Origin of the sequence: Arthrobacter russicus, assembly GCF_031454135.1 — a bacterium.
Taxonomy (GTDB): domain Bacteria; phylum Actinomycetota; class Actinomycetes; order Actinomycetales; family Micrococcaceae; genus Renibacterium; species Renibacterium russicum.
Window position 1 is genome coordinate 115344 of the sequence record NZ_JAVDQF010000001.1, and the last position, 57671, is coordinate 173014.

The 57671-nt window shown below is 65.0% G+C and carries 54 protein-coding genes (2 of these 54 cut by a window edge); 41 read left to right on the forward strand and 13 right to left on the reverse strand.

Annotation, left to right across the window (positions count from 1 at the left end; all coding sequences use genetic code 11):
• Nucleotides 1–245 carry the 3' end of a pyridoxal 5'-phosphate synthase lyase subunit PdxS gene (gene pdxS / locus JOE69_RS00510; RefSeq protein ID WP_296361825.1) on the forward strand. Its footprint begins 655 nt before the window's first position, so only the last 245 of its 900 coding nucleotides appear in the window; its start codon lies beyond the left edge, outside the window; it ends in the stop codon at nt 243–245.
• Nucleotides 246–402: 157 nt separating this feature from the next.
• Here pdxS and JOE69_RS00515 read toward each other — a convergent pair whose 3' ends face one another.
• Complete coding sequence (locus tag JOE69_RS00515; protein ID WP_309795152.1) at nt 403–1098, reverse strand: GNAT family N-acetyltransferase; 696 nt, start codon at nt 1096–1098, stop codon at nt 403–405.
• A gap of 2 nt (nt 1099–1100) precedes the next feature.
• A complete protein-coding gene (locus JOE69_RS00520) occupies nt 1101–3134 on the reverse strand; it encodes a M3 family metallopeptidase (RefSeq protein WP_309795154.1) in 2034 nt (677 codons plus the stop codon).
• 156 nt (nt 3135–3290) lie between these two features.
• Here JOE69_RS00520 and JOE69_RS00525 point away from each other — a divergent pair, with 156 nt between their 5' ends.
• The 10 genes from JOE69_RS00525 to JOE69_RS00570 all read left to right on the forward strand — a co-directional run bounded on the left by JOE69_RS00525 (nt 3291) and on the right by JOE69_RS00570 (nt 13549).
• Nucleotides 3291–3476 carry a YegP family protein gene (locus tag JOE69_RS00525; RefSeq protein ID WP_296361830.1) on the forward strand — a complete coding sequence of 62 codons (186 nt, stop codon included), beginning with the start codon at nt 3291–3293 and terminating at the stop codon, nt 3474–3476.
• A gap of 140 nt (nt 3477–3616) precedes the next feature.
• Complete coding sequence (pdxT, locus tag JOE69_RS00530) at nt 3617–4312, forward strand: pyridoxal 5'-phosphate synthase glutaminase subunit PdxT (protein WP_309795156.1); 696 nt, start codon at nt 3617–3619, stop codon at nt 4310–4312.
• 17 nt (nt 4313–4329) lie between these two features.
• Entirely contained in the window at nt 4330–5085 is a 756-nt protein-coding gene (locus JOE69_RS00535; RefSeq protein WP_309795158.1) for a YebC/PmpR family DNA-binding transcriptional regulator, read from the forward strand.
• 7 nt (nt 5086–5092) lie between these two features.
• Nucleotides 5093–5680 (forward strand): crossover junction endodeoxyribonuclease RuvC, encoded by a 588-nt coding sequence (ruvC, locus tag JOE69_RS00540; RefSeq protein ID WP_296361835.1) that lies wholly within the window; start codon nt 5093–5095, stop codon nt 5678–5680.
• Nucleotides 5681–5802: 122 nt separating this feature from the next.
• Nucleotides 5803–6462 (forward strand): Holliday junction branch migration protein RuvA, encoded by a 660-nt coding sequence (ruvA, locus tag JOE69_RS00545; RefSeq protein ID WP_309795162.1) that lies wholly within the window; start codon nt 5803–5805, stop codon nt 6460–6462.
• On the forward strand, nt 6455–7579 hold the full coding sequence (gene ruvB / locus JOE69_RS00550) for a Holliday junction branch migration DNA helicase RuvB (RefSeq protein WP_309795164.1): 1125 nt from the start codon (nt 6455–6457) through the stop codon (nt 7577–7579). The genes ruvA and ruvB overlap by 8 nt, the downstream gene beginning before the upstream one ends.
• A 124-nt stretch (nt 7580–7703) precedes the next feature.
• Nucleotides 7704–8114: a preprotein translocase subunit YajC gene (yajC, locus tag JOE69_RS00555; RefSeq protein WP_309795166.1), complete on the forward strand. Its 411-nt coding sequence runs from the start codon at nt 7704–7706 to the stop codon at nt 8112–8114.
• 106 nt (nt 8115–8220) lie between these two features.
• On the forward strand, nt 8221–9975 hold the full coding sequence (gene secD / locus JOE69_RS00560) for a protein translocase subunit SecD (RefSeq protein WP_309795168.1): 1755 nt from the start codon (nt 8221–8223) through the stop codon (nt 9973–9975).
• Nucleotides 9975–11012, forward strand: coding sequence for a protein translocase subunit SecF (secF, locus tag JOE69_RS00565; RefSeq protein ID WP_309795170.1), 1038 nt, complete (start codon nt 9975–9977; stop codon nt 11010–11012). Before secD ends, secF begins: the two co-directional genes overlap by 1 nt.
• 173 nt (nt 11013–11185) lie before the next feature.
• Nucleotides 11186–13549, forward strand: coding sequence for a RelA/SpoT family protein (locus JOE69_RS00570; RefSeq protein WP_309795172.1), 2364 nt, complete (start codon nt 11186–11188; stop codon nt 13547–13549).
• A gap of 8 nt (nt 13550–13557) precedes the next feature.
• On the opposite strand, the gene JOE69_RS00575 is transcribed toward JOE69_RS00570, so the two are convergent.
• The 3 genes from JOE69_RS00575 to JOE69_RS00585 form a co-directional block, all read right to left on the reverse strand.
• The gene (locus JOE69_RS00575) at nt 13558–14226 is read right to left on the reverse strand and encodes a hypothetical protein (protein WP_309795174.1); all 669 of its coding nucleotides are present in this window, start codon (nt 14224–14226) and stop codon (nt 13558–13560) included.
• 96 nt (nt 14227–14322) lie between these two features.
• The gene (locus JOE69_RS00580) at nt 14323–15942 is read right to left on the reverse strand and encodes a DUF349 domain-containing protein (RefSeq protein WP_309795176.1); all 1620 of its coding nucleotides are present in this window, start codon (nt 15940–15942) and stop codon (nt 14323–14325) included.
• 28 nt (nt 15943–15970) lie between these two features.
• A complete protein-coding gene (locus tag JOE69_RS00585; RefSeq protein WP_296361854.1) occupies nt 15971–16768 on the reverse strand; it encodes a peptidylprolyl isomerase in 798 nt (265 codons plus the stop codon).
• A 227-nt stretch (nt 16769–16995) separates the two neighbouring features.
• Here JOE69_RS00585 and hisS point away from each other — a divergent pair, with 227 nt between their 5' ends.
• The gene (hisS, locus tag JOE69_RS00590; RefSeq protein WP_309795178.1) at nt 16996–18336 is read left to right on the forward strand and encodes a histidine--tRNA ligase; all 1341 of its coding nucleotides are present in this window, start codon (nt 16996–16998) and stop codon (nt 18334–18336) included.
• An 88-nt stretch (nt 18337–18424) separates the two neighbouring features.
• The gene (aspS, locus tag JOE69_RS00595) at nt 18425–20212 is read left to right on the forward strand and encodes an aspartate--tRNA ligase (protein WP_309795180.1); all 1788 of its coding nucleotides are present in this window, start codon (nt 18425–18427) and stop codon (nt 20210–20212) included.
• Between the two features lie 43 nt (nt 20213–20255).
• On the opposite strand, the gene JOE69_RS00600 is transcribed toward aspS, so the two are convergent.
• Nucleotides 20256–20954, reverse strand: coding sequence for an acVLRF1 family peptidyl-tRNA hydrolase (locus JOE69_RS00600; RefSeq protein WP_309795182.1), 699 nt, complete (start codon nt 20952–20954; stop codon nt 20256–20258).
• Between the two features lie 40 nt (nt 20955–20994).
• On the opposite strand from JOE69_RS00600, the gene JOE69_RS00605 reads away from it, so the two are divergent.
• Nucleotides 20995–22368 (forward strand): replication-associated recombination protein A, encoded by a 1374-nt coding sequence (locus JOE69_RS00605; protein ID WP_309801065.1) that lies wholly within the window; start codon nt 20995–20997, stop codon nt 22366–22368.
• Here the strand turns inward: JOE69_RS00605 and JOE69_RS00610 are convergent.
• Nucleotides 22352–22975: a hypothetical protein gene (locus JOE69_RS00610; protein ID WP_309795184.1), complete on the reverse strand. Its 624-nt coding sequence runs from the start codon at nt 22973–22975 to the stop codon at nt 22352–22354. The genes JOE69_RS00605 and JOE69_RS00610 overlap by 17 nt on opposite strands.
• Nucleotides 22976–23322: 347 nt before the next feature.
• On the opposite strand from JOE69_RS00610, the gene rpsD reads away from it, so the two are divergent.
• The 13 genes from rpsD to nusB all read left to right on the forward strand — a co-directional run bounded on the left by rpsD (nt 23323) and on the right by nusB (nt 34773).
• Nucleotides 23323–23949, forward strand: coding sequence for a 30S ribosomal protein S4 (gene rpsD, locus JOE69_RS00615; RefSeq protein WP_309795186.1), 627 nt, complete (start codon nt 23323–23325; stop codon nt 23947–23949).
• A 276-nt stretch (nt 23950–24225) separates the two neighbouring features.
• Complete coding sequence (locus JOE69_RS00620; RefSeq protein ID WP_296361866.1) at nt 24226–24603, forward strand: DUF948 domain-containing protein; 378 nt, start codon at nt 24226–24228, stop codon at nt 24601–24603.
• Between the two features lie 52 nt (nt 24604–24655).
• On the forward strand, nt 24656–24877 hold the full coding sequence (locus JOE69_RS00625; protein WP_309795189.1) for a hypothetical protein: 222 nt from the start codon (nt 24656–24658) through the stop codon (nt 24875–24877).
• Between the two features lie 35 nt (nt 24878–24912).
• Nucleotides 24913–27603, forward strand: a complete 2691-nt coding sequence (gene alaS / locus JOE69_RS00630) for an alanine--tRNA ligase (RefSeq protein WP_309795191.1) — start codon at nt 24913–24915, stop codon at nt 27601–27603.
• Nucleotides 27603–28124 carry a Holliday junction resolvase RuvX gene (gene ruvX / locus JOE69_RS00635; protein WP_309795194.1) on the forward strand — a complete coding sequence of 174 codons (522 nt, stop codon included), beginning with the start codon at nt 27603–27605 and terminating at the stop codon, nt 28122–28124. Before alaS ends, ruvX begins: the two co-directional genes overlap by 1 nt.
• A 45-nt stretch (nt 28125–28169) precedes the next feature.
• On the forward strand, nt 28170–29351 hold the full coding sequence (mltG, locus tag JOE69_RS00640) for an endolytic transglycosylase MltG (RefSeq protein WP_309795196.1): 1182 nt from the start codon (nt 28170–28172) through the stop codon (nt 29349–29351).
• Nucleotides 29342–30202, forward strand: coding sequence for a shikimate dehydrogenase (locus tag JOE69_RS00645; protein ID WP_309795198.1), 861 nt, complete (start codon nt 29342–29344; stop codon nt 30200–30202). Before mltG ends, JOE69_RS00645 begins: the two co-directional genes overlap by 10 nt.
• Nucleotides 30203–30233: 31 nt before the next feature.
• The gene (gene aroC, locus JOE69_RS00650; protein ID WP_309795200.1) at nt 30234–31433 is read left to right on the forward strand and encodes a chorismate synthase; all 1200 of its coding nucleotides are present in this window, start codon (nt 30234–30236) and stop codon (nt 31431–31433) included.
• On the forward strand, nt 31430–31978 hold the full coding sequence (locus tag JOE69_RS00655) for a shikimate kinase (RefSeq protein ID WP_309795202.1): 549 nt from the start codon (nt 31430–31432) through the stop codon (nt 31976–31978). Before aroC ends, JOE69_RS00655 begins: the two co-directional genes overlap by 4 nt.
• Nucleotides 31975–33066, forward strand: a complete 1092-nt coding sequence (aroB, locus tag JOE69_RS00660) for a 3-dehydroquinate synthase (RefSeq protein WP_309795204.1) — start codon at nt 31975–31977, stop codon at nt 33064–33066. The genes JOE69_RS00655 and aroB overlap by 4 nt, the downstream gene beginning before the upstream one ends.
• Before the next feature lie 18 nt (nt 33067–33084).
• Nucleotides 33085–33633 (forward strand): tetratricopeptide repeat protein, encoded by a 549-nt coding sequence (locus tag JOE69_RS00665; RefSeq protein ID WP_296361876.1) that lies wholly within the window; start codon nt 33085–33087, stop codon nt 33631–33633.
• 145 nt (nt 33634–33778) lie between these two features.
• Nucleotides 33779–34342 carry an elongation factor P gene (gene efp / locus JOE69_RS00670; protein WP_296361878.1) on the forward strand — a complete coding sequence of 188 codons (564 nt, stop codon included), beginning with the start codon at nt 33779–33781 and terminating at the stop codon, nt 34340–34342.
• Between the two features lie 2 nt (nt 34343–34344).
• Entirely contained in the window at nt 34345–34773 is a 429-nt protein-coding gene (gene nusB, locus JOE69_RS00675) for a transcription antitermination factor NusB (protein WP_309795206.1), read from the forward strand.
• A 117-nt stretch (nt 34774–34890) separates the two neighbouring features.
• Here the strand turns inward: nusB and JOE69_RS00680 are convergent, their stop codons facing one another.
• Complete coding sequence (locus tag JOE69_RS00680; protein ID WP_309795209.1) at nt 34891–36249, reverse strand: PrsW family intramembrane metalloprotease; 1359 nt, start codon at nt 36247–36249, stop codon at nt 34891–34893.
• A 144-nt stretch (nt 36250–36393) separates the two neighbouring features.
• Between JOE69_RS00680 and pyrR the strand changes: the two genes are divergently transcribed.
• From pyrR to pyrF, 7 genes are read left to right on the forward strand one after another with little or no spacing between them, the layout of a single operon-like run.
• Complete coding sequence (gene pyrR, locus JOE69_RS00685) at nt 36394–37005, forward strand: bifunctional pyr operon transcriptional regulator/uracil phosphoribosyltransferase PyrR (protein ID WP_309795212.1); 612 nt, start codon at nt 36394–36396, stop codon at nt 37003–37005.
• Nucleotides 37002–38030 (forward strand): aspartate carbamoyltransferase catalytic subunit, encoded by a 1029-nt coding sequence (locus tag JOE69_RS00690; protein WP_309795214.1) that lies wholly within the window; start codon nt 37002–37004, stop codon nt 38028–38030. The genes pyrR and JOE69_RS00690 overlap by 4 nt, the downstream gene beginning before the upstream one ends.
• Complete coding sequence (locus tag JOE69_RS00695) at nt 38027–39340, forward strand: dihydroorotase (RefSeq protein WP_309795216.1); 1314 nt, start codon at nt 38027–38029, stop codon at nt 39338–39340. The genes JOE69_RS00690 and JOE69_RS00695 overlap by 4 nt, the downstream gene beginning before the upstream one ends.
• Nucleotides 39340–39843 carry a PH-like domain-containing protein gene (locus JOE69_RS00700; RefSeq protein ID WP_309795218.1) on the forward strand — a complete coding sequence of 168 codons (504 nt, stop codon included), beginning with the start codon at nt 39340–39342 and terminating at the stop codon, nt 39841–39843. Before JOE69_RS00695 ends, JOE69_RS00700 begins: the two co-directional genes overlap by 1 nt.
• Before the next feature lies 1 nt (nt 39844).
• Nucleotides 39845–41104 carry a glutamine-hydrolyzing carbamoyl-phosphate synthase small subunit gene (gene carA / locus JOE69_RS00705; protein WP_309795220.1) on the forward strand — a complete coding sequence of 420 codons (1260 nt, stop codon included), beginning with the start codon at nt 39845–39847 and terminating at the stop codon, nt 41102–41104.
• Nucleotides 41104–44445, forward strand: a complete 3342-nt coding sequence (gene carB, locus JOE69_RS00710; protein WP_309795222.1) for a carbamoyl-phosphate synthase large subunit — start codon at nt 41104–41106, stop codon at nt 44443–44445. Before carA ends, carB begins: the two co-directional genes overlap by 1 nt.
• Nucleotides 44438–45313, forward strand: a complete 876-nt coding sequence (gene pyrF, locus JOE69_RS00715) for an orotidine-5'-phosphate decarboxylase (protein WP_309795224.1) — start codon at nt 44438–44440, stop codon at nt 45311–45313. The genes carB and pyrF overlap by 8 nt, the downstream gene beginning before the upstream one ends.
• Nucleotides 45314–45387: 74 nt before the next feature.
• Here the strand turns inward: pyrF and JOE69_RS00720 are convergent, their stop codons facing one another.
• Nucleotides 45388–46875: an MDR family MFS transporter gene (locus tag JOE69_RS00720; protein WP_309795226.1), complete on the reverse strand. Its 1488-nt coding sequence runs from the start codon at nt 46873–46875 to the stop codon at nt 45388–45390.
• A 284-nt stretch (nt 46876–47159) separates the two neighbouring features.
• Here JOE69_RS00720 and JOE69_RS00725 point away from each other — a divergent pair, with 284 nt between their 5' ends.
• The 7 genes from JOE69_RS00725 to JOE69_RS00755 all read left to right on the forward strand — a co-directional run bounded on the left by JOE69_RS00725 (nt 47160) and on the right by JOE69_RS00755 (nt 53932).
• The gene (locus JOE69_RS00725; protein ID WP_309795228.1) at nt 47160–47882 is read left to right on the forward strand and encodes a maleylpyruvate isomerase family mycothiol-dependent enzyme; all 723 of its coding nucleotides are present in this window, start codon (nt 47160–47162) and stop codon (nt 47880–47882) included.
• A gap of 127 nt (nt 47883–48009) precedes the next feature.
• On the forward strand, nt 48010–48345 hold the full coding sequence (mihF, locus tag JOE69_RS00730; RefSeq protein WP_296361895.1) for an integration host factor, actinobacterial type: 336 nt from the start codon (nt 48010–48012) through the stop codon (nt 48343–48345).
• Between the two features lie 10 nt (nt 48346–48355).
• Entirely contained in the window at nt 48356–48949 is a 594-nt protein-coding gene (gene gmk, locus JOE69_RS00735; RefSeq protein WP_296361896.1) for a guanylate kinase, read from the forward strand.
• A 14-nt stretch (nt 48950–48963) separates the two neighbouring features.
• Nucleotides 48964–49236, forward strand: coding sequence for a DNA-directed RNA polymerase subunit omega (gene rpoZ, locus JOE69_RS00740; protein ID WP_296361897.1), 273 nt, complete (start codon nt 48964–48966; stop codon nt 49234–49236).
• 7 nt (nt 49237–49243) lie between these two features.
• Nucleotides 49244–50515 (forward strand): bifunctional phosphopantothenoylcysteine decarboxylase/phosphopantothenate--cysteine ligase CoaBC, encoded by a 1272-nt coding sequence (gene coaBC, locus JOE69_RS00745; RefSeq protein ID WP_309795230.1) that lies wholly within the window; start codon nt 49244–49246, stop codon nt 50513–50515.
• Between the two features lie 112 nt (nt 50516–50627).
• The gene (gene metK, locus JOE69_RS00750) at nt 50628–51851 is read left to right on the forward strand and encodes a methionine adenosyltransferase (protein WP_309795232.1); all 1224 of its coding nucleotides are present in this window, start codon (nt 50628–50630) and stop codon (nt 51849–51851) included.
• 68 nt (nt 51852–51919) lie between these two features.
• The gene (locus tag JOE69_RS00755) at nt 51920–53932 is read left to right on the forward strand and encodes a primosomal protein N' (protein WP_309795234.1); all 2013 of its coding nucleotides are present in this window, start codon (nt 51920–51922) and stop codon (nt 53930–53932) included.
• Nucleotides 53933–53972: 40 nt separating this feature from the next.
• Here the strand turns inward: JOE69_RS00755 and JOE69_RS00760 are convergent, their stop codons facing one another.
• The 4 genes from JOE69_RS00760 to JOE69_RS00775 all read right to left on the reverse strand — a co-directional run.
• Complete coding sequence (locus tag JOE69_RS00760; RefSeq protein ID WP_309795236.1) at nt 53973–54530, reverse strand: HdeD family acid-resistance protein; 558 nt, start codon at nt 54528–54530, stop codon at nt 53973–53975.
• 204 nt (nt 54531–54734) lie between these two features.
• Nucleotides 54735–55448 carry a glyoxalase III HchA gene (gene hchA / locus JOE69_RS00765; RefSeq protein ID WP_309801067.1) on the reverse strand — a complete coding sequence of 238 codons (714 nt, stop codon included), beginning with the start codon at nt 55446–55448 and terminating at the stop codon, nt 54735–54737.
• A 256-nt stretch (nt 55449–55704) separates the two neighbouring features.
• Nucleotides 55705–56784: a glycosyltransferase family 4 protein gene (locus JOE69_RS00770; RefSeq protein ID WP_309795238.1), complete on the reverse strand. Its 1080-nt coding sequence runs from the start codon at nt 56782–56784 to the stop codon at nt 55705–55707.
• Nucleotides 56781–57671, reverse strand: the 3' portion of a protein-coding gene (locus JOE69_RS00775) for an alpha/beta fold hydrolase (RefSeq protein ID WP_309795240.1). Its footprint extends 15 nt past the window's final position; only the last 891 of its 906 coding nucleotides appear in the window; the start codon falls outside the window, past its right edge; the stop codon is at nt 56781–56783. Before JOE69_RS00775 ends, JOE69_RS00770 begins: the two co-directional genes overlap by 4 nt.

The window sequence follows — 57671 nt, forward strand, 5'->3', positions numbered from 1 at the left end:
GCATCGCGACGCCGGCCGATGCCGCGATGATGATGCAGCTCGGCGCCGACGGAGTATTTGTCGGCTCCGGCATCTTCAAGTCCGGCAACCCGGCGCAGCGCGCTGCCGCGATCGTCAAAGCCACCACCTTCCACGACGACCCCGACGTGATCGCGCAAGTATCGCGCGGACTGGGCGAGGCCATGGTCGGCATCAACGTCGAGGAAATCCCGGAACCGCACCGCTTGGCCGAGCGCGGCTGGTAGCCAACCCTCCCCGCGCGAGCGCACCGTTAATCGCAGTGTTTTTGACTAACACCGTGCTCAACTGTGCACTCGCGCGGGGGTAACTGTGCGTTCGCGCTGGGTCTAGGGGGCTGAGGCGCTGTCCGGCGGGCTTGGCGGTAGAAGTCGGTGGTAAAAACTAGCCCAGGTGCAGCCAGTACGTCTGGCCGCGCCCGATCAGTTCGAAGCCGTGGCTCCGGTAAAGCCGCTCCCCGGCGGGCGTCGAATTCAGCAGCAGCGTCTGCACGCCTTCGTTCCGCGCGCGGTCGGCCAAAGCCCGGAGGATCCGGCTGCCCAGTCCCTGCCGCTGGCGGGACTCCAGGACGCACATGTCGAAGACGCCGGCCAATCCGGTTCGGACCGGCCGTAGCCCGGCGGTTTCGGCCTGGGCGGGTATGAAGAGGCTGCCGCTCGCCGCCCAGTCGCCGTCGGGCGCCAACTCGGCCGACCAGGCACCCGCCGGCAGGTCCAAGCCCCGGTGGGTGGCCAATGGCGGGTCTTCCGGCGGGACGTCGGCGACCGCCGCTGCCATCCACCACGGCTGCCAGCCGATCTCGAAGCCGAGTCCGAGGGCCTGTGGGACCCGGACCGCGGCATTGCTCCAGAGGCCCACGGTCTTGGCACCCAAACGGACCGCTTCGGCCAGCGCCGGCCGCAGGCCGGCTTCGTCGACCCGCTCCGGGAACAAACCGTACAAAGCACGCTCCGCCGGATTCCAGGCCCAATCGATGCCATGCGTGCTGAAGGTCTTACCGCCTTTGGCGATGGCCGATGTGCGCAGCCAATCCGTCTGCACCGCCTCGCAGTCCCGGATCCGGACGCCCTGCACCGGCATGGTCAGTTCAGGCCCCGCCGGTCGAGCAGTGGTTGGATCTGCGCATCCCTGCCGCGGAAGTTCCGGAAGGCCTGCAACGGGTTGATCCGATTGCCCCTGGAGAGCAGCTCGCGGCGGAAGTGCTCGCCGTTGTCCGCAGTCAAGCCGCCGTGCTCCTTGAACCATTCCACGGTGTCCGCGTCCAGCACTTCGGACCAGATGTAGGCGTAATAACCGGCCGAGTACCCGCTGGCGAAGATGTGGTTGAAGTAGCCGGTCCGGTAGCGCGGCGGCACCTGCGGCAGATCGACCCCGGCGGCTTGCAGCGCCTTGGTTTCGAATTCCAACGGGTCGCCGGGGTCGACGCCGGCAGCCAACTGGTGCCAGGCCTGGTCCAACAGGGCAGCGCCGAGGTATTCCGTGGTGGCGAAGCCTTCGCCCCACAGGCTGGCGGCCCGCAGCCTGTCGATGATTTCGGGGGCGAGCGGCTCGTCGGTTTCATGGTGCCGGGCGTAGTTCGCGACGACCTCGGGCCACAGGATCCACATCTCATTCACCTGGGAGGGGTACTCGACGAAGTCCCGGGGCACATTGGTGCCGGAGAACCTGGGGTAGGTGACCTCGGAGAACAGCCCGTGCAGGGCGTGGCCGAATTCGTGGAAACAGGTCACCACTTCGTCGTAGCTCAACAGCGCGGGTTTCCCCGCGGCCGGTTTGGAGATATTGAGGTTGTTCACCACGACTGGACGTTCGTCCAACAGATCGGACTGCGCCACGAGTTCGTTCATCCAGGCGCCGCCGTTTTTGCTGTCCCTGGTGAAGTAGTCGCCGAGGAACAGCCCCAGGCCGCTGCCGTCGCGGTTCTTCACCTCCCAGACGCGCACGTCGGGGTGGTAGCCCGGCAAGTCGTCCCGGAGTTCGAAGGTCAATCCGTACAGTCGGTTTGCGGCGAAGAAGACCCCGTCGTGGAGCACCCGATCGAGTTCGAAATACGGCTTCAGCGCGGCCAGATCGATGTCGAAGCGTGCGGCCCGGACCTTTTCGGCGTAGAAGGACCAGTCCCAGGCTTCGATCGGGTGGCCGGCTTGCTCGGCCAGGGCGGCCGCTTCCGCCGCGGCATTGCGGACTGCTGCCGGGGCCAGCGAAGCCAGCATGCTGCCGATCGCGGTGAGTGATGGCGCGGTCTGGTTGGCGGTTTCGAATTCGGCGTGGTTCGCGAAGCCCAGCAGCTCTGCCCGCTCGGCCCTCAAGGCGGCGATCTGTTTGGCGGTCGGCAGGGTTTCGATGCCATCCGGCGTGGCACCGCGCTGCACCGAAGCGGTGTGCAGCCGCTGCCGCACGTCGCGGTTCTCGAGTGCGGCAAGGGCCGGTTGGTTGCTGGGCAGGATCAGCGTGAGCAGGTAGCCGCCCGGATGGCCGGCTTGGTCGGCGGCCTCGGCCGCGGCGGAGATTTCGACGTCGGACAGCCCGGCGAGCTCGGCCGGATCGGAGACCAGGACCGCGGCGCGGTTCATATTGGCCACGCTGTCCTGGCCGAATCGGGTGCTCAACTCGGCCAGCGCGCTGTTCAGCTCGCGCAACCGGGCCTTGGCCGGCTCGTCGAGCGCGGCGCCCAGCCGGCGGAACTCGTCCAGGTACTCCGCGACCAATCGTTGCGCTTCATCCGCCAGTCCGTCCGTCTCAATCGCCGCGAACCGCGCGTACAGGGTGGAATCCAGCGTGATCGCATCTGAATGCGCACTGAGCTGCGGTGCGATTTCGCGTTCGATCTCCTGGATTTCGGCGCTGGCATCGGCGCTGGCGAGATTGAAGAAGACGTAGCTGACGTTGCGCAGCAAGCGGCCGGACCGCTCCATGGCTTCCGCGGTGTTCTGGAAATCCGCCGGTTCCGGATTGCTCCGGATTGCGGCTATTTCCGCCAAATGCGCCTGGAATCCGGCCGCGAAAGCCGGCAGATAGTGCTCGGTGCGAATCGCCTCGAAGTCCGGCAGGCCGTAGGGCAGCGGGCTGTCGTGGAGCAGCGGATTCCGCAGTGAATCCTGGTCAGAAGTAGGCATGAGTCGACTCTTTCATGCTCAGCGGAACTGGACAACGCCGGGACCGGAAAATGCGATGCGGAAAAGGCTTTCATTTCCAGGATGCGGATCTACACTGTAGACGTTGGATTCCATTCGCGGTCGCCGCAAGGTTTCCGCAAACAGAGAGGTTCAGGCATGGCAGGCAAGTTTGAGCTCTACGAAGACAAATCCGGTGGTTTCCGTTTCCGTCTGAAGGCAGGCAATGGCGAGGTTATTGCCACCTCTCAGGGGTACAAGACCAAGAAGAGCGCAATGAACGGCATCGATTCGGTCCGTCGCAATGCTGATTCCCAGGTCGTCGAGGTTCCCAAGGCTGAATGATTCCAGCCTGAAGTGAAGTTCCGAAACAAGCACGTCGAAGGGCCTGCGTTGCGAAGCTGCAGCGCAGGCCCTTCGACGTTGCCAACAGGTCCCACTGAGCGGTTGGCACCCAGTCGGAGCCGGGGACGTATGATTGCTGGGTGAATTCGGCCAGTACGCGATCAGAACTCAAAGCCGGTGTACTCGCCCTGCAGGGCGATGTCCGGGAGCACCTGGCGGCTCTGGCCGCAGTCGGTGTGCAGGCAGTCGCGGTGCGGCGGGCCAGCGAACTCGAAGACCTGGATGGCCTGATCCTCCCAGGCGGCGAATCCACTGCGATGGACCGGTTGATCCGGGCTTTCGGCCTGGCGGAGCCGTTGAAAAAGTTCATCGCCTCGGGCCGGGCGGTATACGGCTCCTGTGCCGGCATGATCCTGTTGGCCGATCGGCTCGCCGAACCGGCCGTCGATCTGGCCGGGCAACCCCAGCGGACGCTCGGCGGCCTGCCCGTGACGGTGCGGCGGAACGCCTTCGGCCGGCAGCGGGAGTCTTTCGAAACGGAACTGGAGTTCGCCGAATTGTCCGAGCCGGAGCGTCCGGTGCATGCGGTTTTCATCCGCGCGCCATGGGTCGAAGCGACCAGTTCCGGGGTAACCGTGCTGGCCACGGTTAGAATCGAAGGAATCGATCGTGCGGTCGCCGTGCGTTCCGGCAATATCCTGGCCACCTCGTTCCACCCGGAGGTGCTCACCCAGGAAGGCAACCACGCAGAATTGCGGGTGCATGAACTGTTCGCCGGCATGATGCGGCAGAACCGAGAAGTGTTACCGGGCGCCGAAGTGTCCAGGAAAGTCTAGGAAAGTAGAGCAGAAGCATGTCAGGTCACTCCAAATGGGCTACCACCAAGCACAAGAAAGCCGTCATCGACGGACGCCGTGCGAAGTCCTTCGCCAAGCTGATCAAGAACATCGAAGTCGCGGCGCGAGTCGGCGGACCTGATCTGGCAGGAAACCCGGCGCTCGAACTGGCGGTCACCAAGGCCAAAAAGACTTCGGTGCCCAATGACAACATCGACCGGGCGATCAAGCGCGGCTCGGGCCAGCTCGGTGAAGCGGTTGATTACCAGACCATCATGTACGAAGGCTACGGCCCGCAGGGCACCGCGATCCTGATCGAGTGTCTGACCGACAACAAAAACCGCGCGGCTTCCGAAGTCCGCTTGGTCGTCGGCCGCAATGGCGGGAATATGGCCGACCCCGGCTCGGTGTCCTACCTGTTCGCCCGCAAAGGCGTGGTGTCGCTGCCCAAAAACGAGCTCAGCGAAGATGATGTGCTGATCGCAGTGCTCGACGCCGGCGCCGAAGAAGTCAAAGACGGCGGCGAGAACTTCGAGGTGATCTCCGAACCGCAGGACCTGCCGGCGATTCGTGCCGCGCTCAATGAAGCCGGCATCGAATACGACAGCGACGAAGCCGGGTTCGTGCCGTCGATGCAGGTGGAACTGGATGTCGAGAACGCAAGGAAATTCATGCGCCTCTACGATGCGCTCGAGGATCTGGACGACGTGCAGAACGTGTATTCCAACGCGGACATGAGCGCCGAGGTCATGGCGCAGCTCGACGAAGACTGATCCGGCGATGGCGCTGCGCGTTCTCGGCGTCGATCCGGGGTTGACCCGCTGCGGCTTGGGTGTGGTCGATGTGCAGCCGAATCGCAGCGCGAGCCTGGTCGCCGTCGGCGTGGTGGGCAGCAGTTCGGAACTTCCGTTGTCCCGTCGGCTGCTGGTGATCTCGGAATCGATCGACGAATGGCTGGATGCGCACGCGCCGGATGTCCTGGCCGTGGAGCGGGTGTTTTCGCAGACCAACCTGTCGACCGTGATGGGCGTGGCCCAAGCGTCCGGAATCGTGATCGCGGCGGCGGCCAAGCGCGGATTGCCGGTAGCGATGCACACGCCCAGTGAAGTCAAGGCCGCGGTGACCGGGAACGGGCGCGCGGACAAAGCCGCAGTGACCATGATGGTGACCCGGATCCTGAAGTTGGCGGTGGCGCCGTCGCCGGCCGATGCGGCCGACGCCTTGGCGCTGGCGATCACACATGCCTGGCGCAGCGGTCCGGGGTCCACGAGTGCCTTGGGGGAGTTGACCCCGGCCCGGAAGCTGTGGCTGGAAGCCGAGGCCAAAGCGCGCAAGAATGCCGAAAAGAGCTCACGGCAACGGCGCTGACCGGGCCGGCTCCCGGCCGGAACCGTGCGTGGCGTTGTGCCTCTTCCGGGCCCTCGCGGGATAGGCTATTCGTAGATATGTTCGGATAGCCGGCGACAGCCGCATCGTAGAAAGGCCCGCAGTTGATCAGTTTTCTCCGCGGCCCAGTGGCCCAGATCAGTCTTTCCAACGCGGTCATCGACGTCGGCGGCGTCGGTATGCTGGTGCAGGCGACGCCGAAGACTCTGGGCGGATTGCGCTTGGGCGTCGAAGCCACGCTGACCACGGCGATGATCGTCCGGGAGGATTCGATGACGCTGTACGGCTTCAGCGATGCCGATGAGCGAGAAGTCTTCGAGATCCTGTTGACCGTGGGCGGCATCGGGCCGCGCTTGGCGATGGCGGTCCTCGCGGTGCTGGACCCGGAGACGATTCGGGTCGCGGCGTCGACCGGCGACGGCAAGACCTTCACCAAGGTCCCGGGCATCGGCCCCAAAGTGGCAGGCCGAATCGTCTTGGAACTGGCCGGCAAGCTGGTTCCGCACGGTACTGCGGCGGCGTCGGGCAGTGTCGCGGCCGGCGAATCCTGGAAGCCCCAAGTGGTTGCCGCGATGACCGGCTTGGGCTGGAGCGAAAAGGACGCCGTGACGAGCATCGACCAGGCGACGGCGGACCAGCCGGAAATGTTGGCCGCCGGGAATGTCGCAGAGATCTTGCGGACTACCCTGCGTTGGTTGGGCCAGGACGGCGCGCGGAGCGGTGCCGGGCGCGGCGCCGCCGGAAGGCAGCCGGCCGGTGTCTGAGCTTCCCGGGGCACCCGGCCCCGACGAATCGCGGGCTTTGGTCTCGGCCGACGGCGAACCCGAAGAGCGGCTGATCGAGGCAGCGCTGCGACCGAAGAACCTGGACGATTTTGTCGGCCAGAAGCGGGTGCGGCGCCAACTTTCGCTGGTCCTGGAAGCCTCCCGGATGCGCGGCCGCAGTGCCGACCACGTGTTGCTGTCCGGGCCGCCCGGCCTGGGCAAAACCACCTTGGCGATGATCATTGCGGCGGAGATGAATGCGCCACTGCGGATCAGTTCCGGGCCGGCGATCCAGCACGCCGGAGACCTGGCGGCGATCCTTTCGTCGTTGACTGAAGGCGAAGTGCTGTTCCTGGACGAGATCCACCGGATGTCCCGCCCGGCCGAAGAAATGCTCTACATGGCGATGGAGGACTTCCGCGTCGACATCGTGGTCGGCAAGGGCGCCGGCGCCACGGCGATCCCGCTGGAGCTGCCGCCCTTCACCTTGGTCGGCGCGACCACCCGGGCCGGGCTGCTGCCGGGGCCGCTGCGCGACCGTTTCGGTTTCACCGGACACCTGGAGTTCTATTCGGTCGACGAATTGGAATTGGTGCTCCGGCGGTCGGCGGGCCTTTTGGACCTGAAGCTCTCCGGTGCCGGTTTCTCCGAGATCGCCAGCCGGTCCCGGGGCACGCCGCGAATCGCCAACCGGCTGTTGCGGCGGGTGCGCGATTGGGCTTTGGTGCACGGCGTTCCGCAAATCGACGCCCGGGCCGCCTCTGCCGCTTTGGAGATGTACGAGGTGGACGTCCGCGGCTTGGACCGTTTGGACCGGGCGGTGTTGCAGGCGCTGATCGGAAAATTCAACGGCGGTCCGGTGGGCCTGTCCACCCTGGCGATCGCGGTGGGCGAAGAGATGGAAACCGTGGAGACCGTCGCCGAGCCCTTTTTGGTCCGCGAGGGCCTCTTGGGTCGCACCCCGCGCGGCAGGATCGCGATGCCGGCAGCCTGGGACCATTTGGGCGTGCCGAGGCCGGAGGGCATGCCGGCCGAATCGGAGCAGGTGCTCTTCGACGCTTCCGAGTTCGGTTCCTCGATCGCCGATCCGACGCAAGAATGGTTCACCGAGCGCTGATTCGGTTGGTTCAACGCAAATCCATGGAAATCTGGCTTAGACTGGTATGACGCTTGGCACATTTTTCGGTGTGCGGAGTCCTTTTGCTGGTTCTAAGAATGGATTTTTTGCTGTGGATTTCTCCATGATCATCCTGTTGGTGCTCTTTGCCGTCGTCATCTTCTTCATGTTCCGACGTAGTCGGGCGCAGCAGAAGGCGCAGCAGGAACAGCAGGCCAAGATGCTCCCGGGCGTAGAGGTGATGACCAGTTTCGGTTTGTTCGGAACCGTCCAGTCGATCGACGCCGAAGACAACAAAGTGGTTCTGGAAATCTCACCGGGCACCACCGCCACGGTGCACCGCCAAGCCGTCACCAAGATCATCACCCCGGCCGAGACCGTCGAGGAGACCCCGATGGTCCCGGACGATGCGTCCTCGCTGACCGGCCCGGTGCAGGCGGCAGCAGAGCCCGGCGAAGCCAAAGACGTCGCTTCGACGGAAACCGCCGAAGAAACACTTGCTCGGCTGAACAAAGAAAACAACAAGGAGCAGTAACATCCTCAATAGTGCTGCCGCCCAAGCATGAGCCTGGGCGGCGCAACTATGTCAGCCCCGTGCCCAGCGCGTCAGGGCAAGCACGAGAAGGAACCGAGAAACTCATATGGCACGAAAAGGCCCCGCATCAGAAGCCCGCAAGATCCTCTTGTGGCTCGGTGCACTTACCGTGATTCTGGCGTTGCTGCTCACCGGCGGCACGCTGTGGTGGGGCGCCAACCCGGCGCCGAAATTGGCTCTCGACCTCGAGGGCGGCACCCAGATGATCCTGGCGCCGAAGGTCGAAGGCGGCACCTCGATCAATGACGATCAACTGAACCAAGCCGTCTCGATCATCCGGCAACGGGTTGATGGAACCGGCGTCGCGGAAGCCCAGATCAGCACCAGCGGCACGAATGTGGTCGTGGCCCTTCCCGGCAATCCCAGCAATGAGACCCGGGACCTGATCAAAGCCTCGGCGAATATGGCGTTCCGGCCGGTCATCGCATCGGCGCCTGGCCAAGCCACTCCGGCGGATCAGATCCAGCCGACGCCGGCACCCACCGCGGCTCCGACCAACCCCAGCGACTCGAACTGGGTCACTCCGGACATCGGGCAGAAATTCCAGGCCTTCTCCTGTCTGCCTCCGGTCTCCGAGCCGGACACCGGAGCAGATCCGAGCAAGCCGATGGTGGCCTGCGATCTGAGCAACGGGTTCAAATACATCCTGGGACCGGTAGAAGTCCCCGGCAGCGACATTTCCGACGCCAGCTACGGGCTGCAGCAGGGCGCGCAGGGGGCCACCACCAACAAGTGGGCGGTGAACTTGGCTTTCAATGGCGAAGGCAGCACCAAGTTCCGCGAAGTCACCACCCGGTTGAACGGCTATTACACGGTCAACCCGCAGGATCCGAAGTCGCAATTCGCGATCGTGCTCGACGGCCAAGTGGTTTCCGCGCCGACCTCGCAAGCCGTGATCACCGACGGCAGGTCGCAGATCACCGGAAACTTCAACGAAGCCTCGTCCAAATCCTTGGCGGACAAGCTCAAATTCGGCGCCTTGCCGATCAGCTTCGACATCCAGAGCGAACAGCAGGTTTCCGCGACCCTGGGCACCCAGCAATTGGAAATGGGTTTGCTCGCCGGGTTGATCGGCTTGGCCCTGGTCGTGGTTTACTCGCTGTTCCAATACCGCGCCTTGGGCTTGGTGACCGTCGCCTCGCTGATCGTCGCCGGGGTTTTGACCTATCTGGCGATCGCATTGCTCGGCTGGTCGCAGAACTACCGGCTATCCTTGGCCGGCGTCGCCGGTTTGATCGTGGCGATCGGCCAGACTGCCGACTCGTTCATCGTCTACTTCGAACGAATACGCGACGAGTTGCGGGAAGGCCGCGGTTTGATCGCTGCGGTGGAGAACGGCTGGAAGCGGGCCCGGCGTACCGTGCTGGCTTCCAAGGCCGTGAACTTGCTGGCCGCCGTGGTGCTCTACTTCGTCGCGGTCGGCAATGTCCGTGGCTTCGCCTTCACGCTCGGCCTGACGGCGGTCGCGGACTTGATCGTGGTCTTCATGTTCACCCACCCAACACTGCAGCTTTTGGCCCGGCGGAAGTTCTTCAGCGAGGGCCATCGGTTCTCCGGACTTTCCCCGGACCGCTTGGGCGCGGTTCCGTTATACCGCGGTGCCGGCCGGTTCCGGACCCCGGACGATCGGCCGGCAGTCGCCAAGAAGAACATCGGCGCTGTGGCGGAAGCGGAACGCCGGCAAACCATCGCGGAACGCAAGCTCGCCGAACGGACCAAGGCGAACGACGCGTCTCAGGACCAAGCCACGGAGGGACCTGACAGCAAGGTTTCCGTGAAGGCAGCAAAGGACCAGGACTAATGGCCAAGTTCATCAATTTCGCCACCTTCGGCAACGAACTCTATACCGGCAAGCGTTCTTACGACTTCGTCGGCAAGCGCAAGATCTGGTTCAGCATCGCTGCGGTCATGGTGATCCTGTCGATCGCGGTCCCGCTCATCAAGGGCGGATTCAACCTCGGCATCGATTTCCGCGGTGGCAGCGAATTCACCATCACCAATGTGACCGACACCAGCACCGCGATCGGCGAGAAGGCGGTCACCGACGTGATCTCCGGTCAGTTGCCGAGGGTGTCGAAACTCGCCGGCAACACCATGCAGGTGCAGACCGAGAAGCTCAGCGACGACGAGACGATCAAGGTCAAGGAATCGCTCGCCAAGGAATACGGCGTGAACCAGGACCAAGTGGCCTCGAACTTCGTGGGACCCACCTGGGGGGCCGACGTCACGAACCAGGCGCTGATCGGCTTGATCGTGTTCGTGCTGCTCGCCACGATCCTGATGGCTTTGTACTTCCGGACCTGGAAGATGTCGCTGGCCGCGATCGCCGGGATGCTGTTCGTGCAAATCACCACGGCCGGGATCTACTCGGTCACCGATGTGGAAGTGACGCCGTCGGCAATCATCGGCTTCCTGACCATCTTGAGCTACTCGCTCTACGACATCGTGGTGGTCTTCGACAAGATCCGGGAAAACACTTCGGACATCGCCACCTCCAGCCGGCGGAGCTTCGGATCTGAAGTGAACCTCGCGGTGAATCAGACCTTGGTGCGTTCGATCAATACCTCGATGGTCGCGCTGCTCCCGGTCGCCTCGATCCTGTTCATCGGTTCATTCCTGCTCGGTGCCGGCACGCTCCGGGATATTTCGCTGTCCCTGTTCATCGGCATCATCGTCGGTGGTTTGACCACGGTCTTCATCGCCTCGCCGCTGTACGCGCTGCTGCGCGAGAACGAACCGGCGCTGGTCAAACAGGCTGAGCGGGTGCAGGCCCGGATCGATGCCGAGGCGCGCCGTTCGACGGAGTCCGCGGAAGCTGCGAGCAGCGCTTCCGTCTGAGCTTGAATCGGGGTCCGCAGAGTGCTGCGGACCCCGATGTATTGCTGCTCCGGCAGCCGACCGGCGCGAGCCGGGATCCGGAGGACCTCGCCGGTTTCTAAGCCCACTCGCACGGGCATAGACTAAGAGGATTCGAATGTGAATACCGCAGGCAGCCAGGGGAGGAGGCGCAGATGGATGACCGCATGACGTCGACCGATCAAGGCGTCGAGGTTCCCCCGGAGGCGGAAACCGCAGCCGCGCCGGCGGCGGCCGCGCACCGGCAGATCATTCCTGGCCGCCGGGAACGGACCAGGGCCCGCTTGGCCCGGCTCACCGGAAGGGGTCCGGGCATCCATTCGCCAATCCTGGAACCGCTTTTGCGCGTGGTCCGGGCGAACAATCCGCGCGAGGATTTCGAACTGATCCAACGCGCGTACAGCGTGGCTGAGCGCGCCCATGAAGGCCAGCGGCGCAAAAGCGGGGACCCCTACATCACGCACCCCGTTGCGGTAGCCACGATCCTGGCCGAATTGGGCATGAGCGGATCGACCCTGGCCGCGGCGTTGCTGCACGATACCGTCGAAGACACGCCTTACACCTTGGAAGCCCTCACCGCCGACTTCGGCCCGGAAGTCGCCATGCTGGTGGACGGGGTGACCAAGCTCGACAAAGTGACCTTCGGTGATGCGGCGCAGTCCGAAACCGTCCGCAAGATGGTCGTGGCGATGGCCAAGGACATCCGGGTGCTGGTGATCAAACTGGCCGACCGGCTGCACAATGCGCGTACCTGGCGCTACGTCTCGCCGGAATCGTCGGCACGCAAGGCGCGGGAAACCTTGGAGATCTTCGCCCCCTTGGCGCATCGCCTGGGCATGAACACGATCAAGTGGGAGCTCGAGGACCTGTCCTTCGCCGCACTGTACCCGAAGGTCTACGAAGAGATCGTGCGGATGGTCGAGGACCGGACTCCGGAGCGCGACAAGAACCTGGCCGTGGTCCGTTCGCAGATCAACGAGGACCTGCGCGCCGCGAAAATCAAGGCCGCGATTACCGGTCGACCCAAGCACTATTACTCGATTTACCAGAAGATGATCGTCCGGGACAAAGATTTCGACGACATCAATGACTTGATCGGCGTCCGGGTGCTGGTCGACTCGGTGCGGGACTGCTATGCGGCGCTCGGCGCGATGCACGCGCGTTGGAGCCCGCTGCCCGGCCGGTTCAAGGACTACATCGCGATGCCCAAGTTCAATATGTACCAGTCCCTGCACACCACGGTGATCGGCCCCGGCGGGAAGCCGGTGGAGATCCAAATCCGCACCCATGAGATGCACCAGCGTGCCGAATACGGAGTGGCCGCGCACTGGAAGTACAAAAACCAGGCCGGGAAGTCGCCGGCCGACGGCAATCCGGTGGTCAACAAGGACAGCGACCTGAGCTGGTTGCGGACCTTGGTGGACTGGCAGCAGGAAACCAAAGACCCTTCGGAATTCCTGGATTCGCTGCGCTTCGAGATCAATGCCCGGGAAGTCTTCGTATTCACACCCAAAGGCGATGTGATGGCTTTGCCTGCAGGCTCGACGCCGGTCGATTTCGCCTATGCGGTGCACACCGAAGTCGGGCATCGGACCATCGGGGCCCGGGTCAACGGAAAATTGGTCCCGCTGAACAGCGAGCTGAACCACGGTGATTGGGTGGAAGTCTTCACCTCGAAGGCCGAAGGCGCCGGACCGAGCCAGGACTGGCAGAATTTCGTCAAGAGCGCCCGGGCCCGGAACAAGATCCGGCAATGGTTCAGCAAGGAACGGCGCGAAGAAGCGATCGACAAGGGCAAAGACCTGCTGACCCGGGCGATGCGGAAGCAGAACTTGCCGCTGCAGCGGATGATGACGCACGAGGCTTTGCTGGGCGTCGCGGAAGATCTCCGCTATCCGGACATCTCGGCGTTGTACGCAGCGGTCGGCGACAGCCACGTCTCGGCTGCCAGCGTGGTGGAAAAACTCGTTGAATCCTTGGGCGGGCACGATGCCACCGAGGATGAAATCGGTGCCGCGCCGCTGCCGACGAGCCACCAGCAGCGGCCCCGTTACTCGAGTTCCGGAGTGATGGTGCACGGTCTGGGCGACGTGCTGGTGAAGCTCGCCCGATGCTGCACTCCGGTGCCTCCGGACGCCATCGTCGGGTTCGTCACGAGGGGCTCCGGGGTCTCCGTGCACCGCTCGGATTGCCGCAACGTCGAACCGTTGCGGGAACAGCCCGACCGGATGGTCGAAGTCGAATGGGCGCCCACCCAATCGAGTGTCTTCCTGGTGGAGATCCAAGTGGAAGCATTGGACCGCAAGAGCCTGCTCTCCGACGTCACCCGGGTGCTGTCGGAGAACCACGTGAACATTCTGGCAGCTTCGGTGCACACGTCGAGCGATCGACTGGCAATCTCGCGGTTCGCTTTCGAAATGGGCGACCCGAAGTACCTGAACCACATCCTCAGCGCGGTGCGCAGGATCGATGGGGTCTTCGACGTCTACCGGAGCACCGGCAGCCAGCGGCGGAACTGAACCGGGACTCATCCGGAACCGCTCCCGGACGGCGGCGGACCGTGCTCGATCAGCTCCGAAATCCTGGCCAGCGCACGGTTTTTGTGCGGAACCCGGGGCAGGGATTGCACCGCATTGCGGACCAACGCCAAGGGGCAGCCGAGTTTTCGGCGCTCGGAGATCTGCCAGAGCACTGCGGCCGGGTCCGGCCAATCGGCACTGCTGGGCGTCCGTTGGAAGGCCAGGTCGACGGCGGTGCGCAAAACCGAAGTGATCCGGATCCTGGCCAGCTGGACCACGTCGAACCGGCCGAGCGTGACTTCATGGATTTGCAGTGCGCTGAACGGCGGCAGCGAACCGGCCCGGCGTTTGTGGTCCAGCAATGCGGTCACCCGGGGCGGCTTCGCCGCGCAGCCGTAGACCCAGGCCGCGCTGAATCTGCCCAGGATCACCTTGTGCACCAGACCGGCCGGGATTTCGAAGGACATCGCCAAGGCCCGGTGTTCCGCCGTCTCCGCGGTTCCGGCCGGCAAATAGCCCGAACCGTAGACCCGTTGCAGCACGCCGTCGGCATGCAGGGCGGCCAATTCGACGTCGGCGAACAGCCGGCCCGGGACGATCAATTCATGCGGAGCCGGCGGAATCGGTCGGGCGGCCGCGGCGCCCCAAACACCGGTGCTGATGCGAAGCGAATCCATGGCTCAAGCCTGCCGTTTCTCCGGCCAGGCAGAAAGGGCCGGATCCGAAGTTGTGGAAAACTTGGGATTCGGCCCGTTCAGGCAAGCTGCGGCGACTCAGTCGAGATCGTTTGCCGATCGGCGGATCTGGTCCAGCCAGGCCTCCCGGGCAGCCAGCGCTTCTTCGGTGGTCTTGATCTTCTTGGCATCGCCTTTGCTGCGTGCAGCGGCCAAGTCGTCCTGCAACGATGCGATCGTGGCTTCCAGCTGGGAGAGCGCGCTGTTGGTACGGGCCTTGGCTTCCGGATCGGTGCGCTTCCAGTGCTCGTCCTCGGCTTTCCGGACCGCATCTTCGACCGAGCGCAGCCCGGCTTCTACCCGCTGCATGTCGTTGCGCGGCACTTTGCCGGCCTCTTCCCAACGGTCCCGGATGGATTGCAGGGCCTTTTTGGTGGCCGCCAAGTCCTTGATCGGGAGCAGCGCCTTGGCCTCGACGATGAGCTGTTCTTTGACCACCAGGTTCGCACCGTATTCGGCGTCGATTGCTTCATTGGCTTGCTGCCGGGCGGAGAAGAAGGCGTCCTGGGCGGCGCGGAACCGGGTCCAGAGCGCGTCGTCCTCTTTCTTGCTGGCCCGGGGCGCAGCTTTCCACTGGTCCATCAGCCGGCGGTATTCGCCGGCGGTGACGCCCCAATCAGTCGAGCTGGAAAGCGCCTCGGCTTCGGCGATCAGTTTTTCCTTGCGGGCCTTGGCCGCGGCATTGGTGCTGTCGAGCTGGGAGAAGAAAGCCCGGCGGTGCCGGTCGAAAACCGTGCGGGCGGAACGGAATCGCTTCCACAAGCCCTCTTCAGTGGCCCGGCCCAGCCGCATGCCCTCTTTTTGCGCGGTCTTCCAGTTTTCGAACAGCTCGTTCATCCGGGTGCTTCCGGTCTTCCACTGCATGGTGGCCGGATCCTGGGCGGCGAGCTTCTCGGCTTCGGCGACAATGGCTTCGCGGGCTGCGAGTTCCACCGCGCGGGCCGCATCATGCTCGGCGCGTTCGGCCTGTTGCAACGACTTGATCCCGGCATCGAGCGCATCCAGGCGCTGCTCGGCCGATTTCACATCGCCGACGGCATTCCGCTCGGCGAGTTGCCCACGTAGATGCGCTGCGGTCTTCGGCATGTCGGTGCTCGGTGCTTTGGCCTCGACACGCTGCTCCAAGAGCACGATCTGCGCCAAGATGTCATCGAACTTGCGCACGAAATAGGCCAGGGCCTCATCTTGGCTGGCGCCCGGGTATTGGCCGACCGGAAGCTCTTCGCCGTCCAGGATCAAGAACACCTGGCCGTCCGGCTCGGCGCGGCCAAACTTCGCGGCTTCCGCCAGCGAAGTGCTCGGAACCAGCGGCGCGACCGGGGCGGCCGGCTTCTGCGCGGGCAGTGCCGCGGGGGTCGCCGGCTGCGGCTTGGGCCGGGCCGCGAACGCCGCCGGAGACGGAGCAGCCGGCGCTGGGGCAGCCGGAGAAGGGGCAGCCTGCGCTGGGCTGGCCGGAGCACTGGCCGGCGCAGCGGCATCGGCGGGTTCCAGTATGGATTCAACCGGCACGGATTCGGCAGCGGAATCAGCCGTTGCGGATTCCTCGGCCACGGCTTCGGCGGGCCCCGATTCGGCGGGCGCGACCGGCCCGGCTTCCGCTGTGTGGGCAGCGGCTTCGGAGGGGATTGCTGTTTCGTCGGATTCTTGACGTTCGGTCACCGCTAGAACTCTTTCCATCGGACGGGCATCAGTTGAGCGTAAACGAGTCTATCGTGACCGGCGTCGAAGGTTTGCCGTCGGAGGCTCCGCCCTGCACGCCACCGGCCGCGATCTGGCTGATCACATCGAGGCCGCTGGTTACCTTGCCGACCACCGTGTAGCCGCCCGCGGAGTCGGCCGGGATGGTGGTGTCTTTGTAGGTGATGAAGAATTGGGTGCCGTTGCTGTTGGCGTCGTTGCCGACCCGGGCGACCGCGACGGTGCCTGCCGGGTAGATGTTGTCCGCCGGCGCGTTCTCGATCGGACCCCATTTGAACGTCGGGTCGCTCTTGCCGTCGATGTCCAACGCGCCGCATTGCAGCACCGCGAAGTCTCCGGTGGTCAATCGGTGGCACGGCTTCTGGTTGAAATAGTTCGCATCGGCGAGCGTTTTGAAGACCGCAGCGGCCTGCGGTGCCGCGGTGCCGTTGAGCTCGACCCCGAGCGGCTGCTGATTCAGCGTCAACGTGCCAGTGAAAGTCTTGCCGGCGGCGACCGAGGGATTGGGCACCGGTGGCAGCGATACGCTCGGCGTCGCCGAAGCTGATGCTGATGCCGAGGAGTTCAAACCGTTCTGGGCTGCGGCGTACTGCTCCGAGGTGGGATTGTTGGCGAAGACGGTGAGCTGCAGGACCACGGCCAGGGCGATCAGCAGCACCGCCGCTACGGCGCCTACGACATTGTCCCGGCGGCGGCGCTTGCTCTGCGCCTCGCGAAGCACCCGCTTCGCCTCCATCTGCGCAACGCGCTTCTTGCTTTCCCGCGCGTCTCGTTTGCTCGCCGCCAATGCCGCTCCTCACCATCGTTCAAGAAATACCGGGTCGATCCAGGCAATTGTCCGGGGCCGCAAGGGCCCCGCACCTTGGCTAAACTAATTGCCGCAGACAGTTTACTCATTTACCAGATGTTCATGCTGTCCTGTGAGAACCTTAGTAGATTCCCAGTTCAGATCCATGAACCGGGCTGTCTTTGCAATCGAATGGCGCCTGCGCGCCGCGGAGGAGTAAGAGTCCGATGGCCCGAAAAGCTTCATTGTCCGGATTTCCTGAGTTGTTGCCTCAGGAGCGGATGATCGAGCAACATGTCATCGACACGCTGCGCCGCAGCTTCGAGCTGCACGGTTTCGCATCGATCGAAACCCGGGCTGTGGAAACCGTGACGCAATTGCTGCGCAAGGGCGAGATCGACAAAGAGGTCTATGCGGTATCCCGGCTGCAGAACGACGATGCCGGCAAAGACGCCGCTCTGGCGCTGCACTTCGATTTGACCGTGCCGTTCTCCCGCTATGTGGTGGAAAATGCCGGACACCTGGATTTCCCGTTCCGGCGGTACCAGATTCAGAAGGCCTGGCGCGGCGAACGGCCGCAAGAGGGCCGGATGCGCGAATTCACCCAGGCCGATTTCGACGTCGTCGGCGACGGTGAGCTGTCTTTCAAGTACGACGTCGAACTGGTCTTGCTGGCGGCCGCCGCGCTGTCCGCGCTGCCGATCCCGGCGTTCAAACTCCGGGTCAACAACCGCAAACTCGCCGAGGGCTTCTACCGGGGTCTGGGCCTGGCCGACACGGCCGGCGTGCTGCGCAGCATCGACAAGCTCGAAAAGATCGGCGCCGAGGCGGTGGCGAAGCTGCTCGAGGACGAGCTCGGTGCGACGGCGGAGCAGGCTGCTGCGGCTTTGGCGCTGGCGCAGATCCGCACCGAAGACCTGTCCTTCGTGGACCAGGTCCGGGCGCTGGGCGTGCACGACGACCTGCTCGATGAGGGGCTGGCCGAGCTGGCCGAAGTGCTCGGGGTGGCCATGCGGCAGGCGCCGGGAACCGTAGTAGCGGATCTGTCCATCGCCCGGGGCTTGGACTACTACACCGGCACCGTGGTCGAGACCGTTCTGCTGGGCCACGAATCGCTGGGCTCGATTTGCTCCGGCGGCAGATACGATGCCCTGGCCCGCAAAGGCAACCGGATCTTCCCCGGCGTCGGGCTTTCCATCGGAGTCAGCCGGTTGGTGGCCCGGATTTTGAGCCAGGAGTTCGCCACGGCCTCCCGGGCGGTGCCCACGGTGGTCTACATCGCACTCAACTCGGACGAGGCCTGGCCGCAGGCCCAAGAACTCGCCGCCGGCTTCCGCGAGCGGGGCATCGCCACGGAGGTCGCGGTCGCGGCGGAGAAGTACGGCAAGCAGATCAAATTCGCGGACCGGCGCGGGATTCCGTTCGTCTGGTTCGTCGCCGAGGACGGCACGCACCAGGTCAAAGACATCCGCAGCGGCGATCAGGAGGCGGCGGATCCGCTCAATTGGATGCCGCCGGCGGCCGATCTGGCGGTCAGCGTGGTCGTCGGGAGCCCAGCCGACCGGTAAACTCGGTGGATAATGCCGGTCTGTCGGAACGTTTTCCGCTACCCGAGGCCTGGCGGTAACCCATCTGGACCTTTTGAAGGGAACGAACGTGCTGCGCACCCATGACCTCGGCAGTTTGAGCGCCGAGTTGATCGGACAAACCGTGACTCTGACCGGTTGGGTGGCCCGCCGTCGGGACCACGGCGGGGTCGCTTTCCTGGACCTGCGGGATGCCTCCGGGGTAGCCCAGATCGTGGTCCGGGACGAGCAGGACTTCCACGCGCTGCGCAACGAGTTCGTGCTGCAGATCACCGGAACCGTGGAACGGCGGCCGGAAGGCAATGACAATGCCGCGTTGGCCACCGGCGAGATCGAGGTGGTCGCGGAGACCGTCACGGTGCTCAATGAGTCCGCTCCGTTGCCGTTCCAGCTCGATGACCACGGCGACGTCGGCGAAGAAGCCAGGCTGAAGCACCGCTATCTCGATCTGCGCCGCAGCACGATGGCGAAGAACCTGAAGTTGCGTTCCGAAGCCAACCGGGTGGCCCGCGAGCTGTTGCACGCCGACGGTTTCGTGGAGATCGAAACCCCGACCATGACGCTGTCCACTCCCGGCGGCGCCCGGGACTTCGTGGTGCCGGCCCGCTTGGCCCCCGGCAACTGGTACGGCTTGGCGCAATCGCCGCAGCTTTTCAAGCAGCTCCTGCAGGTGGGCGGATTCGAAAAGTACTACCAGATCGCCCGGTGCTATCGCGACGAGGATTTCCGTGCCGACCGGCAGCCGGAATTCACCCAGCTGGACATCGAAGCCAGCTTCGTGGACGAAGACGACATCATCGCGTTGGGGGAGAAGATCGTCAGCGCGCTGTGGCGGCTGATCGATGTCGAGGTTCCGACGCCGATCCAGCGGATGCCGTATTGGGAGGCAATGGGCCGCTACGGCTCGGACAAACCGGATCTGCGCTTCGGCTTGGAGCTGACCGATCTCACCGAGTTCTTCAAAGACACCACTTTCCGGGTGTTCCAGGCGCCCTACGTCGGCGCCGTGGTGATGCCCGGCGGTGCTGCCCAGGCCCGCCGCACGCTTGACGGCTGGCAGGAGTGGGCGAAGCAGCGCGGTGCCAAGGGCTTGGCCTATGTGCTGGTCCAGGAAGACGGCGAACTGACTGGTCCGGTGGCGAAAAACCTCAGCGAAGCCGAAAAGGCCGGCCTTGCCGAGGCGGTCGGAGCCAAGCCGGGCGACTGCGTGTTCTTCGGTGCCGGCGAACGCGATGCTGCCTGGTCGATTCTGGGCGCTACCCGGGTGGAAATCGGGCACCGTACCGGGCTGATCGACCCGAACGCCTTTGCCTTCGTGTGGGTGGTCGATTTCCCGATGTTCGAATCGGCAGCCGCAGCGACGGCTTCCGGCGATGTCGCCGTCGGCGCAGGGGAGTGGACGGCGCTGCACCATGCATTCACCGCGCCGAAACCGGAGTTCTTGGATTCCTTCGACCAGGATCCGGCGGCTGCTTTGGCCTTCGCCTACGACTTGGTCTGCAACGGCAATGAGATCGGTGGCGGCTCGATCCGTATTCACCGCCGGGACGTCCAGGAACGGGTCTTCGCGCTCATGGGCCTGGACGAGGCGGCGCAGCAGGAGACCTTCGGGTTCTTGCTGGAAGGCTTCAAATACGGTGCTCCGCCGCATGGCGGCATCGCTTTCGGCTGGGACCGCGCGGTGGCCTTGTTGGCCGGCGTCGAATCGATCCGCGATGTGATTGCGTTCCCGAAATCCGGCGGCGGGTTCGACCCGTTGACCGGGGCGCCGGCACCGATCACGGCGCAACAACGCAAAGAAGCCGGCGTCGACGCGGTCAAGAAGCCGGCCGTGGAGGCTCCTGCGGCCCAAGCCTGAGCGGATCTCGCTGACTGAAATCCCGTTCGCTGGTGGAATTCCACTAGCGGACGGGATTTTGTTGTGCGGGATCGGCCCGGCCCGGTGCGCCACTCGGGTCGGTCACCGTGATTTTGACGCTGCAGGCCCGTTGCGCTGCGAGCGCGAGGACTTTGGCCCGCGGATCCGGAACATCGAGGAACTCCAGCCGCGGCAGCCGGGCGAGCTGCCGCAGCACGGGTTCGGCGACGACCGCGGCCGCCATGGCCTTGTCGCCGCCCAGGACCAGGTATTCGGCCTCGTGCAGGGGTAACGCGGCTGCATGGGCTGCCACTGCCTCGATCATGGCGTCGGCTTGGTTGGCCCGACGCCGGGCGAAGCGCTGTTGCGACCAGCCGCCGGCCGCCGTGCGTGACTGGACGTGCCGGGTTCCGACCTTCGAAGCCAGCACAGCTCCTTCCCGGCAGAGCGCCAGGGCATAACCGCCGCGCCGGATCAGAATCAGGCCGATCGGGCGTGCCTGGCCGCTCAACGAGGCCAATCGGGCTGCCGGGCCGCTGCCGGACCCCGGCCGGCCGGCCACTGGCCAGGGCGGCTGCAGACTGGCCCGGGCGCCGTCAGCAGCGCTGAGCTCGAAACCCTGCTCGGCGGTCTCGGTGATGCTCGAGGCGCCGTGCGAGGCGTTGAAGCGGTCCACCCAGCCAACGATCCGATCAGCGCTGACCCAGGCGGTCCGGGCCGCGGGCGGAAGGGCTGTGCTCATATTGTCCACGCTACCCGGTAGCGTGGTGTCGGTGAGCGATTTGTTCGATTTCGAGTATCCGGGGGGCCAAGCCCCGGATGCTGCCCGTCCCCGCGCCCGGGCCCCCTTGGCGGTGCGGATGCGTCCGCGCAGCGTCGACGAAGTGGTCGGCCAACAGCACCTGCTGGGCGACGGTTCTCCGTTGCGCCGTTTGGCCGGTGGCTCGAGCGATTCGGCGGCCGGTCCGACGTCGGTCATCCTCTGGGGGCCGCCCGGCACCGGCAAGACCACCTTGGCCCATGTGATCGCCCGCGGGCCGGGCCGGAGCTTCGTGGAACTCTCCGCGATCACCGCCGGCGTCAAGGACGTCCGGCGGGTGATGGACGAAGCGCTGACCGCGCGGGATCTGCACGGCCGCACCACGGTGTTGTTCCTGGACGAAATCCACCGCTTCACCAAGGCGCAGCAGGACGCGCTGCTGCCCGGGGTGGAAAACCGCTGGGTGGTCCTGGTCGCCGCGACCACGGAGAATCCTTCGTTTTCGGTGGTCTCGCCGCTGCTCTCCAGATCGCTGCTGCTGACCCTGCAGCCGCTGACCGATGACGACATCCGGGCGTTGGTGGAACGTGCGGCGGCGGATCCGCGCGGCTTGGACGGTGCCTTGGATCTGGCTCCCGAGGCCCTGGACCACTTGGTCCGCTTGGCCAGCGGCGACGCCAGGCGGGCTTTGACCACTCTGGAGGCGGCGGCCGGCGTCGCCCTTGAACGTTTGGAAGCCGAGGGCGGCGAAGCGACCGGCGCAACGTTGGAGCTGCCGGATGCCGAGCGGGCCATCGACGCTGCAGCAGTGCGCTACGACCGGGCGGGAGATCAGCACTATGACGTGATCAGTGCCTTCATCAAATCCATCCGCGGCTCCGATGTGGACGCATCGATGCATTATCTGGCCCGGATGCTCGAAGCCGGTGAGGATCCGCGTTTCATTGCGCGCAGGCTGATCATTTCGGCCAGCGAAGACATCGGAATGGCCGACCCCACCGCGTTGCAGACTGCCGTCGCCGCGGCCCAGGCCGTGCAACTGATCGGCATGCCGGAAGGCCGAATCATTCTCGCCGAGGCGGTGGTGCATTTGGCGACCGCGCCGAAGTCGAACGCCTCCTACCAGGCGATCAATGCCGCCATCGGGGACGTCCGGGCCGGCAAGGGAACGATCATCCCGCCGCATTTGCGGGACGCGCATTACCCTGGGTCGAAGCAGCTGGGCCATGGCAAAGGGTACGTCTATTCGCACGACGAGCCGCATGGCGTGGCGCAACAGCAATACCCGCCGGATGACCTGGTCGGCCGGAACTACTACGATCCATCCGGCAACGGGGCCGAACGTGATTTGGCGCTCCGCCTGGAACGCCTGCGCGGCATCATTCGAGGCGGTTAGGGCTCTCCACGTAGCAGATATAACCGGTTGCCGGGGCGAGGAACCGGTGCGTGTGATGCCGCACCGGAGCATAACGGTGGCCGAACGGGTCTTGGACGCTCACTTGCGCCAAGTCCGGAACTTCGGCCAGCAGCCGGTCCACCGCGGTCAAGTCCAAGGGGTGGCTGACCCGATCCGGCAGGGCGACGGTCCAAGGCAGCGGATAACGGCAAGGATGCGCTTCCAGTTGGAGCGCCTCGAACATGCCGCGGAGCAAGGAAAAGGTGCTGGCCGGCGGCAGCCGGTGCAGCGGATAAGACTGCGGGCGCAATTTCTGGGTGCGCAGCCAGGTCTGCCGCAGCCAGTGAAAATCCACCCGGCCCAACGCGCGGCCCAGACCGAGCCGGCCGTTCTGGTCGCTGCGCAATCCGTGCGCAATGCCTTCCCGGTCCACGATGCAGACCACCTCCGCCGGAACGTCGAAGCTGGCGAGCAACGCCTGCGCAGTCGGGTGGTAGCTGAACTCTCCGCTGTCGTCGAGCGAGACGAAATCCTGGAGGTCCGGCAGCGGAGGCTCCGTGGCGGAAGCCGGTGCCGGGGACGCCAGCTGTCTTCGGGGCAATTGCATGGTCATATCTTCATTAAGATCCGCACGAAGCGCGGTTGGAAGCGGATTTTACGAGTTCCATATGCGGGCTGCGGCGAAATTTACGTTTTGCTTACCCATGGTCAGTCCTGCGCCGTGATCGGATGCAGCGGGCCCGCGGATGTTGCACCGGGCTGGAACTGCTAAACTGGTCGCTGCACTGTTTACAGATGCACAACTGGCAAGCCCTGGCTCCAGCCTCGCAGAATCTCCCAAATCACTTTGGCGATGCGAGGATGCCCGGCGGTTGCAGTGATGGGCCGCAGCAGCCCTAACTCTCCACAGTGGAGGCCAGAACTCATTCTGCTGCTGAAATTTGGAAGGACACCGTGGCTAACAACACACGTGCCCGCCGGACGGTCCGCATTTCGCGTGCCCTCGGCATTGCTTTGACTCCGAAGGCCGCCAAGTACCTCGAGCGCCGTCCGTACGGCCCGGGCGAGCATGGCCGGGCCCGCAAGAAGCAGGACTCCGACTACGCGGTTCGGTTGCGCGAAAAGCAGCGTCTGCGTTCGCAGTACGGCATCCGCGAAGCCCAGATGACCCGGGTCTTCGAAGAAGCCCGCCGCACCAAGGGCCTGACCGGTGAAAACCTGGTTGAGCTGTTGGAAATGCGTCTGGACGCCCTGGTGCTGCGTGCCGGCTTCGCACGCACCATCGCCCAGGCCCGTCAGCTGGTTGTGCACCGTCACATCATGGTCGACGGCGCCCGCGTTGACCGCCCGTCGTTCCGGGTCAGCGAAGGCCAGCTCATCCACGTGCACCCGCGCAGCGAAGTCATGGCTCCGTTGCAGGTCGCCGCGGCTGGCGCGCACCGCGACGTGCTGCCGGCGGTTCCGGGATACCTGGACGTCAAATTGGAAAGCCTCCAGGCCCGCCTGGTGCGCCGCCCGAAGCGCAGCGAAGTTCCGGTCACCTGCGAAGAGCAGCTGGTCGTGGAATTCTACGCACGCTAAGCAATAACCAGCGATAACGCAAAAGCCCGCGGCCGACGACGCCGCGGGCTTTTGCGTTCTCCGGCCGGCCCCGGGTGAGTCCCGTTCGCCACGTAGGGACTCGCGCGAACGTACACGTGGTGCGGGTGTTTTCGGAAAACACCCGCACCACGTGTACGTTCGGGCGCCGGGGTGGGGGATGGGCGACCCCGGGGCAGCGACTGGTTCACCCTTGGGGCGCAGAAGTCGGTAAGGTACTTCTGAGGAAACTTCCGCTACCTATCCCTTGGAGGCACCATGTCAGGTGGAGACATCGCCGGGCTCATCGCTGCGGGCGTCTTCGCGATCCTAGTGGCGATCCTGGCCGTGCCGGTCTTCAAATTGGGCAAGGTCTTCGATGAGCTCAGTGGCACGATCCGGTCGATCAGCGAAGGCACCACGCCGTTGATCGACGAAGTGACGGCAACCGTGAGCACCACGAATGAGCAGCTCAAGAAGGTGGACGGCATGACCTCGAACGTCTCCGATGCCACCGCGAACCTTTCCGCGCTCTCCTCGTTGATCGCAGCCACCGTGGGATCCCCGTTGATCAAGGTCGCGGCCTTCTCCTACGGCGTCCGGGAAGCTTTTGCCGGGCGGAAGAACAATCCGCCCAAAGCCAAGCAGAGCCGCTGACCCGGAATCCGGAGGGATCCGGGCCGGGCAATTTGAGGGAAAGACACAAGGAATGATCAAAAGAATCTTCTGGGTGGGCATCGGCGTGGCGATCGGCGTCATCGCGGTGCGCAAACTCAGCGAAGCGCAACAGAACATCGGACCGGCCGGCTTGAACCGCGCGGTCGGCCGGCTCAGCGACAGCGTGCACGACTTCACCGACACGGTGCGCGAGGGCATGGGCCGGCGTGAAGACGAGCTGCGCACCGCGCTCGGCCTGGACGTCAAGAACTAATCGAAGCAAGAAACTTCAGAAGGGCACCACACACCATGAAAACGCAGGACATCGCCCAGCGCTGGCTCGATTTCTTCGAGAGCAAGGGCCACGCCGTCGTGCCCTCCGCGTCGCTGATCTCGGCGGATCCATCGATCCTTTTCAACATTGCCGGAATGGTGCCCTTCATCCCTTATCTGACCGCGCGGGAGACCCCGCCCTGGCCGCGCGCCACGAGCGTGCAGAAGTGCATCCGCACCGGAGACATCGAGGAAGTCGGCAAAACCGTCCGGCACGGCACGTTCTTCCAGATGTGCGGCAACTTCTCCTTCGGCGACTACTTCAAGGAGCAGGCGATCAGCTATGCCTGGGAGCTGCTGACCACGCCCCAGGATCAGGGCGGGTATGGTCTGGACCCGGATCGGCTCTGGGTCACGGTCTATGAAGACGGCGACGAAAAAGACGAAGAAGCGCGCGCGATTTGGCGCGACAAGATCGGCATCCCCGACGAGCGGATTCAAGGGACCGGCAAGGCGGACAACTTCTGGAGCACCGGGCAGCCCGGCCCGGGTGGACCCTGTTCCGAGATTTTCTACGATCGCGGCGCGGAATACGGTTTGGACGGCGGACCGGTGGCCGACGAGACCCGCTACATCGAGATCTGGAATCTGGTTTTCATGCAGTACCAGCTGTCCGCAGTGCGCAGCAAGGTCGATTTCGACATCGCGGGCGATCTGCCCAACCGCAATATCGACACCGGGCTCGGCTTGGAACGGCTGGCCATGATCCTGCAGGGCGTGGAGAACATGTACGAGACGGACCAGGTCCGTCCGGTTCTGGACGCCGCCGCAGAACTGGCCGGCAAGGAGTACACCTCCACCGAAGATCCGGCGGATCCGCACCACGCCGACGACGTCCGGCTCCGGGTGGTGGCCGACCACATCCGCTCGGCGTTGATGCTGATCTCCGACGGGGTCGCGCCGTCCAACGAAGGACGCGGCTACGTGCTGCGCCGATTGATCCGCCGTGCGGTTCGCGCCATGCGTCTGATGGGGGTCGAGAAGCCCTGCCTGCCGACGCTCTTGCCGGTGTCCCGGGATGCCATGAAGGGTTTTTACCCGATCGTGGCCGAAGACTTCGAGCGGATCAGCCGGATCGCCTATGCCGAAGAGAAGTCCTTCCTCCGGACCATCGCTTCCGGCACTGCCCGGCTCGACGAGGCGGTCACCGAATCGAAAGCCAAGAACCAGCCGCTGTCCGGAGCCGAAGCTTTCGCTTTGCACGACACCTACGGCTTCCCGATCGACTTGACTCTCGAAATGGCCTCCGAAGCCGGCCTCAGCGTTGACGAGGCCGGGTTCCGTGCCCTGATGCTGGAGCAGCGGCAGCGTGCCCAGGCCGATTCGCGGGAGAAGAAGAGCGCGCACGCAGATCTGAGCGTTTTCAACGATCTGCTGGCCCAGGGCCAGACGGTATTCACCGGCTATACCGAATTGGACGGCGAGTCCACGGTCCGCGGCATCCTGGCCGGCGGGCAGCCGGTCTCCCAAGCCGGGCAGGGCGAAGAAATCGAATTGGTCCTGGCCGAGACGCCGTTCTACGCCGAAGCCGGCGGCCAGGCAGCGGATACCGGTCTGATCACCGGCGACGGCTTCGTGGTCGAGGTGCTGGACGTGCAGCGGCCGGTCAAGGGCCTGAGCGTGCACAAAGCCATCGTGCGCGAAGGGGAGCTGCCGGAAGGCGCCGTGGTGCGCGCCGCAGTGGACCGGGAACGCCGGCACGCCGCGGAGCAGGCGCACACGGGCACGCACATCGTGCATGCCGCACTGCACCAGATCCTGGGTCCGGAAGCGTTGCAGCGGGGCTCCTTCAACAAGGCCGGCTATTTGCGCTTCGACTTCGCCTGGGGCGAGGGGCTCAGCGCCGCGACCCGTTCCGAGATCGAAGAGGTCTCCAACTTGGCCATCCGCAACAATTACGCGGTGCAGACGAGCGAGATGCCGATCGAGGAAGCCAAGGCGCTCGGTGCGATGGCGCTTTTCGGGGAAAACTACGGAAGCCGGGTCCGGGTCGTCGAAATCGACGGCGCCTGGTCGCGGGAACTCTGCGGTGGCACGCACGTCGACACGACCTCGTTGATCGGCAGCCTGACGCTTTTGGGCGAACAGTCCGTCGGCTCGGGCAACCGCCGGGTCGAGGCCTTCGTCGGGATGGACGCCTTCCGGCATCTGGCCGCCGAACGGGCCTTGGTCACCGAGCTCACCGAACTCATGAAGGTGCCGTCGAACCAACTCGCCGACCGGATCGGTTCGACGCTCGCGAAACTCCGGGCTGCGGAGAAGGAACTGGACCGGTTGCGCAAAGAGCAGCTGACTGCCGCAGCCGGCCGATTGGCCGGCACGGCGCAGCAGGCGGGCAAGATTTCGCTGTTGACGCACGACGCCGGTCAGGTGGCCTCGGCGGACGACCTGCGTTCGCTGGCGTTGGATCTGCGTGAGCGGCTCGGCTCGGCTGCAGCCGCCGTCGCCTTGACCGGGACCGCCAGCGGCCGGCCGCTGGTCCTGGTCGCCACGAACGAGGCCGCACGCAGTGCGGGTGTGAAGGCCGGCGCACTGGTCAAGATCGCTGCCGGAGTGCTCGGCGGCGGCGGTGGCGGCAAGGACGATGTGGCCCAGGGCGGCGGCAGCGACCCCGCGCAGGTACCGGCAGCCCTGGCGGCGATCCGGCAGGCCGTGGACGCGATCTGATGGCCTCCCGAGGAGTCCGGCTCGGCGTCGACGTCGGCACGGTCCGGATGGGGGTGGCGCAGTGCGATCCCGAGGGGATCCTGGCGACGCCTTTGCGGACCGTGCAACGGGATCCGAAGCGCAACTCCGATTTGCGCGTGATCGTGAAGGATGCTCTTGAATTGTCCGCAGTGACCGTCTACGTCGGGTTGCCGCAGACGTTGCGCGGCGGCGAAAGCGGCTCGGCGGCTTTGGCCCGGGAGCTGGCACAGCAGCTTGCCGGGATGCTCCAGGACGCCGGTTCGACCGCGGAAGTCCGTTTGATCGATGAAAGACTCAGCTCGATCAGTGCCCATCAGCAGTTGCGTGCCGCTGGCATGACGGGGCGCGAACAACGTAAAGTAGTGGATCAAGTGGCGGCTGCCGGAATCTTGCAGCACGCTTTGGAGATGGAAAAGTCCATCGGCTGCGCAGTGGGGGAGGCTGTGGCTGCCGGGCCCCGTCCGGGTGAATCCCGGTCGGAAGGCGATGGTGGACAGTGAGGAAAGCATCATCAGTATTCGCATTGATGCGGCCGAGGGCGGGCGATGAACCCGATTTTCTCGGACGAGGGCAATGACCACGCGCACCCCGGGACCACCGATCAGCTGAGCTATCAGCCGGCGCCTGGGGTGGCGCCGTCGCGACGGCAGCAGCGGACGTCGCGGAAGGTGAAGCGCCGCCGCCGGAGCGTGGTGATGTTCCTGGTGCTCGTGGTGTTCGTGGTCGCCGGCGTACTGGCCTTCCAAGCGATCCGGCCGATCTTGAACATCGACCCGGCCAAGGACTATGCCGGGCCCGGCGAGGGGCTGGTCGTCTACACCCTGCCCGACGGCGCCACCGGCCGCCTGGTCGCCTCGGATCTGCTGGGCAAAGGGGTGGTGGCCAGCGAGGCGGCGTTCATCGATGCGCTCAATGCCGCGAACGCGACTGGCAGCCTGCAACCAGGGGTCTATCCGTTCAAGTTGCAGATGAAAGCCACCGATGCGGTCCAGGTCTTGCTCACCGCCTCGCAGCAGAAGGTGCACTACGCCCCGATCCAACAGAATCTCCGGCAAAACGAAGTCTTCGATGTGCTCTCGAAAGCAACCCAGATTCCGGTGAACGAATTCGTGGAACTGGCCAAGAACCCGACCGCGCTGGGCTTGCCCGCCCAGGCTCCGTCGCTCGAAGGGTATCTGGCCCCGGGGGAGTACATCTTCCCCACCGGAACCACCGCGCAGCAGATCCTGACCAAGCTGATCGACACCACGAAGCAGGAACTGACCGACGCCGGGGTTACCGATCCGGCCCAGCAGTACCGAGTGCTGACCATCGCGAGCATCATCGAAGCCGAAGGCAACGAACAGAACTATCCGATGATCTCCGGGGCGATTGCGAACCGGTTGAACAATCCTGCGGGCGAAACCGGTGGCCGACTGGAATCCGATGCGACGGTCGCTTACGGCCTCAATATCAAGACGTACAACATCACCGCCGCGCAGAAGCTGGACACCAGCAATCCCTACAACACGTTCGCCAAGGCCGGCCTGCCGGTCGGGCCGATCGGCTCGCCCAAGGTGAAGGCCGTGGAAGCAGCCGCCAAACCGCAAGCGAATCCTTATTACTTCTGGGTCACCGTCAACTTGGACACCGGTGAGACGCTCTACGCGACGACCTTGGCGGAACACAACGCCAATGTGCTCAAGTACCAGGCCTGGTGCCAGGCGAACAGCGGAAGATGCAGCTGAAAGCAGCGGTGATCGGGCAGCCGATCGCGCATTCGAAGTCCCCGGCCCTGCACCGTGCCGCCTATCGTGCGCTCGGTGCGGACATCGATTACCGGTTGATCGAGGTGGCGCCGGCCGACTTGGCCGATTTCGTGGCGCAGATCCGCGCCGAGCAGAACTGGTCCGGGATTTCAGTCACCATGCCGCACAAGGCGTCGATGCTCGCTCTGGTCGACGCCAGGGACGCAGATGTGCAGCGTACCGGGGCGTTGAACACGGTGCTGGTGGACCCGGCCGACGGCCGGCTGCTCGGCCGCAATACCGACATCATCGGCATCGTGCACGCACTGCGGCACGCCGGAGTCGCCTCCGTGCAGCACGCCGCCCTGATCGGCGGCGGCGGCACGGCACGTGCGGCTTTGGCAGCGCTGAAGCAGTTGGATTGCCAGCGTGCCGATGTCTATCTCCGGGACCCGGCGAAGGGCGGCGACTTGGCCGAGCTCGCGGCTGTGCTGGGACTGGGATTGACGCTGCGGCCGTTCGCAGAGGCCGCGGATCCGGTCACCGGCGCCGGGGCCGGGGCCGCGGAACTGGTGATCAGCACGCTGCCGCCAGGTGTCGCCGATCCGCTTGCGGAAGCTTTGCGCGGCACCGGGCGCGGGTCGAACTTGCTGCTGGATGTGGCTTACGATCCCTGGCCGAGCCGGTTGGCGCACGTCTGGTCGGAGTCCGGCGGCGCAGTGGTTTCCGGACTGGAAATGCTGCTCTACCAAGCGGTGGCACAGGTGGCGGCGTTCAGCGGCTGCGACCTGGCTGGACGCGAGGACGTCATCAATGTGATGTGCGACTCAATCGGGCTGCCTGAGCGCTGAGCGAGCCCTGGGTTCATGGCAGGATGTACCTATGTTGCGTTGGCTTACTGCCGGTGAATCCCATGGCCCGGCACTGACCGGGATCATCGAGGGTCTGCCCTCCGGCATCGAATTGAGCACCCAGGACATCCAAACCGCACTCGCCCGCCGCAGGCTCGGTTATGGCCGTGGTGCCCGGATGAAATTCGAACAGGACCAAGTGCAGCTGCTCGGCGGCGTCCGGCACGGCCGTACCCAGGGCGGCCCGGTCGCGATCACCGTCGGCAATACCGAATGGCCCAAATGGGAACAGATCATGTCCGCCGACGCGGTGGACCCGGCGGAGTTGGCAGGCCAGGGCCGGAACGCGCCATTGACCCGGCCGCGCCCCGGGCACGCGGATTTCACCGGAATGCAGAAGTACGGCTTCGATGAAGCCCGCCCGGTTCTGGAACGGGCCAGCGCCCGGGAGACCGCCATGCGCGTCGCATTGGGTGCCGTGGCGGCCAGATTCCTGGACCAGCTCGGCATCACCCTGGTCAGCCACACCGTTGCGGTCGGCACCGTAGCGGTGCCGGAAGGCACGGCATTGCCGGAGGCAGCCGATGTGCTCGCCCTGGATGCCGATCCGTTGCGATGCTTCGACCGGGAGACCTCCGGAGCGATGGTGGCCGAGGTCGATGCGGCGCACAAGGAAGGCGAAACGCTCGGCGGCGTGGTCGAGGTTCTAGCCTACGGCCTTCCGCCGGGTTTGGGCAGCTACGTGCACTGGGACCGGCGACTCGATTCCCGACTGGCCGGAGCGCTGATGGGAATCCAAGCGATCAAGGGCGTCGAAGTCGGCGACGGGTTCAAAACCGCGCAACGGCGGGGCACTGCGGCCCATGACGAGATCGTCAAGGACGACGACGGCGCAGTCCGCCGGATGAGCAACCGGGCCGGGGGCATCGAAGGCGGGATGAGCATCGGCGATGTGTTGCGGGTGCGTGCCGCAATGAAGCCGATCGCCACGGTGCCGCGCGCATTGCGCACCATCGACGTGGCTACCGGTGAGCCGGCGAAGGCGCATCACCAGCGTTCCGATGTCTGCGCGGTCCCGGCAGCCGGGGTGGTCGCCGAAGCCATGGTGGCACTCGTGCTGGCAGAGTCCGTCCTGGAGAAGTTCGGCGGCGATTCGCTGCCCGAAACCGCCCGGAACCTGGCGGCTTATCTGGCGAACATCCCGCAAGCCCTGGGCTCCCAACCGCTGTGAATCGATTGCCCGCGCACCGCAGCATCGTGCTGATCGGCCCGATGGCGGTCGGGAAGTCCACGGTCGGAGCACAGCTGGCCCGGTTGGCGGGTCGGGAATTCTTGGATTCGGATCAGCTGTTCGAGGAGAAACACGGGCCCATTCCGGCCGCGTTCAGCTCCTATGGCGAACGCTGGTTCCGGGAGGTCGAAGCCCGGATCATCGCGTCCGTGCTGGCCCGTCGCGATCAGTACGTGCTCTCCTTGGGCGGCGGCGCGGTGCTGGACACCGGCACCCAGCAATTGCTCGGGCAAAGCACCGTGGTGTTCTTGGAAGCCGATGCCGACGCGGTGCGGGAACGAATCAAGCGCGGCGGCAACCGGCCGCTGCTGCAGAGCGCGGACCAGGATCCGGTGCAACGCTGGAGCCAGGTATTCGCGGATCGGGAATCGGTCTACCGCAGGCTGGCCGATCTGACCCTGGATGTCCGGGACGGCAGCCCGGAAGTCCTGGCAACCGAACTCATGACGTTATTGGAAAATCGACCCGGCAAGGAAGTCCAGTGAGCGAATCGCCCACCATCATCAAAGTCACCGGTGGCCAGCCTGCGGAAAACTACGACGTCGTCGTCGGCCGCGGACTGCTGGCCAAGCTTCCGGAGCTGCTCGGCGAACGGGTCCGGCGGGTGCTGGTGGTGCACCCGCGGGCGCTCCGGCTGACCGGCGACTCAGTCCGGGATGATCTCGCTGCGGCCGGATTCACGGCGCTGACCGCGGAAATCCCGGACGGTGAAGAAGGCAAGCACCTGCAGGTCGCCGGATTCTGCTGGCAGGTGCTGGGCCAAAACGACTTCACCCGCTCGGACGCGATCGTTTCGGTCGGCGGCGGCGCAGTCACGGATTTGGCGGGCTTCGTGGCGGCCACCTGGTTGCGCGGCGTCCGAGTCGTGCACCTGCCTACGAGCCTGCTCGCGATGGTCGATGCCGCGGTCGGCGGCAAGACCGGGATCAATACCGCCGAAGGCAAGAACTTGGTGGGTGCCTTCCACCCGCCCGCGGCGGTGCTGGCCGATTTGGATGCTTTGGGCACGCTGCCGGTGAACGAACTGGTCTCCGGCCTCGCCGAAGTGGTCAAATGCGGATTCATTGCGGATCCGGCGATCCTGGATCTGATCGAGTCCCGCCCGGAGGCAGTCCGAGACCCCGCTTCGGCCGAACTTCGCGAGCTCATCGAGCGGGCGATCGCGGTCAAAGCCACCGTGGTCTCGGCCGATCTGAAAGAATCCGGCCAGCGGGAGTATCTCAACTACGGGCATACCCTGGGCCATGCGATCGAGCTGGTGGAGCGCTATTCGTGGCGGCATGGTGCAGCGGTTTCGGTCGGCATGATGTTCGCGGCGGAGCTGTCGCGCAGCGTGGGCCGGCTCTCCGACGAGGTCGCCGACCGGCACCGGAGCGTCTTGGCGGGGCTGGGGCTGCCGACCAGCTACCGGCGCGACCGGTGGCAGGGGCTCCTGGACGGGATGCGGCGGGACAAGAAGTCCCGCGGCGATCTGCTGCGTTTCGTGGTGCTGGACGGATTGGCCAAACCCGGCATTCTGGAGGTGCCGGATACCTCGTTGCTTTTTGCGGCCTATCAGGAAATCGCCGAATAGGCAGTGGGAGTGGAATTCATGAACGCAGCACGCGATGGACTGAGCCGGCCGGATGCCAGATTCCCGGATTGGCCGAGTTCCTATTTCCCCGGAATATCGTTCAATCCGGACAGCCTGCGCAGCGAAGTGATCGACGATCAGCTGTGCGAAGCGGCCCTGAATGCGGCGCCGGACCCCGGTGACCGGGTATTCGTGCTGCTGGCCCGGGGTCGGAGCAACGAGGCCGCGGAACTGGTCGCCGAACTGCGCATGGCGGATCCGGGTTCGCTGCGCCTGCAGGTCCTGGAAGCCGATGTCGCGGCCTCGGTCAACGATACCGATCGGGCGATTCGCTTGCTGCAGTATCTGGCCAAAGAACAGCGCGGGCAAGCGTCGGAGGCCAGCGTCCGGCAGCATTTGGGCCGGGCATATTTCCGGGCCGGGAAATACCAGTCCGCGGCCGGGAATTTCGCCTCGGCCCTGGACTTGCGGGTTGCCGCCGGGGCGTCGGCCGCGCTGATCTACTCTTCGACAGTAGCCTTGCAGAGAGCACGGGAACTGTCGGAAAGCACGGCTTCGGTCGCGTAATACTGCGGCCGGTGGTCGGGCCCGGCAGATCCGGCCGCAGAAACGCGGTAGAATCAATGCTGGATTTTTGACATTCTGAACATGCACGATGCAATCATGCTGCGCTCCGGCGTCAGCGGCGCATCGCCGAGGCGGGAGAGACACCATGGCAACAACCAATGACATCAAGAACGGAACGGTGCTGAACCTCGACGGTCAGCTCTGGAACGTGATCGAATTCCAGCACGTGAAGCCGGGCAAGGGCGGCGCTTTCGTGCGTACCAAAATCCGCAATGTGCTCTCCGGCAAGGTCGTCGACAAGACGTTCAACGCAGGTCTGAAGATCGAAACCGCCACGGTGGACCGTCGCGATTACCAGTACCTGTACCAGGATGGCGAAGATTTCGTCTTCATGGACACCCAGGACTACGACCAGATCACGGTGCCCGGTGCCACTGTGGGCGATGCAGTGAACTTCATGCTCGAGAACCAGAATGTGAACATCGCGCTGCACGAAGGCACTCCGTTGTACCTGGAACTGCCGGCGTCCGTGATCCTGGTGATCACCTACACCGAACCGGGCCTGCAAGGCGACCGCTCGTCGGCGGGCACCAAGCCTGCCACGCTTGAAACCGGCTATGAGATCCAGGTTCCGTTGTTCGTCGAGCAGGGCACCAAGGTCAAGGTGGACACCCGCGACGGCAGCTACCTTGGTCGGGTCAACGACTGATCGTGGCGGAAAAATCTGGAACCAGCGCCCGGAGCAAAGCGCGCCGCCGGGCCTTGGACATTCTCTTCGAAACCGAACAGCGCCCGGGCAATTCCGCGGACGCTCTGCAGCGCCGTCGGGACAGCACCGACCAGGTGATCAATCCGTACACGGTGGAAATCCTCGACGGATTGGCGCAGAAACAGGAAGAAATCGACGAGTTCCTGCAGACGTACGCCCAGGGCTGGACCCTCGAGCGGATGCCGGCCGTGGATTTGATCGTGCTTCGGATCGGTGCCTGGGAATTGCTCTACAACGATGACGTGCCGGATGCCGTAGCGGTCAGCGAAGCGGTGGAACTCGCACGCACGCTGTCCACCGACGAGTCGCCGCAGTTCGTGAACGGGCTGCTTGGCCGCTTGCAGGCGCTCAAGCCGACGCTGCTGGCCTAGGCAGATCCGGCAGCTGGGTATTTGCCGTAAGCGAGAACACTTTGGCTGGGCGAGAAGACTGGTCTTCTCGCCCAGCCAAAGTGTTCTCGCAGTGCTGCCCGCAGGGCATGGCGCAGGTCAGCCGAGCACGCTGGGCCGCAGCGCGGTCAGCTCGTCCAGCAGTTGGCGTTCGTCCAGCTGGTTCTGCTCGAGATTCTTCCCGGTCAGGATGCGTTGCCGGGTGTAGGCCAAGGTAGTGGCCCGGCGGATGAACCGCTTCATGACGGCTTCCCGGCCGACCCGTTTGGCCCAGGCAGTCGCGGTCCGGCGACCGGACTGAGTGGCGACCATGTTGACTTCCTCCGGGGTGAACCAGCCCTGCTCGCGGTATTCGGTGAGCCGCCGATGGGTCAGCTTGGCCTCGCTGCGCATCAGGAACACCAGGCCGACCACCCACAGCACGATCAACGGGAATTGGTAGACCGCAGACTGCAGGAAGATCGCGCCCAAATAGCCCGGAATGTCGTTGACCTCGGCGAGCAGAGGCGCGCTGTTCCAGACCATGTGCAGGTACATCGCCGGGATCAGGCCCAGGAAGAAGGCGCCGATGATCTGCCCGGTTTTGCCCTTGCGGGCAGCGAAACCGATGATCAACCCGGTGCATGCCGTGTACAAAGCATGCCCGAAAGGGCTGAACACGCCGCGCGCCAGGAAGCTGATGCCCAGACTCAAAGCGCCGTCGTCCGTGGCTTCGGCGACCGCCCGGCCGAAGTATTGGATGTTCTCGGTGAACGCGAATCCCGCCGCGATGACCGTGGCATAGACCACGCCGTCGAGCGGTCCGTCGAAATACTTCTTGGCGAACAAGGCGATCAGCAGAATCCCCAGGCCCTTGGAGAACTCCTCGACCGGCGGCGCTTCGAAGGTGGCTAGCCATTGGTCGGCCATCGCCGGGCTCAATCCTTTGGGCCGGAAGACGGCCACCCACACCGGTTGGATCAGCAACGTGGTGCCGATCGAGCCCAGGGCACCCCAGAGCAGGGCGAAACCGAGCATCCATTTGGGTTCCGGTTCCCAGCGATCGATGAAATAGGCGGTCAACAGCACCGCGGTGAGCGGGAACAGCGACAGGATGAAGCCGATCGTCATCCCGGCCAAACCGCCGCTGTGGTACAGATTCGGCAGAATCAAGAAGACGCCGAGCAAACCGGCTACTGCGCAGGTGATGCCGATCAACAGGATCAAGTTCAACGAGGTCGTGGTCCGCTTGGCCTGCTGCGCGGTCCACACCGGCTGCAGCGGGACCTGGCCGAAATGGCTGTTCGGTGCCGGAAAGTTCGGTGCCGGAAAGTAGCCGGCCTGGTCGAGCTGGCCCGGCCAGGCCGGGCTGGCCGGATTCGGGGCGGGGGGTTGCGAGCCGGGCTGTGGGAAGCCGGCCGGCTCCGGCTGCTGCGGTTGCCTCGGCGCATTCGGATCCGGCCACTGCGGGGAAGTCATAGCCATACTTTACGATGCGGGTACCCGGAATGCGGCGCTGCGGTCCGGTTGGGCTAATCGGCAGATGAACTTCGTGTGGTATTTTGAAGTCGCATTGATCCACTTTAATTCCGTCCCGTGAGGCGGGGAAGGGGGCATCGGCACATGAGCAACTCTCCGCAGGAAAAGTCCACCGTGGCACACGGCAGGACGGTCCTGGGCAACGCTGACATCGACCGTGCACTGACGCGCATCGCGCATGAGATTTTGGAATCCAACAAAGGTTCCGAGGGATTGGTCCTGTTGGGCATCCCACGGCGCGGCTATCCGCTGGCGCAACGTCTGGCCCGCAAAATCGCCCTCGCCGAACCGTCCGTCGATCCGGACCGCATCGTCGGCCAGCTCGATGTCACGATGTTCCGCGACGATCTGGCCCGGCAGCCGACCAGAGCCCCGCAGCGCACCGCCCTGCCGGCGTCGGGCATCGACGACAAAGTGGTGGTCCTGGTCGACGACGTGCTGTATTCCGGGCGGACGATCCGGGCAGCACTCGATGCCCTGGTGGACCTGGGCCGCCCGCGGATCGTCCGGCTCGCGGTCCTGGTGGACCGCGGACACCGGGAACTCCCGATTCGCGCCGACCACGTCGGCAAGAACCTGCCGACCTCGTCGAGCGAGCGGGTCTGGGTCCGGCTCACCGAGACCGACGGCGGCGAAGAGCAGGTTTCGATCCAAGGCGCCGGGCCGCTCGCGGACGCTGCGGAGCTACCGCGATGAGGCACCTGCTCTCCACCCATGACCTGAGCCGCGGCGCGGCAATCCAGATCCTGGACACCGCGGAGGAAATGGCGGCGGTGACCGAACGCGAGGTCAAAAAACTCCCGGCATTGCGCGGCCGTACCGTGGTCAACCTCTTTTTCGAAGACTCCACCCGGACCCGGATTTCCTTCGAGGCGGCGGCGAAGCGGCTCAGCGCAGACGTGATCAATTTCGCCGCGAAAGGCTCCTCGGTTTCCAAAGGCGAATCACTCAAAGACACGGCCCAGACCCTGGAAGCGATGAGTGCGGATGCCGTGGTGATCCGGCACGGTTCCTCGGGCGCCCCGCAGCGATTGGCCGACTCCGGCTGGATCGACGCTGCGGTGATCAACGCCGGCGACGGCACCCACGAACATCCCACCCAAGCATTGCTGGACGCGTTCACGATGCGCCGCCACTGGTCGGCACTGCGCGGGATCGGTTCGACCGGCAGCGATATCGCCGGGTTGCGGATCGCGATCGCCGGCGACGTGCTGCATTCCCGGGTGGCGCGGTCCAACGTCTGGCTGCTGCACACCCTGGGCGCCGAGGTGACGCTGGTGGCTCCGCCGACGCTGCTGCCGCTGGGTGTGGAAACCTGGCCTTGCCGGGTCAGTTACCACCTGGACGAAACCCTGGAAGCCGGCGTCGACGCGGTCATGATGCTGCGCGTGCAGGGCGAACGGATGCACGCTGCTTTCTTCCCCTCGGAACGCGAGTACTCCAGGCGCTGGGGGTTCGACGATGCCCGGCTGGCACGGCTCGACGCGCTGGGCCTCAAGGACACCATCATCATGCATCCTGGTCCGATGAACCGTGGCCTGGAGATCTCCTCGGCTGCCGCCGATTCGCCCCGGTCGACCGTGCTCGAACAAGTGCGAAACGGCGTTTCGGTCCGGATGGCGGCGCTGTACCTGCTGCTCAGCGGCGGGCTCGGCGACCATCCTCCGGCCGATTCCGGCCGGACCCAGGACAACAGCAACCGGCGGGAGGCCGATTCATGAGCGGACAGCGTTATCTGATCAGGGGCGCGAAGGCGCTCGGCGGGCAACGGGGCGACCTGCTGGTCGGCGACGGCGTGATCCTGCAGGCCGGCGACACGGTCGACCCGGCCGGCGCGGTCGTGATCGATGCGGACGGCCTGGTGGCGCTGCCCGGCCTGGTCGATCTGCACACCCATTTGCGGGAGCCCGGCCGGGAAGACGCCGAAACCGTGCTCACCGGGTCCCAGGCGGCGGCCAGGGGCGGATTCACCGCGGTCCACGCGATGGCCAACAGCGCCCCGGTGGCCGACACCGCCGGAGTCGTCGAACAGGTTTATTCGCTGGGGCTGGAAGCGGGTTGGACCGAGGTGCGTCCGGTAGGCGCGGTGACCGTCGGTCTGGCGGGCCAACGTCTTGCGGAACTCGGCGCGATGGCCGATTCCCGGGCCCGGGTCCGGATCTTCTCCGATGACGGAATGTGCGTGTGGGATCCGGTGCTGATGCGCCGGGCGCTGGAGTACGTGAAGGCCTTCGACGGCGTGATCGCGCAGCATGCCCAGGAGCCGCGGCTCACCGAGGGGGCGCAGATGAACGAGGGCGCGGTGTCCTCGGTGCTCGGTTTGCAGGGCTGGCCCGCGGTGGCCGAGGAAAGCATCATCGCCCGGGATGTGCTTTTGGCCCAGCACGTGGATTCCCGCCTGCATGTCTGCCATGTCTCGACTGCGGGCAGTGTGGATATCATCCGTTGGGCGAAGGCCAAGGGGATCAAGGTCACCGCCGAGGTCACTCCGCACCACTTGCTGCTCACCGATGAATTGGTGCGCAGCTATGATCCGGTGTATAAGGTCAATCCGCCGTTGCGCACCGGAGAGGACGTGCAAGCATTGCGGGAGGCCTTGGCCGACGGCACGATCGACGTGCTCGGCACCGACCACGCGCCGCATCCCAGTGAAGCCAAGGAATGCGAGTGGGCGCAAGCGGCGATGGGCATGACCGGTCTGGAGACCGCCCTGTCCGTGGTGCAGCACGCCATGGTGGAAACCGGCTTGCTGGACTGGTCGGGCGTGGCCCGGATCACTTCGCAGACTCCGGCCGTGATCGGCCAGCTGCCGTGGCAAGGCGGATCATTGCAAGCCGGCGAACCGGCGAACCTGGTGCTGCTGGATCCGGCGGCGCGCTGGATCGTGGATCCGGGCCGGATGGCGACCAAAGGCCGGAATTCGCCGTTCGCCGGGCTGGAACTGCCCGGTGCCGTAGTCGCGACCTTCTTCGCCGGGCACCCCACGGTGCTCGACGGAAAGCTGAATTCGCCGGCCGGGGCCGGTGCCTGATGGAGTATCTGTGGCCCACGCTGTTCGCGATCGCTTTGGTGCTGGCGATCTTCGCGTTGATGGCTGCCGGGTGGCGCAGCCGCAAACGTGCCCAAGCGGCTTTCCCGGAGCTCCCGGCGGTTCCGGAACTGGCCGATGCCGGTTTGACGATCCCCGGGCAATACGTGTCGACGACCAAAGCCGGCGATTGGCTGGACCGGATTGCCGTGCACGGTCTGGGCGTACGCTCCGGCGCCGAGCTGGAACTGCATCCGGAAGGCGTTCTGCTCCAGCGCTCCGGCGGCGTCCCGCTGTTCCTGGACCGGGAGTCCATCGAAGAGATCCGGACCGAAGGCGGGATGGCCGGGAAGTTCGTGGAGAAAGACGGCTTGGTGGTGCTCACCTGGCGGCTGGGCGAAGAACTGCTCGATACCGGCTTCCGGACTAGGAAAGCCGAGGACCGCAGCCGCCTGTTGGCTGCCCTCGAAGAATTGACCCGGACCAATACCGAAAAGAACGGCTGAGATGACGAATAGCCCAGTAGACCTTGATCCAGTGAACCAGCCGAAGGCCGTCCTGGTCCTCGAAGACGGCACCCTGTTCCACGGCCAGCCCTACGGCGCCATCGGAACAGCCCTCGGCGAGGCGGTGTTCGCCACCGGAATGACCGGGTACCAGGAGACGATCACTGACCCGTCCTACGCCCGGCAACTGGTGGTTCAGACCGCCCCGCACATCGGGAACACCGGAGTCAACGACGAGGACGCAGAGTCCCGCAAGATCTGGGTTTCCGGTTACATCGTGCGGGATGCGGCCCGCCGGCCGTCGAACTGGCGCGCGCAACGCAGCCTCGACGAGGAACTGATCGCCCAAGGCATCATCGGGATCCAAGGCGTCGACACCCGGGCAGTGACCCGGCATCTGCGGGAACGCGGTGCGATGCGCGCTGCGATCTTCTCCGGTGCCGCGGCCGAAAGACCGGTCGACGAGCTGCTCGCCCAGGTCCGGGCCAGTGCACCGATGGAAGGGGCGAAGTTGGCCGAAGAGGTCAGCGTGCACGAAGCCTATGTCGTGGAGCCGGCCGAGCACGGCTGGACCGGGCCGGTCAAACACACGGTGGCAGCCTTGGACCTGGGCATCAAGGCGATGACCCCGCAGCGTTTCGCGGAGCGCGGCGTACGCGTCCACGTGCTGCCGGCGAGCGCCACTCTGGCGGACATCCGGGCGGTTGCGCCGGACGGCGTTTTCATGTCGAACGGTCCCGGGGATCCGGCGACCGCGGACGACCAGGTCCGGGTTTTGCGCGAAGTCCTGGATGCCAAACTGCCGTTCTTCGGCATCTGCTTCGGCAATCAGATCCTCGGCCGGGCGCTGGGCTTCGGCACCTACAAGCTGCGCTACGGGCACCGTGGAATCAATCAACCGGTGCTGGACCGGGCCACCGGCAAAGTCGAAATCACCTCGCAGAACCACGGGTTCGCGGTGGATGCACCGAAGGAACGGATCAGCGATGCCCCGGAGGCGCGCTTCGGCCGGGTCGAAGTCAGCCACATCAGCCTCAACGACAATGTCGTGGAAGGTTTGCGCTGCCTCGACGTGCCGGCGTTCTCGGTGCAATACCACCCCGAGGCCGCGGCGGGGCCGCATGATTCGGCCTACCTCTTCGACCGGTTCATCGAACTGATGTCGAGCACCCCGAAACCCGGTGCCGAAGGCGCCGATCAGGATTCCACGCACGGCGAGATGCAGGCTGCCGGCTCTACGCAGGACAAGGACGCGAAGTAATGCCCAAGAGAGACGATTTGAAATCAGTCCTGGTCATCGGCTCCGGCCCGATCGTGATCGGACAGGCCGCGGAGTTCGACTATTCGGGAACCCAAGCGCTGCGCGTTCTGAAGGAAGAGGGCCTGCGGGTCATCCTGGTGAACTCGAACCCGGCCACCATCATGACCGACCCGGAGTTCGCCGATGCGACCTACGTCGAGCCGATCACTCCGGAGGTCGTGGCCAAGATCATCGCCAAGGAACGCCCGGATGCGATCCTGCCCACGCTGGGCGGGCAGACTGCCTTGAACACCGCGATCGCGCTGGACAAGAACGGGGTATTGGAGAAGTACGACGTCGAGCTCATCGGGGCCAACATCGCGGCCATCGAGCTCGGTGAAGACCGGGAGAAATTCAAAGGCGTGGTGGAGCGCTGCGGGGCGGAATCCGCCCGTTCGCACATCGTGCACAGCATGTCGGAGGCTTTGGCCGCTGCGGCCGATCTGGGCTACCCCTTGGTGGTCCGACCGTCCTTCACGATGGGCGGCCTGGGCTCCGGACTGGCCTACAACGAGCAGGACCTGCACCGGATCGCCGGTGCCGGATTGCAATACAGCCCGACCAATGAAGTGCTGCTCGAAGAGAGCATCCTGGGCTGGAAAGAATACGAACTCGAGATGATGCGGGACAAGAACGACAACGTCGTGGTGGTCTGCTCGATCGAAAACTTCGATCCGGTCGGCGTGCACACCGGCGACTCGATCACGGTGGCTCCGGCGATGACCTTGACCGACCGGGAGTACCAGAACTTGCGGGACATCTCGATCGCGGTGATCCGGGAAGTGGGCGTGGACACCGGCGGCTGCAACATCCAGTTCGCGATCGAACCGGATACCGGACGGGTCGTGGTGATCGAGATGAACCCCCGGGTCTCCCGTTCCTCGGCCCTGGCCTCCAAAGCGACCGGCTTCGCGATCGCGAAGATCGCGACCAAGCTTTCGCTCGGTTACACGCTGGACGAGATCCCGAACGACATCACCCAGAAAACCCCGGCCAGCTTCGAACCGACCCTGGACTACGTGGTGGTCAAGGTCCCGCGTTTCGCCTTCGAGAAGTTCCCGGCGGCGGACGCTACCCTGACCACCACGATGAAGAGCGTCGGCGAAGCCATGGCGATCGGCCGCAATTTCACCGAGGCCCTGCAGAAGGCGTTGCGTTCCTTGGAACAGAAGGGCAGCCAACTCGATTTCGGCAGCCTCAATGCGCTCGACGTGCCGGCCCTGGTGGAGGCTGCCAAACGGCCGAGCACGGAGCGGCTGGGCCAGGTGCAGCGGGCGCTCTCCGGCGGTGCCACCGTCGAGGAGCTGTATGCCGCGACCGGAATCGATCCCTGGTTCTTGGACCAATTGCAGCTGCTCAACGAAATCGCGGCCGAGCTGCGCGGCGCCGCGCAGCTGGACGAGGCGCTGTTGCGCCGGGCGAAACGGCACGGCTTCTCCGATGCGCAGATCGCGGAGCTGACGCATCACGCGGAATCGGTGGTGCGCGGCGTGCGGCAGGCACTCGGCGTCCGCCCGGTCTACAAGACGGTGGACACCTGTGCTGCGGAATTCGCCGCCTACACGCCATACCACTACTCGTCCTATGACTTGGAAGACGAGATCGCACTGCACGAGAAGCCCTCGGTGATCATCCTGGGCTCCGGACCGAACCGGATCGGGCAGGGCATCGAGTTCGACTATTCCTGCGTGCACGCCTCGATGGCCTTGCGCACAGCCGGCTATGAAACGGTCATGGTCAACTGCAATCCGGAGACGGTTTCCACCGACTACGACGTCTCCACCCGGCTCTACTTCGAACCGCTCACGCTCGAAGACGTGCTCGAGGTGATCGCCGCCGAGGAGCGCACCGGGGGAGTCCTGGGCGTCTTCGTGCAGCTGGGTGGGCAGACTCCGTTGAAGCTCGCGCAAGACCTGGCCGACGCCGGGGTGCCGATCCTGGGCACTTCGCCGGAAGCGATTGATCTGGCCGAGCACCGTGGCCAGTTCGCCCGGGTTCTGGAACAGGCCGGATTGGTGGCGCCGAAGAACGGCACTGCGGTATCGTTCGAAGACGCCAAGCGGGTCGCCGACGAGATCGGGTACCCGGTGCTGGTCCGGCCGTCCTATGTGCTGGGCGGCCGGGGCATGGAGATCGTCTACGACGAGGCGAATCTTTCCCGCTACATCAGCAACGCCACGGAAATCACGCCGGATCACCCGGTGCTGATCGACCGGTTCCTGGAAGACGCGATCGAGATCGACGTCGATGCGCTTTTCGACGGCAAAGACATGTACCTCGGCGGAGTCATGGAGCACATCGAAGAAGCCGGCATCCATTCCGGGGATTCGGCCTGCGTGTTGCCGCCGATCACCCTGGGCAAAGCCGTGGTGGACCGGGTGCGCGAAGCGACCCGGGCGATCGCGGAGGGCGTGGGGGTGCGCGGTCTGATCAACATCCAATTCGCCCTCGCCTCGGACATCCTGTACGTGCTCGAAGCCAACCCGCGGGCCTCCCGGACGGTCCCGTTCGTCTCGAAGGCGACCGGGGTGCAGCTGGCCAAGGCCGCAGCGTTGATCGGCACCGGGGTGACGATCAACCAATTGCGCACCGCCTACAAAATGATCCCGCCGGTGCCGGGCCAGCCGGGCTCCTTCGACGGCGGTTCATTGCCGCTGGGCGCTCCGGTGGCGGTGAAGGAAGCGGTGCTGCCGTTCAGCCGCTTCCGGACCCCCGAAGGCGCGGTGGTGGATTCGCTGCTCGGCCCGGAAATGCGCTCCACCGGTGAGGTGATGGGCATCGACATGCATTTCGACACGGCTTTCGCGAAAAGCCAGGCCGCTGCGAACAACGCTTTGCCGACCGAAGGCAAGGTCTTCGTTTCGGTGGCCAACCGGGACAAACGGGCGGTGATCATGGCGGTCAAGCTGTTGGCCGATTTGGGTTTCGAAATCGTCTCCACGGGCGGCACCGCCGATGTGCTGCGGCGCAATGGCATCCAGTCCACGACCGTGCGCAAGGTCGCCGAGGGTGCCGGCGCGGACGGCGAGGGCACGATCACCGACCTGATCATCGCCGGCGAGATCGACATGGTCTTCAACACGCCGACCGGCGGCGAAGCGCGTGGCGACGGATATGAAATCCGGGCGGCCGCGACGTCGATCGGGATTCCCTGCATCACCACGGTGGCCGAGTTCAACGTCGCGGTGCTGGCGATCGAAGCGATGCGCAGTTTCGAATGGAATGTTTCCAGTCTGCAGGAACACGCGAAAACGCTGCTCGAAGCAGTAGCCGCTGCGGCACCGGAGCCGGGCAATGCCTGAGCAACCGTCGGCTGCGGAGGGGTTTGGCGCCCGGCTGGCAGCGCTGATTGCGGAACGCGGCCGGTTGTGCGTCGGCATCGACCCGCATCCGGCCCTGTTGCAGGCCTGGGACCTGCCGGACACCGCTCGCGGGGCGCGGGATTTCAGCTTGCGGATCCTGGAGGCTTCGACCGGTCTGGTACCGGCGGTGAAACCGCAGGTCGCGCTGTTCGAACGGTTCGGTTCGGCCGGGTTCCTGGTCTTGGAGGAACTGCTCGGTGCGGCTCGGGATGCCGGCGTGCTCAGCATCGCGGATGCCAAACGCGGCGACATCGGTTCGACCATGGCCGCTTATGCGCTGGCCTGGCTGGACGACGAATCGACCTTGGCCGCGGATGCGGTGACGTTGAGCCCGTACCTGGGCTTCGAGTCCCTGCGGCCGGCACTCGATCTGGCCGCCGCACAGGGCCGCGGCGTGTTCGTGCTGGGGCTGACCTCGAATCCGGAAGGCGCAGCCGTGCAGCATGCCGGCGGTTCGACGGCCGGAGATTCGGTGGCGGCCCGGATCGTCGCTGCTGCCAGCGCGGAGAACCGTGCCGAAATGGCACGGAGCGGAACTGCTTTGGGTTCAACCGGACTGGTGATCGGCGCTACGGTCGGCACCGCGGTCCGCGATTTGGGCCTTGACCTGACCGCGGTCCGCGGCCCGATTCTGGCTCCCGGGCTAGGTGCGCAAGGCGCTACCGGCGCAGATCTGCGGGCCCTTTTCGGCACCGCATTCGACCAGGTGCTGGCAACGTCGAGCCGTGGCATCGGGATGGCCGGTCCGGATCTGACGGAGCTCCGCAAAGCGATCCTGGCCGCTACGGCGGATCTCCGCGGGGCATAAAAAATTGCGTGTCGCGATCGGCGCCCCGATTCGAGGGGTGCCGATCGCGACACGCAACGGTGGCCTTGCCTGGCTCAGTGCGTTGCTTCGGCGTTCTCCGGTTTGCTGATGAAGAAACCGATCACGATGTTCACCGTGAACAGGATCGCGCCGATCATGAATGCGGCCCGGATGCCGCCTGCAGTGGCTACCTCCAGGTTGGCTCCGCTGCTGGTCAGGCCCGCCGTCGTCGAACTCATCACCGCAATGAACAGCGCGGTGCCCGCAGCGCCGGCCACCTGCTGGACCGTGCCGACCGTCGCGGAACCGTGGGAATACAACTTCGGTTCCAGTGAAGACAGCCCCGCGGTGAACAGCGGGGTGAAGGTCAAGCCCAGACCAAGGCTCAGCAACATGTGCATGGCGAGCACATAGTAGGGCGAGGTGGTGGCGCTGACCGTGGCGAGCAGCCACAGCGACGCGGTCACCACTATGGTGCCCGGAACGATCAGCGGCCGGGGACCGTACTTGTCGTAGAGCCGGCCGACGATCGGGGCGGAAAGCCCCATCAGCAATCCGCCCGGCAAGAGCAGCAGGCCGACCCACAGGTTTTCCACGTGCAGCACCTTCTGCAGGTAGATCGGCAACAGGATGATGGTGCCGAAGAGCGCCATCATGGCGATCATCATCATCACCACGGTCGCGGTGAACGAACCGTTCCGGAAAGTCCGCAGATCCAGCAGGGCCTCGTCCTTGCGCTGCAGCCGGAGCTGCCGGAAGACGAATCCGGCCAAAGCCGCGATGCCGACGGCCAGCGAGATCACCAGTACCCAGGCCGAACCGCCGGTGCTGCTGTGCGCCATCTGGCTCAAACCGAAGACCAGGCCGCTGAAACCAAAAGCGGACAGCACCACTGACGTCAGGTCCAACGGAGCATGCCCGGGCTCATTGACGTTGCGCACCCAGCGGATGCCCACAGCGAGCATGATCAAAGCGATCGGCAAGACCACGCCGAACATCCAACGCCAGGAGCCGAGGCTGAGGATCACCCCGGCGATGGTCGGGCCGATCGCCGGGGCCACCGAAATCACGATGCTGATATTGCCCATGGTGCGGCCGCGGGATTCTGCCGGGACCAGCTGCATGATCGTGGTCATCAACAACGGCATCATGATCGCGGTTCCACTGGCCTGGATGATCCGGGCGATCAGCAGCACGCTGAAACCGGGGGAGACCACGGCCAAGGCGGTGCCGATGCTGAACAGGGTCATGGCCAGGATGAAGACCTGGCGGGTGGTCAGCCGTTGCAGCAGGAAGCCCGTGGTCGGGATGATCACCGCCATAGTCAGCATGAACGAGGTGGAGAGCCATTGCACGGTCGATTCGTCGATGCTCAAATCGTTCATCAGCGGCACCAGGGCGACGTTCATGATGGTCTCGTTCAAGAACACCACGAAGGTGGCCGCGAGCAGCAAATAGATGACCTGGTTGTTCCGGCGTTTCAGATCGGCACCGTTCAACGGTGCTGTGTCCGGGCTGGTAGAACGTGGACTAGGCGGATGGTTTTGCGTGGTTTCAGTCATGGATCTCCCTTAAGAATCATTGGCACAAGCGATCAGGGGCCACCGGTATTCCCGGCTCGGAGACTTCCGGAACGGATTGCGATGGACTACCCGGATTGATGTCGGGAAGGCCGCAGGAGCATCGCGCTGTGGCGGAATCCTGGGGCCGGCGTCTGCTTCCGCAAGCGGCAGCGCGAAGGCGCGCAGCAAGGGAGGCCGCAATCAAATGGTCATAGCACGATGATAGACGATCAACCGGCAGGCGTCGACGGTTTTGGCCGGGAAAGCAGCGGTAGGCTGTGCGCATGCAGACGGTCAGCGAACAAATGCATCTGGATTCCTTGGACGGCGCCCTCGGTTTCCTGGAAGGCAAGCTGTCCCGGGCCCGCGCAGCGCCGGGGACCGCGGTGCCGGCCTGCCCCGGATGGACGGTTGCCGATCTGTACGGGCATCTGGGTACCGTGCACCGGTGGATCTCCGAGATTCTGGAACTCGCCGGGACCGGTCAGCGCCCCGGACCGCGCAGCGACGGTTCGCGTCCCCCGGACGCGGATCCGTTCGACTTCTTCGCGGCTTCCGCCCGGGAGATGTTCCGAAAACTCTGCGCTGCCGACCCGGCCACGCCGAGCTGGACCTTTGGTCCGCCGCCGCGCACCGTGCGGTTCTGGCTCCGGCGGCAGAATCTGGAACACCTGATCCACGCCGAAGACCTGGCCCAGGCCTTGCGGCTTCCCGCGCCGGAGCTCTCCGCCCAGATGGCGCTGGACGGTGCGGACGAAGTGCTGGGCATGCTGGTTCCGCAGCGGATCCGGGCCGGTTCGGTTCCGGCGCCGAGTCCCGCTCTGGCTTTCGAGTCGGCCGGCCGACGTTGGTTGATCGGCGACGGCGAACCGGTGGCCGAGCTCAGCTCCGAGCCGGTTCCGCTTTTCCACGGGCTCTGGGGGCGTTCCAGACTGCTTGAATCGGCGACCGTTGCGGGCCCGGTCCGCGGCTTCACCGAATTTCTCGCGACCGACTACGTTCCGTGACCGGTGCCGGGACCGCCGGCGGCCCGGAGCGGCAATGGATTGATTTTGCCGGTGCCGAGCGGCTAAGTTCAGTGAAAGTCTTTAGTCACCTAATGACGCCTGACGGCGAAGCCAAGCGAGGGTACCCGTGAGTTTGCGACCATTGACAGCGCAGGAACGCGCAGTCGCCCTGGAGAAAGCCACCAAAGCGCGTGCCATCCGGGCGGAAGTGAAGCAAGGGGTCAAAAGCGGGAAAACCAGCGTCGCGCAAGTGATCAGCGCGGCCGACAAGGAAGAGGCATTGGGCCGTTTGAAAGTTTCGGAACTCCTGGCCGCGCTGCCCGGCGTAGGCCAGGTCCGGGCCAGTGCGATCATGGCCAAGATCGGGATCGCACCGACCCGGCGGATCCGAGGGCTCGGGGTGCACCAGCGCAAAGCCCTGATCGAATTGCTCAGCGCCAACAATCCGCGCGCCGCACGGTAGTTTAGTATCCGTGTCTGATTCACCTTATGCAGCCGGGCTCACCGTCCTGGCCGGGCCGACCGCCGTCGGCAAAGGAACCGTTTCCACTTTCATCCGGGACAATTTCCCCCAGGTTTGGCTTTCCGTGTCGGCGACCACCAGACCTCCTCGACCCGGTGAAATCGAAGGCGTGCACTATTTCTTCAAAAGCCCTGAGGAGTTCGACCGGCTGATTGCCGACGGCGCCTTCCTCGAGTGGGCGGTGGTGCACGGACGGAATCGCTACGGTACGCTGCGCTCGACCGTCGACGCGGCGGTTTCGGCCGGGAAATCGGTACTCCTGGAAATAGATTTGCAGGGCGCACGCCAGGTCAAGGCGGCGGTTCCAGAGGCCAGATTCGTCTTTCTGGCACCGCCTAGTTGGGACGAATTGGTGCGCCGGCTGATCGGTCGCGGCACGGAAACCGCCGAAGAGCAGCAACGTCGGCTGGAAACCGCTAAAATAGAACTCGCTGCCGAAGCAGAGTTCGATCACACCATCATCAATGACAGTGTGCACAGGGCAGCGGAGGAACTCGTTTCCCTCATGGGAGTCTCCGGTACGTCCGTATCGGAGAACACGTAATTTTTGGAGTATTTGTGTCTAATCCTGCCGAAGGCATCATCAACCCGCCGATCGATTCGCTGCTCGAGGCCGCGGATTCGAAATACGGCCTGGTCATCTTCGGTGCCAAGCGCGCCCGCCAGATCAACGCCTACTACGCACAGCTCCACGAGGGCTTGTTCGAATACGTGGGCCCCTTGGTCGACACCAAGTTGAACGAAAAGCCGCTCTCCATCGCCTTGCGCGAAATCAACGAGGGCATGCTCGTGGCCAAGCCGGTCGAAGCCCCCGCAGACGGCGCCGAATAAGCCCCCGATGCGCATAGTCCTCGGTGTCGGCGGTGGGATTGCGGCGTACAAGGCCGCTTCCTTGCTGCGTTTGTTCACCGAATCGGGGCATTCGGTCACCGTGATTCCGACTGAAGCCTCGTTGGCGTTCGTCGGCAAGGCCACGTGGGAAGCGCTGTCCGGCAACCCGGTGAGCAATTCGGTGTTCGATCAGGTGGACAAGGTCAACCACGTCAGGCTGGGCCACGAAGCCGATCTCCTGGTGATCGCACCGGCAACTGCGGACCTGTTGGCCCGGGCGGCCGGCGGACATGCCGATGATCTGCTGACGAATACCCTGCTGATGGCGCGCGGTCCGGTGCTTTTCGCTCCGGCGATGCATTCCGAGATGTGGGCGAATCCGGCTACCCGGGCCAACGTCGCGACCCTCCGGGATCGCGGCGCGAATGTTTTGGAACCGGCAGTCGGCCGGTTGACCGGCGCTGACTCCGGACCGGGCCGGCTGCCCGAGCCCGAGGCGATTTTCACCGCTGCGATGGCCTTGCTCGACGGGGTTGCGCCAGGCGGCAATGGCGGTTCGAACGCCGTCGCCGCAGCAGATCCGCGGTTGCGCGGCAAACGCGTTGTGGTCACCGCCGGAGGCACCCGTGAGGCCCTGGACCCGGTCCGGTATCTCGGCAACCGGTCCTCCGGGAAACAAGGCATAGCGGTGGCGCTTGCTGCGCGCGCTGCCGGCGCCGAGGTCACCTTGATCGCCGCACACGTCGAAGTCGCCCTGCCGCAGGGAATCGACCTGGTCCAGGTGGAAAGCGCCCTGGAGTTGCAAGCGGCCGCACAATCGGCCAGCAGTACTGCGGACGTCCTGGTGATGGCAGCCGCGGTGGCGGATTTCCGTCCCGACCACACCGAGGGCGCGAAGATCAAAAAACGCGATGACAGTGCGGACCCGGTGATCACCCTGGTGCGGAATCCGGATATCCTGGCCGGGTTGGTGGCCGATCGGAACGCCGCCGGGCGCCGCCAGCTGATCGTCGGATTCGCGGCCGAAACCGGCGACGATCGCGGTGGGGTGCTCGACTATGCCCGCGCGAAATTGGAGCGCAAAGGCTGCGACCTCCTGGTGGTCAACCAGGTGGGCCCGGGCGCCGGCGGGCAGGAACTGACTTTCGGACAGGATTCCAACGAGGTACTCATCCTGGACCGTGACGGCTCCGAACCACTCGCGGCGCTAGGGACGAAACAAGAAGTCGCGAACGCCGTCATGGCACGAATCGCCGAAAAGCTCGGCGTCGAGAACTGACCACTACCGAAATTCCTGGATTCCGCGCGCGTCCGCGGGTCCCGCATGAACATCTGTGACTGGCGGTTGCTTCCCAACGGGGCAACGGCCGGCCCGGGAAGTAGAGTGAACTGTGAGCTCAACCAAGGAATCCCCAGCAGTCCCGAACGGACTCCGGCTTTTCACTTCGGAATCGGTCACCGAAGGGCACCCGGACAAGATCTGCGATCAGATCAGCGACGCGATCCTGGATGCGTTGTTGGCCAAGGACCCGGAATCCAGAGTGGCGGTGGAAACGCTGGCGACTACGGGCCTGGTGCACGTCGCCGGAGAAGTCACCACCGAAGCCTATGTGGAAATTCCGCAGATCGTCCGCGAGACCATCCTGAACATCGGCTACGATTCCTCGGCGAACGGATTCGACGGCGCCCGGTGCGGCGTGTCGGTGTCGATCGGGCAGCAGTCGCCGGAGATTTTCGACGGTGTGTTCAATTCGCTGGAAGCCCGGGAGGGGACCGACGTCGACGAATACGACCGTCAAGGGGCCGGTGATCAGGGGCTGATGTTCGGCTACGCCTCCGATGAGACGGCCAGTCTCATGCCGACGCCGATCTTCTTGGCGCACCGGCTCTCCGAGCGGCTCGCCGAAGTCCGCAAGAGCGGGGTGCTGCCGTACTTGCGACCGGACGGCAAGACTCAGGTGACCATCGGGTACGACGGCGACCGCCCGGTGAGCGTCGAAACCGTGGTGATCTCCAGCCAGCATGCCGAAAACGCTTCCCTGGAGCAATTGCGGTTCGACCTCGCCGATCTGGTGATCGCGCCGGTTCTCGCGGAATCCGGCCTGGACACCACGGCGACCCGGAGCATCCTGAACCCGGCCGGCCTGTTCATCGTCGGCGGGCCGGTCGGCGATGCCGGGTTGACCGGCCGGAAGATCATCGTCGACACCTACGGCGGGATGGCCCGGCACGGCGGTGGTGCCTTTTCCGGAAAAGACCCGTCGAAAGTGGACCGCTCCGCGGCCTACGCGATGCGTTGGGTAGCGAAGAACGTGGTGGCCGCAGGCTTGGCCAAACGTGCGGAGATCCAGGTGGCCTACGCGATCGGGCAGGCCCGGCCGGTCGGCACCTATGTCGAAACCTTCGGCACCGAGACCGTGGATCCGGAGAAGATCGGCCAGGCGATCTCCGAAGTTTTCGACCTGCGCCCGCAGGCGATCATCCATGATCTCGATCTGAAACGCCCGATCTATGCGAAAACCGCCGCACACGGGCATTTCGGCCGCAACGAGCCGGAATTCACCTGGGAACGCACCGACCGGGTCGCCGCCCTGCGGTCCTTTTTCGGGGCGTGATTGTCCTTGCCGCGTGATTGACTGTTGACGTCGATCAGAGTCGCATACGGTCTCAGGCGGGAGGACTAGTGAACACCGACGCATTGCTGCCGCTCCCCGGGGAATCCGACGGTCTGGAACTGCCGATCGCCCAAGTGCTGGTGGATTCGCCGCTGCCGCATTTGGACCGGCTTTTCGACTACCGGGTGCCGATGGAACTTGCCGAGGCCGCACAGCCCGGCGTCCGGGTCAAGGTCCGTTTCGCGGGGCGCGAATTGGCCGGCTTCCTGGTTTCCAGGAGTGCCCGGCCGAGCACTTCGCATCGGCTGACGCCGCTGGGCAAAGTCGTGAGTCCGGTCCAGGTGTTGACCCCCGAGGTCTGGCGACTCGCCCAGGATGTCGCAGCGCGTTACGCCGGTACGGTCTCCGATGTACTACGGGTGGCGGTGCCGGCACGGATGGCCAAGGTCGAGCAGGGGTTCGCCATGGACGCCGAACCGGTGGCTTTGGCGCCTTTCACACCGGACCCGGTGCCGTTCTCCGGCTATGACCGCGCAGCGCCGTTTTTGGAACACCTGGCCGCGGGCGGCTCGCCACGGGCAGTGCTCACCTCGCTCAAGGGCTACGGGAAGAGCTCCTGGGAGCAGCAGATCGCCCAGGCGATCGCGGTGTGTTCGCTGAGCGGCAGGGGAGCGATCGCGGTGGTTCCGGATCAGCGCGATCTCGACCGGCTCTGCCGGGCGGTGGCCGAACTGCTCGGGCCGGACAGTTTTGTCCGGCTCAGCGCCGAGCAGGGTCCCACGCCGAGGTACCGGGGCTTTCTGCAGTTGCTTTCCGGTGAGCGTCGGATCGCTTTGGGCACTCGTTCTGCGGCGTTCGCCCCAGTGCGCGATCTGGGTCTATTGTGCTGCTGGGACGACGGCGACGACCTGCTGATCGAGCGACGAGCGCCCTACCAGCATGCCCGGGAAGTGCTGTTGCTGCGCGCGGAGCAGCAGCAGGCCGCGTTGCTGCTCGCCGGGCACAGCCGGAGCACCGAGGCGCAACGCCTCGTGGACAGCGGCTGGGCGCAGACCATCGATCCGCGTCGCCCCGCGGTCCGGGCTGCGGTGCCGCGGGTGATCAGTACCAGCGACAGTTTCGAACGCGAACGGGATCCTTTGGCGGCCTTGGCTCGATTGCCGCATCGGGCCTGGTTGAGCGCGCAGGAAGGCCTGCAGCGGGGGCCGGTGCTGGTCCAGGTGGCCCGCGGCGGTTACGCCCCGGCTCTGGCCTGTGATCGTTGCCGCGAATCGGCCCGTTGCACACTCTGCCAAGGCCCTTTGTCGCAGGCAAAGTCGGCCGCTTCGGCGGTGCGTTGCGGTTGGTGCGGCACCCCGGAAAACGACTTCCATTGCCGGCATTGCGGGGGCACCAGATTGCGTCGCACCGTGGCCGGCATCGGTCGCACCGCAGAAGAATTGGGCCGGGCCTTTCCCAAGGTCACGGTGGTCTCGTCGGCCGGCGATCAGGTCAAGGACACGGTGCCGGACAAGCCGGCGTTGGTGGTGGCCACAGTCGGCGCCGAACCGGTCGCCGAGAACGGTTACGCTGCAGCCCTGCTGCTCGATGGCGACGCCCTGATGCGGCGGGAAAACTTGCGCGCGGCGGAGGAAGCGGCACGGCGCTGGTTCAATGCGGCAGCCTTGGTCCGACCGATCGAGCTCGGTGGGGTCGTGGTGCTCACCGCGGCGCAGAGCGAAGCCGCGGCCGCCTTGGTCCGATGGGACCCGGCGGGTTTCGCGGAGCGGGAACTCGCACTGCGCCGGGAACTGGGTTTGCCGCCGGCGGTGCGTTTGATTGCGGTCACCGGAGTGCTCGCCTCGGTCACCGACTTCATGGCGCGGCTGGACCTGCCGGCCGAAGTGCGCCAGGTTGGCCCGGCGCTGTCGGAGACCGGTGCCGGTGCTCCCGCTGCTGCCGAATACCGGGTCCTGGTTTTCGTGCCATATGCGCTTGCCAGTCGGGTATTGGCCGAGCTGCGGGCGGTCAAAGCGAGCCTTTCGGCGTCCCGGCCGGCGGCACCGGTGCAGATCCGCTGCGATGGGCTTGATGTGCTGTGACCCGGCGGCGAAAGCGCACCGGGCCACAGGACGGGCCGGGCTAGGCTGCCAGTTTCGCCGCGGAACGGATCCGGAACGACATCGCGATCTTTGAAATTCCGAAGAGCACCGCGAACAATCCGAAGATCCACAATACGGCCAGCAAACCGGCTCCCGGTGCGGACAAGACGAAAATCCCCCAGACCACGACGATGATTCCGGTGATCAACAACCAGACCCACACGCCGCCGAGGGAGCGCCGCAGCATGATCGACTCGACGATCTGCGATACTCCGAGGAACAGCGCCCAGAAGCCGATGATGAATCCTACCGCCAAAGCGCTGAGCCCCGGCAAGACGAGTGCGAAGACGCCGGCGAGCACCGAGATCAGGCCTTCGACGATCAGCCATCCCCAGAGCCGTTGTTTGCCACGCGAGCCGATCGCGATCACCACCGCGGAGATCCCATCGATGATGGCGTAGAAGCCGAACACGATGACCAAGGCGATAATGGTGGCTCCGGGCGAAAACAATGCGTAGAGGCCCAGGATTACCGCGAATATTCCGCGGATCAAAACCAGCCACCAAAGCCGTCGGCTACCGGAATAAACTTCCCCCATGATTATTCTCCTATGATTCGTCGGACGGTATTTCTGCAATACTCTACGCATTGTCAAAAATACTATCGCAGGCAACGGAGCAGGGCATCGCAACGGTGGATCGGAGGCCAGGCGATTCGGCCGAAGGACGATCCGGCACAGGGGTTTCGACGGAACCTGCGTCGCCGCGAATCGACCGGCATCCGGCCTCTGTTGTACCGAGGCCTAGCCGTCGAAAGCTTCGCGCAAGACGTCCACGGATAATCTGCCCAGTGCGTTCGAAGCCAGCGGGCTGTCGCCGGTCAGCAAATGCCGGTCCTGATGGACTTGGCCGGTCATTTGCTGGTTGATCACCACGAGCCCGCGTTCGTGCAGTTCTTCGGCGACCAACCACGCCATCGGTCCGGGCAGATATCCGATGTCCAGATTAGCGCCCTGGTCGAGCGAGTCCGGGAAGACGCATACTTCGTAGCCGGCCAGAGGGTTCTGCCCGGCGTCATCGCCTGCCGCGAGTAGAGCGGCCGGCCCATGGCACAGCGTGATGATGAACCGGTCATTCTCGAGCGCCCAGTTCAGGACTGCGCCGACCTCGGCGCTTTGCGGAATGGCGATCGTCGCGGCATGGCCGCCCGGGATGAACACCGCTGCATAGGGCGAGTCGGGGCCGAGGTTGTTTTCGAGCACATCGGCAAGCCGGAGCGGCTGGTCCAACTTCGGCAGGAACTCTTCGTAGGCCGCTTTGACCGCCGGATCGGAGGGCGGAAACGCCCAGAGCTCCAGCTTCGCCATGTTCCCGGACAACGTGGCGACATCGAATTCGTATCCGGCCGCGGCGAGATGCATCATCGGGAGCAGCATTTCGAGCGGATGGTTGCCAGTCGAGAAGAAGTTGCCGTCCGCCAACGGCAGGTATCGCTCATCGCTGGCGATAACCAGGATCTACTTCGGTCCGCCGATGATCTTTTCGTGCTGGGCCCCGTCGAAATCACTGTGTTCGGGCACGTATTTCGTCAGAGAGTATTCGGAGGGAAAGAAGGCGCGGTGTTCTGCGCGGTCAGGAACGGGAGTTTTCGATGACATGCTTTGCCCCTTTTCATCGGTGGCTCCCTGAGCGGAGCTGGTATTCGGCTCAGCGTGCGGCGAGCCGAAATAGTTCCGACCGGTACTGATTACCCTTGGTCAGCTTCCCCTTGGGTCAGCGCCGCTTGCCGCGGTGGATCGCAGCGGCTTCTTCGGCCATCCGCAGCAGCGATCGGGCAGAGGCCTCCCAGGTGTACTTCCCGGCCTGGACCAAGGAAGCCGCGGAGCGACGGCGCCATTCCTCCGGATCTGCGAGCGCCCGGACCTCCCGGGCGAAGCTTGCCGGATTCTCGGCGTCGGCATAACGGGCCGCGGTGCCGCCTACTTCGCGGAAGATCTCGGTATCGGCGACGACCACGGGCGTGCCGAGCGTCATCGATTCGACCAACGGCAGGCCGAAACCTTCGGCTTTGGACAGCGTGACCAGGGCGGTGGCGCGGGAGACCAAGTCGTCGTACTCGGCATCGGTGACCCCGTTGTGGTAGACCACGGTGGCACCCGGCGGGGTCAGTAGTTCGAGCTCGACCCGGCGCTCCGGGGTGATCCGACTCAGCAGGTGCAGGCTGAACCCGGGCAGGAACTCCATCGCCCGGATGATGGTCTGCACATTCTTGTAGGGCATGAAGGAACCCATATAGACCAGGCTGGCTTCGGGTTCCGCGGCGCGCGGAGGCTTGCCGGGTTGCGGAGCATTTCCGATGATCCGGATCGGCCGTCGGGTCAACCGGAAGCGTTCGATCAGTGATTGCGAGGTCCGCGAAATCGTAGCGACCAGGTCCGCGCGGTTGAGCAACAGCCGCTGCGGCCAGTAGGCCAAGTGGTAGAGCCGCCAAAGCACTCGAACCGGCAGCGGCAGGAATCCCGGCGGTTGCGGGTGCAGGTAGTAGATCAAATCCTGCAAGGTCAGGATCAAACCGTAGCGCCGTCCCCAGCTGCCCATGGTCTGCAGCGGGCTGAAGACCGCATCCGGGTTGAGCTTGTTGATCTGATGTGCCACGAAGAGTTCCCTGGGGGAGAGCGGGCTGTTGACCTTGATCCAAGGCACGTCGGGCAACAGCGCGAGTTGGCGTTCGTCGTTGATCAGCATCGTGACCTCGGCGATCTTTGCCGTGGCTTCGATCAGGCTCGAACCGTAGCGGCTGATTCCGTCGTGGTAATCGGTGCGGGTGAACCGCGCGTCCATCACGATTTTCATGCGTCCTCCGCCGGGTGTGCTTGCAAAAAGCTCAGAATTGCCGATGCCGCCTCGAGCGGCGTCTCGTAGTGGATCAGGTGACCGACGCCGTCGATCACCTGCAGTTCGCCGTCTGGCAGCATGCCGAGCAGTACGCGCTGCTCGGGCAATGCGGTGACGTCGTCCTTTTCGCCGGCTACGAGCAGCGTGGGCAGCTGAAGCCGGTCCGCCACTTGGCGGACGTTGCCGCTGATCGAAGCCTTGAACGATTCGAGCAGCATCGTCCGGTTGGCGAAGGAACTGAAGTGGGCATGGTGTTGCGCATGGATGAATCGGCGCAACTCCGGATCTCGGGTTTTGGCCATGGCTACGCTCATCACCTGGACGATCAGGCTGCTGCGCAGGATCGCCTGCCCGGCCCGTTCCGGAAGCTTCGAGGCGGCCCAATAGTAGAATTGCGCCAGTTTCGACAGCCCCCCTTTCGGGCCCTCCAGGGCCGGGGCGGCAATCGGGTTGACCAGGATCAGTGCGGCCACCCGGCCCGGGTGCGCGGCCACGAAATGGCTCGCCACGATGGAGCCGAAAGAATGGCCCAAAAGCACGGTGCTGCGGTCCAGGCCGAGCGCATCGAGCAGACCGGCGACCGTGTCGGCATAGGAATCGATGCCGTGTTCCCGGTCGGGGAAGGCAGGCGATTCGCCGAAGCCGGGCAGATCCGGAATCAGGATCCGAAGACCGGGCAGCGCCTCGACCACGCGTTCCAATCCATGGTGGTCGCCTCGGAAGCCGTGCACCACGAGCATGGTCCGGGTTTCGGCGGAGCCGGGAATCGCGGGATATTCCCAGTAATGGACCGGTGAGCCGCCGACGTCGACGGTGCCGGCGATCACCCGGCTGCTCAGTTCCGG

Excerpts from the sequence above, each read along its gene's own strand:
- JOE69_RS00515 (WP_309795152.1), bottom strand. The coding sequence starts at position 1,098 with ATGCCGGTGCAGGGCGTCCGGATCCGGGACTGCGAGGCGGTGCAGACG.
- JOE69_RS00520 (WP_309795154.1), bottom strand. The coding sequence starts at position 3,134 with ATGCCTACTTCTGACCAGGATTCACTGCGGAATCCGCTGCTCCACGAC.
- JOE69_RS00525 (WP_296361830.1), top strand. The coding sequence starts at position 3,291 with ATGGCAGGCAAGTTTGAGCTCTACGAAGACAAATCCGGTGGTTTCCGT.
- JOE69_RS00535 (WP_309795158.1), top strand. The coding sequence starts at position 4,330 with ATGTCAGGTCACTCCAAATGGGCTACCACCAAGCACAAGAAAGCCGTC.
- ruvC (WP_296361835.1), top strand. The coding sequence starts at position 5,093 with ATGGCGCTGCGCGTTCTCGGCGTCGATCCGGGGTTGACCCGCTGCGGC.
- yajC (WP_309795166.1), top strand. The coding sequence starts at position 7,704 with ATGATCATCCTGTTGGTGCTCTTTGCCGTCGTCATCTTCTTCATGTTC.
- secD (WP_309795168.1), top strand. The coding sequence starts at position 8,221 with ATGGCACGAAAAGGCCCCGCATCAGAAGCCCGCAAGATCCTCTTGTGG.
- secF (WP_309795170.1), top strand. The coding sequence starts at position 9,975 with ATGGCCAAGTTCATCAATTTCGCCACCTTCGGCAACGAACTCTATACC.
- JOE69_RS00570 (WP_309795172.1), top strand. The coding sequence starts at position 11,186 with ATGGATGACCGCATGACGTCGACCGATCAAGGCGTCGAGGTTCCCCCG.
- JOE69_RS00575 (WP_309795174.1), bottom strand. The coding sequence starts at position 14,226 with ATGGATTCGCTTCGCATCAGCACCGGTGTTTGGGGCGCCGCGGCCGCC.
- hisS (WP_309795178.1), top strand. The coding sequence starts at position 16,996 with ATGGCCCGAAAAGCTTCATTGTCCGGATTTCCTGAGTTGTTGCCTCAG.
- JOE69_RS00600 (WP_309795182.1), bottom strand. The coding sequence starts at position 20,954 with ATGAGCACAGCCCTTCCGCCCGCGGCCCGGACCGCCTGGGTCAGCGCT.
- JOE69_RS00610 (WP_309795184.1), bottom strand. The coding sequence starts at position 22,975 with ATGCAATTGCCCCGAAGACAGCTGGCGTCCCCGGCACCGGCTTCCGCC.
- JOE69_RS00620 (WP_296361866.1), top strand. The coding sequence starts at position 24,226 with ATGTCAGGTGGAGACATCGCCGGGCTCATCGCTGCGGGCGTCTTCGCG.
- JOE69_RS00625 (WP_309795189.1), top strand. The coding sequence starts at position 24,656 with ATGATCAAAAGAATCTTCTGGGTGGGCATCGGCGTGGCGATCGGCGTC.
- alaS (WP_309795191.1), top strand. The coding sequence starts at position 24,913 with ATGAAAACGCAGGACATCGCCCAGCGCTGGCTCGATTTCTTCGAGAGC.
- ruvX (WP_309795194.1), top strand. The coding sequence starts at position 27,603 with ATGGCCTCCCGAGGAGTCCGGCTCGGCGTCGACGTCGGCACGGTCCGG.
- mltG (WP_309795196.1), top strand. The coding sequence starts at position 28,170 with ATGAACCCGATTTTCTCGGACGAGGGCAATGACCACGCGCACCCCGGG.
- JOE69_RS00645 (WP_309795198.1), top strand. The coding sequence starts at position 29,342 with ATGCAGCTGAAAGCAGCGGTGATCGGGCAGCCGATCGCGCATTCGAAG.
- aroC (WP_309795200.1), top strand. The coding sequence starts at position 30,234 with ATGTTGCGTTGGCTTACTGCCGGTGAATCCCATGGCCCGGCACTGACC.
- JOE69_RS00665 (WP_296361876.1), top strand. The coding sequence starts at position 33,085 with ATGAACGCAGCACGCGATGGACTGAGCCGGCCGGATGCCAGATTCCCG.
- efp (WP_296361878.1), top strand. The coding sequence starts at position 33,779 with ATGGCAACAACCAATGACATCAAGAACGGAACGGTGCTGAACCTCGAC.
- JOE69_RS00680 (WP_309795209.1), bottom strand. The coding sequence starts at position 36,249 with ATGACTTCCCCGCAGTGGCCGGATCCGAATGCGCCGAGGCAACCGCAG.
- pyrR (WP_309795212.1), top strand. The coding sequence starts at position 36,394 with ATGAGCAACTCTCCGCAGGAAAAGTCCACCGTGGCACACGGCAGGACG.
- JOE69_RS00690 (WP_309795214.1), top strand. The coding sequence starts at position 37,002 with ATGAGGCACCTGCTCTCCACCCATGACCTGAGCCGCGGCGCGGCAATC.
- JOE69_RS00695 (WP_309795216.1), top strand. The coding sequence starts at position 38,027 with ATGAGCGGACAGCGTTATCTGATCAGGGGCGCGAAGGCGCTCGGCGGG.
- JOE69_RS00700 (WP_309795218.1), top strand. The coding sequence starts at position 39,340 with ATGGAGTATCTGTGGCCCACGCTGTTCGCGATCGCTTTGGTGCTGGCG.
- carA (WP_309795220.1), top strand. The coding sequence starts at position 39,845 with ATGACGAATAGCCCAGTAGACCTTGATCCAGTGAACCAGCCGAAGGCC.
- carB (WP_309795222.1), top strand. The coding sequence starts at position 41,104 with ATGCCCAAGAGAGACGATTTGAAATCAGTCCTGGTCATCGGCTCCGGC.
- pyrF (WP_309795224.1), top strand. The coding sequence starts at position 44,438 with ATGCCTGAGCAACCGTCGGCTGCGGAGGGGTTTGGCGCCCGGCTGGCA.
- JOE69_RS00720 (WP_309795226.1), bottom strand. The coding sequence starts at position 46,875 with ATGACTGAAACCACGCAAAACCATCCGCCTAGTCCACGTTCTACCAGC.
- JOE69_RS00725 (WP_309795228.1), top strand. The coding sequence starts at position 47,160 with ATGCAGACGGTCAGCGAACAAATGCATCTGGATTCCTTGGACGGCGCC.
- coaBC (WP_309795230.1), top strand. The coding sequence starts at position 49,244 with ATGCGCATAGTCCTCGGTGTCGGCGGTGGGATTGCGGCGTACAAGGCC.
- JOE69_RS00760 (WP_309795236.1), bottom strand. The coding sequence starts at position 54,530 with ATGGGGGAAGTTTATTCCGGTAGCCGACGGCTTTGGTGGCTGGTTTTG.
- JOE69_RS00770 (WP_309795238.1), bottom strand. The coding sequence starts at position 56,784 with ATGAAAATCGTGATGGACGCGCGGTTCACCCGCACCGATTACCACGAC.